General features: G+C 56.0%; 44 protein-coding genes, 2 tRNA genes and 1 pseudogene. 19 read left to right on the top strand and 28 right to left on the bottom strand.

Annotated features, from left to right (window positions below):
* Positions 1-177: 177 nt before the first annotated feature.
* On the top strand, positions 178-1113 hold the full coding sequence (locus tag HMPREF0908_RS02655; protein ID WP_006689890.1) for a LysR family transcriptional regulator: 936 nt from the start codon (positions 178-180) through the stop codon (positions 1111-1113).
* Between the two features lie 644 nt (positions 1114-1757).
* Positions 1758-2039: a type II toxin-antitoxin system YafQ family toxin gene (locus HMPREF0908_RS02665; protein ID WP_006689892.1), complete on the top strand. Its 282-nt coding sequence runs from the start codon at positions 1758-1760 to the stop codon at positions 2037-2039.
* A gap of 83 nt (positions 2040-2122) precedes the next feature.
* On the opposite strand, the gene HMPREF0908_RS02670 is transcribed toward HMPREF0908_RS02665, so the two are convergent.
* From HMPREF0908_RS02670 to HMPREF0908_RS02720, 11 genes are read right to left on the bottom strand one after another with little or no spacing between them, the layout of a single operon-like run.
* On the bottom strand, positions 2123-3577 hold the full coding sequence (locus tag HMPREF0908_RS02670; RefSeq protein WP_006689893.1) for an NADH-quinone oxidoreductase subunit N: 1455 nt from the start codon (positions 3575-3577) through the stop codon (positions 2123-2125).
* Positions 3577-5106: a complex I subunit 4 family protein gene (locus HMPREF0908_RS02675; protein ID WP_006689894.1), complete on the bottom strand. Its 1530-nt coding sequence runs from the start codon at positions 5104-5106 to the stop codon at positions 3577-3579. The genes HMPREF0908_RS02670 and HMPREF0908_RS02675 overlap by 1 nt, the downstream gene beginning before the upstream one ends.
* The gene (gene nuoL / locus HMPREF0908_RS02680) at positions 5103-7007 is read right to left on the bottom strand and encodes an NADH-quinone oxidoreductase subunit L (protein WP_006689895.1); all 1905 of its coding nucleotides are present in this window, start codon (positions 7005-7007) and stop codon (positions 5103-5105) included. The genes HMPREF0908_RS02675 and nuoL overlap by 4 nt, the downstream gene beginning before the upstream one ends.
* A gap of 14 nt (positions 7008-7021) precedes the next feature.
* On the bottom strand, positions 7022-7327 hold the full coding sequence (nuoK, locus tag HMPREF0908_RS02685) for an NADH-quinone oxidoreductase subunit NuoK (RefSeq protein WP_006689896.1): 306 nt from the start codon (positions 7325-7327) through the stop codon (positions 7022-7024).
* A complete protein-coding gene (locus tag HMPREF0908_RS02690; protein WP_006689897.1) occupies positions 7324-7818 on the bottom strand; it encodes an NADH-quinone oxidoreductase subunit J family protein in 495 nt (164 codons plus the stop codon). Before HMPREF0908_RS02690 ends, nuoK begins: the two co-directional genes overlap by 4 nt.
* Entirely contained in the window at positions 7815-8438 is a 624-nt protein-coding gene (locus tag HMPREF0908_RS02695; RefSeq protein ID WP_006689898.1) for a 4Fe-4S dicluster domain-containing protein, read from the bottom strand. The genes HMPREF0908_RS02690 and HMPREF0908_RS02695 overlap by 4 nt, the downstream gene beginning before the upstream one ends.
* Positions 8439-8450: 12 nt before the next feature.
* On the bottom strand, positions 8451-9497 hold the full coding sequence (gene nuoH / locus HMPREF0908_RS02700) for an NADH-quinone oxidoreductase subunit NuoH (RefSeq protein ID WP_006689899.1): 1047 nt from the start codon (positions 9495-9497) through the stop codon (positions 8451-8453).
* A gap of 12 nt (positions 9498-9509) precedes the next feature.
* Positions 9510-10610 carry an NADH-quinone oxidoreductase subunit D gene (locus tag HMPREF0908_RS02705; protein WP_006689900.1) on the bottom strand — a complete coding sequence of 367 codons (1101 nt, stop codon included), beginning with the start codon at positions 10608-10610 and terminating at the stop codon, positions 9510-9512.
* Positions 10610-11098, bottom strand: coding sequence for an NADH-quinone oxidoreductase subunit C (locus tag HMPREF0908_RS02710; RefSeq protein WP_006689901.1), 489 nt, complete (start codon positions 11096-11098; stop codon positions 10610-10612). Before HMPREF0908_RS02710 ends, HMPREF0908_RS02705 begins: the two co-directional genes overlap by 1 nt.
* Positions 11095-11634 carry an NADH-quinone oxidoreductase subunit B gene (locus HMPREF0908_RS02715; RefSeq protein WP_006689902.1) on the bottom strand — a complete coding sequence of 180 codons (540 nt, stop codon included), beginning with the start codon at positions 11632-11634 and terminating at the stop codon, positions 11095-11097. The genes HMPREF0908_RS02710 and HMPREF0908_RS02715 overlap by 4 nt, the downstream gene beginning before the upstream one ends.
* A complete protein-coding gene (locus HMPREF0908_RS02720) occupies positions 11625-11978 on the bottom strand; it encodes an NADH-quinone oxidoreductase subunit A (protein WP_006689903.1) in 354 nt (117 codons plus the stop codon). Before HMPREF0908_RS02720 ends, HMPREF0908_RS02715 begins: the two co-directional genes overlap by 10 nt.
* 343 nt (positions 11979-12321) lie before the next feature.
* On the opposite strand from HMPREF0908_RS02720, the gene HMPREF0908_RS02725 reads away from it, so the two are divergent.
* The 8 genes from HMPREF0908_RS02725 (at position 12322) to HMPREF0908_RS02760 (ending at position 21135) form a co-directional block, all read left to right on the top strand.
* Entirely contained in the window at positions 12322-14268 is a 1947-nt protein-coding gene (locus HMPREF0908_RS02725; protein WP_006689904.1) for a peptidase U32 family protein, read from the top strand.
* 17 nt (positions 14269-14285) lie between these two features.
* The gene (locus HMPREF0908_RS02730) at positions 14286-15599 is read left to right on the top strand and encodes an aspartate aminotransferase family protein (RefSeq protein WP_006689905.1); all 1314 of its coding nucleotides are present in this window, start codon (positions 14286-14288) and stop codon (positions 15597-15599) included.
* 4 nt (positions 15600-15603) lie between these two features.
* Entirely contained in the window at positions 15604-16155 is a 552-nt protein-coding gene (locus HMPREF0908_RS02735; RefSeq protein WP_006689906.1) for a phosphoribosyltransferase family protein, read from the top strand.
* Between the two features lie 13 nt (positions 16156-16168).
* The gene (gene lgt, locus HMPREF0908_RS02740) at positions 16169-17008 is read left to right on the top strand and encodes a prolipoprotein diacylglyceryl transferase (RefSeq protein ID WP_040572360.1); all 840 of its coding nucleotides are present in this window, start codon (positions 16169-16171) and stop codon (positions 17006-17008) included.
* 39 nt (positions 17009-17047) lie between these two features.
* Positions 17048-17818, top strand: a complete 771-nt coding sequence (locus HMPREF0908_RS02745; RefSeq protein ID WP_006689908.1) for a MurR/RpiR family transcriptional regulator — start codon at positions 17048-17050, stop codon at positions 17816-17818.
* 112 nt (positions 17819-17930) lie between these two features.
* The gene (locus HMPREF0908_RS02750) at positions 17931-19319 is read left to right on the top strand and encodes a PTS fructose transporter subunit IIC (RefSeq protein WP_006689909.1); all 1389 of its coding nucleotides are present in this window, start codon (positions 17931-17933) and stop codon (positions 19317-19319) included.
* Positions 19320-19362: 43 nt separating this feature from the next.
* On the top strand, positions 19363-20283 hold the full coding sequence (locus HMPREF0908_RS02755; protein WP_006689910.1) for a 1-phosphofructokinase: 921 nt from the start codon (positions 19363-19365) through the stop codon (positions 20281-20283).
* Positions 20284-21135: a class II fructose-bisphosphate aldolase gene (locus HMPREF0908_RS02760; RefSeq protein WP_006689911.1), complete on the top strand. Its 852-nt coding sequence runs from the start codon at positions 20284-20286 to the stop codon at positions 21133-21135.
* Positions 21136-21230: 95 nt separating this feature from the next.
* Here HMPREF0908_RS02760 and HMPREF0908_RS02765 read toward each other — a convergent pair whose 3' ends face one another.
* Positions 21231-22373 carry an amidohydrolase gene (locus HMPREF0908_RS02765; RefSeq protein WP_006689912.1) on the bottom strand — a complete coding sequence of 381 codons (1143 nt, stop codon included), beginning with the start codon at positions 22371-22373 and terminating at the stop codon, positions 21231-21233.
* Positions 22374-22576: 203 nt separating this feature from the next.
* Here HMPREF0908_RS02765 and HMPREF0908_RS02770 point away from each other — a divergent pair.
* From HMPREF0908_RS02770 to HMPREF0908_RS02785, 4 genes are all read left to right on the top strand, one after another.
* Positions 22577-22653: transfer RNA gene (locus HMPREF0908_RS02770), tRNA-Val, on the top strand.
* A gap of 39 nt (positions 22654-22692) precedes the next feature.
* Positions 22693-22768, top strand: a tRNA-Val gene (locus HMPREF0908_RS02775).
* 101 nt (positions 22769-22869) lie between these two features.
* Positions 22870-23394, top strand: coding sequence for a flavin reductase (locus HMPREF0908_RS02780; RefSeq protein ID WP_006689913.1), 525 nt, complete (start codon positions 22870-22872; stop codon positions 23392-23394).
* A 2-nt stretch (positions 23395-23396) separates the two neighbouring features.
* Positions 23397-24095, top strand: coding sequence for a Crp/Fnr family transcriptional regulator (locus HMPREF0908_RS02785; RefSeq protein ID WP_006689914.1), 699 nt, complete (start codon positions 23397-23399; stop codon positions 24093-24095).
* Between the two features lie 58 nt (positions 24096-24153).
* On the opposite strand, the gene bioB is transcribed toward HMPREF0908_RS02785, so the two are convergent.
* The 6 genes from bioB to uvrB all read right to left on the bottom strand — a co-directional run bounded on the left by bioB (position 24154) and on the right by uvrB (position 33880).
* A complete protein-coding gene (gene bioB / locus HMPREF0908_RS02790) occupies positions 24154-25164 on the bottom strand; it encodes a biotin synthase BioB (protein WP_006689915.1) in 1011 nt (336 codons plus the stop codon).
* 82 nt (positions 25165-25246) lie between these two features.
* Positions 25247-26689: an O-linked N-acetylglucosamine transferase family protein gene (locus HMPREF0908_RS02795; RefSeq protein WP_006689916.1), complete on the bottom strand. Its 1443-nt coding sequence runs from the start codon at positions 26687-26689 to the stop codon at positions 25247-25249.
* Positions 26676-27842 carry a metallophosphoesterase gene (locus tag HMPREF0908_RS02800; RefSeq protein WP_006689917.1) on the bottom strand — a complete coding sequence of 389 codons (1167 nt, stop codon included), beginning with the start codon at positions 27840-27842 and terminating at the stop codon, positions 26676-26678. Before HMPREF0908_RS02800 ends, HMPREF0908_RS02795 begins: the two co-directional genes overlap by 14 nt.
* Before the next feature lie 13 nt (positions 27843-27855).
* A complete protein-coding gene (locus HMPREF0908_RS02805; protein WP_006689918.1) occupies positions 27856-28773 on the bottom strand; it encodes an AEC family transporter in 918 nt (305 codons plus the stop codon).
* Positions 28774-28995: 222 nt separating this feature from the next.
* Positions 28996-31824 carry an excinuclease ABC subunit UvrA gene (gene uvrA, locus HMPREF0908_RS02810; RefSeq protein WP_006689919.1) on the bottom strand — a complete coding sequence of 943 codons (2829 nt, stop codon included), beginning with the start codon at positions 31822-31824 and terminating at the stop codon, positions 28996-28998.
* Positions 31825-31837: 13 nt separating this feature from the next.
* On the bottom strand, positions 31838-33880 hold the full coding sequence (gene uvrB / locus HMPREF0908_RS02815) for an excinuclease ABC subunit UvrB (protein WP_006689920.1): 2043 nt from the start codon (positions 33878-33880) through the stop codon (positions 31838-31840).
* 296 nt (positions 33881-34176) lie between these two features.
* Here uvrB and HMPREF0908_RS02820 point away from each other — a divergent pair, with 296 nt between their 5' ends.
* A complete protein-coding gene (locus HMPREF0908_RS02820; protein WP_006689921.1) occupies positions 34177-34725 on the top strand; it encodes a hypothetical protein in 549 nt (182 codons plus the stop codon).
* Positions 34726-34984: 259 nt separating this feature from the next.
* Here HMPREF0908_RS02820 and HMPREF0908_RS02825 read toward each other — a convergent pair whose 3' ends face one another.
* The 4 genes from HMPREF0908_RS02825 to HMPREF0908_RS02840 form a co-directional block, all read right to left on the bottom strand.
* Complete coding sequence (locus HMPREF0908_RS02825; protein ID WP_006689923.1) at positions 34985-36130, bottom strand: HD-GYP domain-containing protein; 1146 nt, start codon at positions 36128-36130, stop codon at positions 34985-34987.
* 51 nt (positions 36131-36181) lie between these two features.
* A complete protein-coding gene (leuS, locus tag HMPREF0908_RS02830; RefSeq protein WP_006689924.1) occupies positions 36182-38653 on the bottom strand; it encodes a leucine--tRNA ligase in 2472 nt (823 codons plus the stop codon).
* 157 nt (positions 38654-38810) lie between these two features.
* Positions 38811-40913, bottom strand: a complete 2103-nt coding sequence (locus HMPREF0908_RS02835; protein WP_006689925.1) for a methyl-accepting chemotaxis protein — start codon at positions 40911-40913, stop codon at positions 38811-38813.
* Between the two features lie 45 nt (positions 40914-40958).
* Positions 40959-42317, bottom strand: a complete 1359-nt coding sequence (locus HMPREF0908_RS02840; RefSeq protein WP_006689926.1) for an amino acid permease — start codon at positions 42315-42317, stop codon at positions 40959-40961.
* 141 nt (positions 42318-42458) lie between these two features.
* Here HMPREF0908_RS02840 and HMPREF0908_RS02845 point away from each other — a divergent pair, with 141 nt between their 5' ends.
* Positions 42459-43085 (top strand): polysaccharide deacetylase family protein, encoded by a 627-nt coding sequence (locus HMPREF0908_RS02845; RefSeq protein ID WP_006689927.1) that lies wholly within the window; start codon positions 42459-42461, stop codon positions 43083-43085.
* Entirely contained in the window at positions 43082-43738 is a 657-nt protein-coding gene (locus tag HMPREF0908_RS02850) for an IMPACT family protein (RefSeq protein WP_006689928.1), read from the top strand. Before HMPREF0908_RS02845 ends, HMPREF0908_RS02850 begins: the two co-directional genes overlap by 4 nt.
* 57 nt (positions 43739-43795) lie before the next feature.
* On the opposite strand, the gene HMPREF0908_RS02855 is transcribed toward HMPREF0908_RS02850, so the two are convergent.
* Complete coding sequence (locus HMPREF0908_RS02855) at positions 43796-44476, bottom strand: Crp/Fnr family transcriptional regulator (RefSeq protein WP_006689929.1); 681 nt, start codon at positions 44474-44476, stop codon at positions 43796-43798.
* A 143-nt stretch (positions 44477-44619) separates the two neighbouring features.
* Here HMPREF0908_RS02855 and HMPREF0908_RS02860 point away from each other — a divergent pair, with 143 nt between their 5' ends.
* The gene (locus tag HMPREF0908_RS02860) at positions 44620-45969 is read left to right on the top strand and encodes an MFS transporter (RefSeq protein WP_006689930.1); all 1350 of its coding nucleotides are present in this window, start codon (positions 44620-44622) and stop codon (positions 45967-45969) included.
* Positions 45970-46144: 175 nt separating this feature from the next.
* Complete coding sequence (locus HMPREF0908_RS02865; RefSeq protein ID WP_040572361.1) at positions 46145-47449, top strand: threonine/serine exporter family protein; 1305 nt, start codon at positions 46145-46147, stop codon at positions 47447-47449.
* A gap of 65 nt (positions 47450-47514) precedes the next feature.
* Here HMPREF0908_RS02865 and HMPREF0908_RS02870 read toward each other — a convergent pair whose 3' ends face one another.
* The 5 genes and pseudogenes from HMPREF0908_RS02870 to HMPREF0908_RS02890 all read right to left on the bottom strand — a co-directional run.
* Positions 47515-48114 carry a cytidylate kinase-like family protein gene (locus HMPREF0908_RS02870; RefSeq protein WP_232294908.1) on the bottom strand — a complete coding sequence of 200 codons (600 nt, stop codon included), beginning with the start codon at positions 48112-48114 and terminating at the stop codon, positions 47515-47517.
* 125 nt (positions 48115-48239) lie between these two features.
* Positions 48240-49220, bottom strand: coding sequence for a dipeptidase (locus HMPREF0908_RS02875; protein WP_006689932.1), 981 nt, complete (start codon positions 49218-49220; stop codon positions 48240-48242).
* A 12-nt stretch (positions 49221-49232) separates the two neighbouring features.
* Positions 49233-50447 (bottom strand): DUF819 family protein, encoded by a 1215-nt coding sequence (locus HMPREF0908_RS02880; RefSeq protein ID WP_006689933.1) that lies wholly within the window; start codon positions 50445-50447, stop codon positions 49233-49235.
* A gap of 103 nt (positions 50448-50550) precedes the next feature.
* A pseudogene (alr, locus tag HMPREF0908_RS02885) lies at positions 50551-51656 on the bottom strand (alanine racemase).
* Positions 51625-52788: YkvI family membrane protein (locus HMPREF0908_RS02890; protein WP_006689936.1), on the bottom strand; the 1164-nt coding region annotated here is incomplete at its 5' end. The gene HMPREF0908_RS02890 and the pseudogene alr, both read right to left, overlap by 32 nt.

A 52788-nucleotide genomic window follows, 5' to 3' on the forward strand; every position in this document is an offset into this window, starting at 1 on the left:
TACCTTCCCCGCATAATTCAAACGGTTCGTTGCATTGCGAATCTGTGTGAGTTTCATAAGTGTTTCTCCTGTTCATCATTTGGTTGATCTGTTCATAGTATAGTGTACTTCCCAAATGACGGCAAGAAAAACAACGGGACTTGCCGCAACAATATTGTTGCGGTAGAATAGATACCGATGAAAGAGACGGGAGGTATGAAGATGAATCGAAAGCAGATGGAGTATTTTATTGAGATCTATCGCTGCGGCAATATCCAGACGGCGGCGGATCATCTTTATGTTGCAAGGCAGGGTCTCAGCAGAGCGATGCGGTCACTCGAGGAGGAGCTTGGACAGCCGCTTTTCATCCGTACCCCGCGCGGAATCATTCCGACCGATTATGCAGCAGCACTGCTGCCCCATGTCCAACGTCTGCTGGATGAATATCAATCCATCGAAAGCATGACATCCCTCGCCACCCACTCGAAAAGCGTCGTTGCCATTTTTGCACTGGATCACGTCTTTTCTTATCTTGGATCGCAATTTCTACAGGATTTTCATACTACTCATCCGAGCATTATTCTGAGCATTGTCGATACAACAGACGACGATGCAATGGAGGGACTTCTAACAAAGCGATCTCATTTTTCCATTGTCACCGCCCCTTTTGATCAGACACGCTTTCAAGGGGACGTACTCTTTTTCTCCCGCTACTGTGCTCGTCTCTCTGCGCATCATCCCTTGGCAGAAAAGAGCCGTATCACCTACACAGATCTCGACGGACAAATGATCATCAGTAAAGGACGCGCCTATCACTGTTTCCGTCATAATATCGACAAACACATCCTCCTGCCAGGTCTCAAAATCGAGATTCTAGCCGAAACTGCCGATGAATCCCTCATTGTTGATCTGCTGCGTCATAATCCTGCGATCAATCTCGGCTACGACTACGCAGCCGTCATGAACAGACAGCCGGACATTGTCATGCGAGAACTTGGCGACGGAAAAGATGTGGGGCAGGAGGTATGCCTCATACAGGACAAGACCGTCATCCTCACCGAAGCGGCGCGTACATTCCGTCAATTCCTCTTGGATTGGCTGAAAAAAACGAGAAAAGATCGTATCATATGGTAACTAGTGAACAGAACCATTCTATCCAGTCTACGCAACATGCAGACATACTTCATCCATCAACACCAACCTCAATCTCACTCTTAAAAACGACGATCACCTGCCCATCCTCCATGACCATTGATCTCCTCTCCTTATTTATACTCAAACGTTTTAGTTTACATCGTAAACTAAACAAACTATACTGGTTCTAAAAGGAAGGAGTATGGTCATCATGTCAACTGTCCCCACTCAAATAAGAATTGACCGGAGCATAAAAGAACAGGCCGGCGCTTTGTTTTCTGAGCTGGGGCTAGGGAAGCACTGATAAATTCGGAACAACCATCTTGACGCATCTTTTTTGCCCGCACTTCGGCGGAAAATCCTCCACAGAGCACCACTCTGCGTCCGGTTTTCCACCTCGTTCGGACGAAAAATCTACGCCAATCTGGCAGACCTCATTTTATCAGTGATTCCCTAGATATGTCCGGTGCCGTTAATATGTTTCTGCATCAGTGTGTCCTTCGTGGAGGTATTCCGTTTTCTATCGAAATGCCCCATTATAAACAAAGCACCTTGGCGGCTATGCAAGAAGCAAGAAAAATCTCCCGCGACCCGGATGTCCCTAGCTATGACAACATGGACGACTTGAAGAGGGCATTGGAAGAATGACCTATCACATCAAGTTCACCAACGTTTATAAGAAAAGTTACAAGCGTGCCAAGAAACGTGGCTTGAATCTCAAGCTATTGGATGATGTCGTCGAAGCATTGGGACAGGGGCACAAGCTAGATGCCAAATACCGTGACCATGCACTTCATGGCAATTGGGAGGGATTTCGCGAGTGCCATATTCAACCGGATTGGTTGTTGATATACCTCGTTGAAAACGACGTCCTAACCTTGACCCTAGTCGAAACTGGAACCTATGCAGACATATTCGATGAATAAGTTGTTTGGTCTGCTCCCCAGAGAACAGACAGTAATCAAAACCACCAGTTGAACTGGTGGTTTTGATTTATCACAAAATATTTCTACCGCATAAAGGTATAGACGGCGATATTGCTGAAGATCGAGAGGGGTTCTGCCCAGACGCCGATGATGAGGGTAAAGGCGACGGCAATGACGCCCATGGCTCCTGCCGAGAACGGGAGGCGCAGCGGCGTGTCGATCATCGGCTCATCTGCCTCGACATCGCGGAACATCTCCTTGATGACGAGGAGGTAGTAGTAGACGGACATCATCGACACGACAAAGCCCAGCCCTGCGAGCCAGAGATAGCCTGCATCTATCGCGGCGGAGAAGATGTAAATCTTGCCGACAAAGCCTGCCGTCGGCGGGATGCCCGCCATTGTCAGGAGCGCAACCATCAGGATGCCCGCCGGAAGCAGAGAGTCATGCGCCAGCCCGCGCACGCTGCGGAAGTCCGCACCGCCGCGCTCCGTCTCCAGATAGGAGACCGTCACGAACGCCCCGACGTTCGCCAAGACGTAGACCATCGCGTAGAAGAGTACTGCCTTGATACCCGCCGCGTTCGTCGCAACCATCGCCGTCATCATGTATCCCGCCTGCGCAATCGAGGAGTAGGCGAGCATCCGCTTGATGTTCGTCTGACGGAACGCCATGATGTTGCCCCCGACCATGGAGACACACGCAAGTGCCGCCATCAGATGCGTCCAGTACGCCGAGAGCGCAGGGAACGCAACGAAGAGCACGCGCAGGAGGATCGCCACCCCCGCCGCCTTGGAACACATGGCGAGGAGTGCCGTCACGGGCGCAGGTGCGCCCTCATACACATCGGGTGCCCAGAGATGGAACGGGATGATCGAGAGCTTGAAGAAGAAGCCTGCGAGGATAAAGACCACACCGATGAGCCCGAGGGAGAGCACGAGACCAAGTCCCTGTGCGATGCCCTGGAACACCATCGTCCCCGTCATCCCGTAGACGAGGCTCATGCCGTAGAGGAGCACAGCCGTCGAGCCCGACCCGAACACCAGATACTTGATGCCCGCCTCTGCCGAGAGCGGCGCATCCGTGCGGATCGCAACGAGTGTATAGAACGAGATCGTCATGAGCTCCAGCCCGACAAACGCCGTCATGAGGTCGTTCGCCGAAGCGAGAGCACACATACCGAGCAGGGCGGACAGGAGGAGCAGATAGAACTCGCCCCTGTGGCGGATCATCTTCTCCACATAGCTCTCTGCAAAAAGCACAGTGGCGAGGACGCCGACGATAAAGAGAATCTTGAAGAACACGGAATAGCCGTCAACGATGTAGAGCCCCGCAAAGAACGCCGTCGCTCCCCCATCCGGCGGATACATCCGCACGGCGAGAGCGAGTACACCGAGCAGTCCGAGTGCAGTCACGCGGGCGAGGGCACGGCGCGATGTCCCACGCGCCATACAGAGGTCGATCAGGAGCACGGCCGCCATGAGTACGGCGATGCCCAGCTCGATGGAGATTGCGGCAAGATTCATTTCCTGCATCATCACTGCCCACCTCCCAGAATCGTCGGAGCATCCTGAATCATCTCAAGAAGCGGTGCCAGCGGCGCAGTTCCCGCGTCCACCATGCCCATGAGGAGTCCCGGGAATACGCCGAAGCCGACAAGGAAAACGCCGAGAACGACAAGCGGGACGATGTCGATCTTCCGCTCATCGGGGTACTTCGCGAAGCGTTCCACCTTTGGGCCGAAGAGCACGCGCGCGAGCATGCGCAGGACGTAGAACGCGGTAAAGATGATGCCGGAGACCGCAATCACCGTGAGGATAGGATATGCCTCCACCGTCCCCACAAAGATGGTAAACTCCGGCACGAAGCCGATCAGCCCAGGCAGGCCGAGCGAGCACAGCCCTGCGAGCATAAATCCGACCGTGATATGCGGCATATAGTGCGCCAAGCCCCAGAGATCGCCCACACGGCGCAGCTCCGTCTTTTCGTAGACGTAGCCGACCTGCGAGAAGAAGAGTGCGAGCATGATGCCGTGCGCCACCATATAGGCGACGGCGCCGCCGACGCTCACGACATTGAGTGCCGCGAAGCCGAGGAGAACGTAGCCCATGTGAGAAATGGAGGAATAGGCGATCATGTACTTGATGTCGCGCTGGGCGAGTGCGATATAGGACGCATAGATCACATTGATCGTGGCGAGGATCGCGATCAGCGGTGCCCAGAACTTTGCCCCGAGCGGCAGGATAAAGAGGCCGACGCGGATGAGCGCGTAACCGCCGATCTTTTTCAGCACCCCCGCATTGATCATCGAGATCGCCGTCGGTGCGCCTGCATAGCCGTCGGGCGACCATATATGCATCGGGAACATCGAGAGATGCGAGCCGAAACCGACGAGCAGGAGGAGGAATGCCGTCACCTGCACCTCCCACGAGATATGTCCCGCGATAGCAGCGGCGGTGAGTGCCTCAAAGTCGAACGTCCGCATCCCGGACTCGTACGCACTCACGTAGAGAAGGAGCACACCGACGAGCATGAACGCCGAGCCGACGAGGAGGAAAATGGTCATCTTCATCGCCGCGTGTTCCTTCGTCACGCGCTCGGACGAGCCCCAGATCATCACCATCAGGTACGCGGGGATGACGACCATCTCACAGAGGATGAGGAAGAAGAAAAGGTCACGCACGAGGAATGCCCCCGAGACACCCGCGATCACGATGAGCAGGAGAACGAAGTACTCCTTGACCCGCTTCTCCACATGCCATGAGCTGTAGACAGCCGCGAGCCCCACGACGCTCGACAGGAGGAGCATCGGCAGGGAGATCCCATCTACGCCGAGCGAGTAGGCAACGCCGAGATCCGTGATCCACGGCATGTACTCCGTGTACTGCATCCCGCCGAGCACCATATCGTAGTCCGCGTAAACAAAGAGCGTCAGCAGCGTCACAATGATCATCGCCAGTGCCGAAAGCTGACGTATCGTATCGTGCAGACGTCCCGGCAGCAGGGCGAGGATGAGCGCGGCCACGAGCGGTGTGAGGAGAATGACCGAGAGAATCGGAAATGTCATCGCAGAAGACCTCCTCCCAGATACATCAGAACCTGTACCGCCCAGTACAGCGCATAGCACAGGAGAATCACAACGCCCGTGTAGAACACGACGACATACCGCTGTGCCTGCCCGTTGACGTTCTCCGTCAGCACCTCGCTCATCGCCAGACCATAGGCGCCGAGTCCATTCATGATGCCGTCAAAAATCTTTTCATCGACCCACTTGAGGATCACCGCCGTGCCGTAGACGAAGCGCTCACGGAAGTAGCCATACAGCTCATCCACATAGAACTTGTTGTAGACGACGCGATAGAGGAAACCGAAGCTCCGCTGCTGCATCGCCGCGCGCAGACGATGGCGTCCATAGATCTGATACGCCGCCGCAAAGGCGAGGAGGGCGAGCACGGTACTCGTCCCCGCCACCGTCCAGTCGATCGCCTCATGATGCGGTGCATCCGCGTAGATCCACATAGAAAACCCGCCGAAGTAGCCCCATAGGCCGCTCACAATGGTAAGCAGCGCGAGCATAATCATCGGCCAGCGCATGAAGGCATCGACCTCATGCGCCTCGTGTTCACTGCGGCTCTCACCGAGGAAGGCGACAATGAGGAGACGCGCCATGTAGAATGCTGTGAGGAAGGAGGTGAACGTCGCCATGAGATAGAGCGGCGTACTCGCGTGCATCGCCGCGGCGAGGATCTCATCCTTTGAGAAGAATCCCGAAAACGGCGGGATGCCGGAGATCGCAAGGACACCGATCAGCATCGTCACGAAGGTGAGCGGCATCTTTTTCCAGAGCCCGCCCATCTTGGTGATGTCCGTCTCATCGTGGAGTGCATGCATCACCGCGCCCGCGCAGAGGAAGAGCATCGCCTTGAAGAAGGCGTGCGTCATGAGATGGAACATCGAGGCGGAGAACGCGCCAATCCCTACCGCGAGCATCATGTAGCCGAGCTGACTGATGGTCGAGTAGGCAAGCACCGCCTTGAACCGCCGCTGCGTCACGGCGATAACCGCCGCAAAAAGCGCCGTAAACGCTCCGAGCCCCGCGATGAAATTCATCACGAGCGGACACTCACTGAAGATGAAAAAGGCACGCGCAACGAGAAAGACACCTGCCGCGACCATCGTCGCCGCATGGATGAGCGCCGAGGTCGGCGTCGGGCCTTCCATCGCATCGAGCAGCCAGACGTGGAGCGGAAACTGGCCGGACTTTCCAATCGGCCCCATGAAGAGCAGCAGACCGATCACCGTCAAGTAGCCCGTCCCCGCGACGAGGACATACGCGGGCATCATCAGCCGCAGCTCGATGAAGTCCATCGTCCCGAACGACACCTGCACGAGCAGGATGCCGACCAGCATTCCAAAGTCGCCGATACGCGTCGTGATGAACGCCTTCTTCGCCGCCTCGCGCGCCGAGACCTTATCGTAGTAGAATCCGATCAGGAGGTAGGAGCAGAGCCCGACGCCCTCCCAGAACACGTAGAGCTGGAGAAAGTTGACCGAGACGACCAGCCCGAGCATCGCGGCCGAAAACAGCGAGATGAACGCAAAGAAGCGCCCCATCCCCTCATCGTGCTCCATATAGCTGACAGAGTAGATGTAGACGAGCAGCGAGACCAGCGTCACGATGACGAGCATGAGTGCCGTCAGCGGGTCGATCAGAACGCCCATCGACAGCTCCACCGCACCGATGTGCGCCCAGACCGTCTTCATCACGTAGGGATCGCCCATCGTGATCTGATAGTTTACCGCGGCGAGTGCGACAAAGACGGAGAACGCAAAGGCCAGAGCCATCATCACAATCGCAATCGTCGCCGAGAGGTTCTTCTCCCGCCGCGTAAAGGGTGCAATAATGAGGAACGCAAGCGCAGGGAACAGGGGAATCAGATAGGCATGTGTCAGAGCAAAGGTAAACATAGCACTCCCCTCCCCTAGTCTTTCAGCGTATCCAGCTCATCGACATTCGTCGTGAACCGAATCTGATACAGGCGGAATGCGAGAGCCAGCCCGACGGCAATCTCGGATGCAGCGACCGCAATCGAGAAGAGTGCCATCAGCTGCCCCTCCGCGTTGTGCGCGTAAAAGCGGTCAAAGGCAACGAGATTGATGTTGACCGCATTGAGCATCAGCTCCACGCACATGAGAATCGGGATGATGCCGCGCCGCGTGAGGAGCCCATAGAGCCCAATGCAGAACAGCAGTGCAGACAAAAAGAGCAGATCAGGAAGACCGATCATGCCGCATCCCCTCCTCTCGCCAAGAGCAGTGCGCCGACCATCGCCGCGAGGAGCAGTACCGCCGTCACTTCAAACGGCACGAGATACGTGCCGAGCATCAGCTGGGCGATCTCGTCTGCCCCCGTCGATGCAGCAAATTCGCCCGCAGGAAGCGGAGCAAGGACAATACCGCACCCGATAAGGAAGAAGATACTGCCTGCCAGCAGCCCCGTCACGACGCGGCGAAAGAGCTTCTGCGAGGGATTGGACTGCGCCATCGAGTCACGCCGCGTCAGCATGATCGCCATGACGATGAGGACAGCGACTGCGCCGCTGTAGACCATGAGCTGCACCGCGCCGAGAAACTCTGCGCCGATGTAGAAATAGATCGCCGCCACACCGATGAATGAGAGCACGAGAAAGAGTGCACTATGCACGACATTCGGTGAGAGAACGACACCGAGCGCGCCGATGATCGTCACGGCAGCGAGAAAGTAAAAGATAAAGCTCATGTCGCCCCTCCTTCCGTCGTCTGCGCATCCTTTGCCGTGCCGTTTTCCGTGGCGGATGTGTCCGCCGCAGCTTTTTCTTCAGCGGTTTTTTCCTCAGCGGCTTTTTCCTTTGCGGCAGCCTCCGCTTCGGCTTTCGCCTCTGCCTCCGCCTTTGCCTTGGCAGCGGCTTCTTTCTTCGCCTTTTCCTCTCCCGCTTCGACCTCTACCTGTGCGAGGAACTCCGCGAGATCAGCACGGTCCTCGTCCGTCATGGCATCGTGCGTCATCGTCTCCTTGCTCCACGTGGCGATGGCGTAGTCCTTATCCCAGACGAGCGTATGGACCGGACACGCCTCCACACAGAGATTGCAGTAAAGACAGCGCCCCGAGTGATGAATGTAGGACTTCATGTGGCGCTTCTTCTTCGCATCGGGGACAATTGTCAGATCAAGCGCCTTGTTCGGGCACGCATTGGCGCACATCGAGCAGCCGATGCAGACGCGCCAGTCCATCGCGAGATTGCCGCCGCGAAAATTATCCGTCATGGGCAGCTTCTCCTCGGGGTAGCAGACCGTCTCCTTCTTGCCCCAGAGATGCTTCCATGTGACACTCATGCCGGTCAAAAGGCCTTTTCCAAACATGTGCGTCCCCCCTTAAACGATACCGAACCAGAACATCAGTGCGCCCGTCAGAACAACGTTCAGAATCGAGAGCGGGACGAGCACCTTCCAGCCGAACGTCAGGATCTGATCCACGCGCGTGCGCGGGAACGTCCAGCGGAACCACATGATGAGCAGCACCATGAGCACCGCCTTGATGCCGAACCAGACGAATCCCGGCAGGAACGACGGCCCGCTGTAGCCGCCGAGGAAGAATGTCGTCGCGAGGATCGCCGCCGTCAGGAGGTTCGCGTACTCTGCGAGGAAGAACAGCGCCCAGCGCATCCCCGAGTACTCCGTAAACGGTCCTGCGATAATCTCTGACTCGCCCTCCACGAGGTCAAACGGCGTACGGTTCGTCTCGGCGACCGCTGCGATCAGGAAGATGATAAACGCGAGCGGCTGCATGAAGATAAACCAGTAGTTCTGCGCCTGCATCTGGACGATATCGTCGAGGCGCAGTGAGCCCGTCAGCATAATGATGCCGAGCAGGGAGAAGAGGAGCGGCGCCTCATAGCTGAGCATCTGCCCAACGATGCGCATGCCGCCGATAAACGAATACTTATTGTTCGATGCATAGCCGCCCATGAGGAACGGCAGCACTGCCTGCCCTGAGATGGCAAAGAGGAGGAACACACCGACGTTGACATCGGCGAGCACCGCCCCCGCATCGAACGGGAAAAGCGCGTAGACGAGCGCTGCGGGGACAAAGAGCAGCGCGGGCGAGAGTGCCCAGACCACCTTGTCCGCACCGGCGGGCATAATGTCCTCCTTGCTCATCAGCTTCAGCATATCCGCAACGGGCTGCAGCAGACCGAATCTTCCGCCCACGCGGTTCGGGCCGATGCGCACTTGGATGAACGCGCAGATCTTGCGCTCCGTGTAGGTAAAGACAATCGCCGCCATCGAGATGATACCGAGCAGGATGGCAATACCGACGAAGGTCATCACGAGATCCACCACGAACGGAATCGGGATCAGGCGGTAGATGAGTCCGTCCAGCCCCACCGCAATCGCAGAAAGAAAAGAGCTCTCCATCATTCGTCTCCTTTCTCAGCAGTCCACTTCGCCCATGATCGGGTCAATGGACGAGTAGGCGGCGACTGAGTCGCCGATGAGCATGCCGCGGCACATTGGATCGAGCCCCTGCATATTTACGAACGAGGGGCGGCGGATGTGGATGCGGTACGGTTTCGTCGTACCGTCGCTGACGATGTAGAAGCCGAGTTCCCCGCGCGTCCCCTCCGTCCGGCTGAACACCTCACCCTTGGGCGGCTTGATGACCTTGGGTACCTTCTTTGCCATGAAGTCACCCTCGGGCAGTCCGTCGATTGCCTGCCGCACGATCTTCGCGCTTTCCGCGATCTCGGCGAGCTTTACCATGTAGCGGTCCCAGTTATCGCCATGCTCACCCACGGGGATATCGAAGTCAAAATCATCGTAAACGCTGTAGCCGTCCACCTTGCGCAGATCAAAGGCGAGCCCCGTCGCGCGCAAATTTGGCCCCGTCATACTGCACGCGAGTGCCTCCTCCGTTGTCATGGGCGACGTGCCGCGGATGCGGCGGACAAAAATCTCGTTGCCCGTGAGGAGACGGTTGTACTCCGCGAGGAAGTCAGGCACGCTGTCGACAAAGGCGCGGATCATCTCCGCCGCCTCGGGCGAGAGATCCTCCTTTACCCCGCCGATGCGGATATAGTGAAAGGTCTGACGTGCCCCGCAGACGAGATTGAAAATATCGAGGATCTTCTCACGGTCGCGGAAGCAATAGAGCATCCCTGTCGACGCGCCGAGATCATTCGCGAGCGTCCCGATGAAGATCAGGTGACTGTTGATGCGGTTCAGCTCCGCCATGATAACGCGGATGTACTCCGCGCGCGGCGTTGTCTCGATCCCCGCCAGCTCCTCCACCGCACGCGCATAGCCGAAGTTGTTGTTCATGGCCGAGATGTAGTCAAGGCGGTCGGTATAAGGCAGCCCCTGCGCATACGTCCGCGCCTCAAGCAGCTTCTCAATCCCACGATGGAGATAGCCCATGATCGGCGTCGCCTTCACGATGCGCTCACCGTCCAGCTCGAGCTGCACCTGCAGCACGCCGTGTGTCGACGGATGCTGCGGGCCCATGTTGAGTGTATAGGTCTCAGTACGCAGCATCAGGACTCCTCCTTCCGAAAGGATGGAACAGCGGGCGGCGGCGGCGGGACAAAGTCCTTGCGCAGCGGATGCCCGATGAAATCGTCCGCATGGAAGACGCGCCGCAGATCGGGATGCCCCGTGAACACAATCCCCATGAGATCATACACCTCGCGCTCCTCGAACTCCGCGCCCGGGAACACGGGCGTCACCGAGGGGAGCACGGGCGCATCATGCGGCAGTGTCACCTTCAGCGTCAGCCAGTGCAGCTCCGTCGGTGAAAAGAGATGGTAGACCATCTCGAAGCGGTCTTTCCAGTCCACTGCTGTCACATTTTCCAGCCGCGTCAGCTGCAGTGTCCCGTCGTCACGCAGGACGCGCAGCAGGCCGAGGAGCTCCTCGGCAGCAATGTAGAGTGCGGGACGCTCTGTCTCCGCATCGTACTCCGCCGACGAAAAGGCGACCTTGAGTGCCTCCAGCATTGCGGGCGTCACATACTTGTTCCTCATGTGTTCACCGCCCTCTCTGCCGCCCGCTCTGCCCAACAGGCACGCTCCGCGCGGACGCGCTCGGGATGGAGGATCTTTTCGCGCAGCTTCAGCATGCCGTCAATCAGTGCCTCGGGGCGCGGCGGACAGCCCGGGATGTAGACATCCACAGGCAGGAGCTCATCGACCCCCGAGACGACCGAGTATGAATCCGCAAAGGGACCGCCCGCAATCGCGCATGCCCCCATCGCAATCACATACTTCGGCTCGGGCATCTCCTCATAGAGACGCACAACCGCCGGTGCCATCTTCCACGTCAGCGTCCCCGCGACGATGAAGAGATCCGCCTGACGCGGACAGGGGCGGAACACCTCATAGCCGAACCGTGCGAGGTCGAACCGTGCCGTCGCTGTGGTCATCATCTCAATGGCGCAGCACGCGAGCCCAGAGGACAGCGGCCAGATCGAGTTTGCATGCGCCCAGCGCAGCAGCTCATCCAGCTTGACGACAAAGACATTTTCCCGCAGGCTCTCCGGAACACGCTCCGCTATTTCCATGTGAGATCCCCCTTTCGCCACGCATAGGCAAGGCCGAGCACCAGAATCCCGACAAAGACGAACATCTCAATGAGTGCAAATACACCGAGCATGCGGAACTCTACTGCCCACGGGTAGAGGAACACCGTCTCAATGTCAAAGACGATGAACAGCAGCGCATAGAGGAAATACCCCGCACGAAACTGGACGTAGGGCGACCCGATCGAATCGACACCGCACTCGTAGGGAATGTACTTCTGCGGCGACGGCTTCTTCGGCTGCAGCAGAAATGCCGGTCCCAGTGCCATGATGGGGAAAAACAACGCCACGAGAAGAAAAATGCCCAAGCTTCCATATTCTCCCATACACAAGGCCTCCTTATAGAGCAACTAGATAAATACATAGAAAAAAACAAATAATCCAAAACAATAATTTAAGGGTAAAAAAATATCATCACGACTCAACAGACGTTGTATTTATAATTGTCAGTATAAACGATAAAATCTATATATCATCATACCTGAAAAGTGCCTTTTTTACAAGATACAGCGTAAAAAACTTTCTATGAATAAACTACATCGAACAATAGGGAAAAGGAGACCATGCTTATTTGAAAGAAACGGGATTTCCTGCTATAATCAGAAACAATGATGGAGAAGTGTCCCTGTCTGTCAGCGGCACCTCCGGCAACAAAGGAGACTTTACACAATGCTGTTACACCGTAAATCCGTCGAACTGCTTGCGCCTGCCGGCACATGGGATGCCATGACAGCGGCGATCGATGCGGGGGCGGACGCCGTCTATCTGGGAGGCAAGCATTTCAATATGCGCCTGCATGAAGGCGATTTCAACTTCGACGATGCACGGCTCAAGGAGGCGATTGACTACGCCCATGCCCATGACGTTCACCTCTACGTAACCCTCAACAACCTCATCAGCAACGAGGAGCTGCCTGCTCTGCGCGACTATCTCGCCTATCTGGAGGAGATCCGCCCCGATGCGATTCTCGTACAGGACTTTGCCGTGCTCGAGCTCGTGCACGAGATGGGCATCACCGTGCCCCTGCACACCTCGGTCATGATGAATACACACAACGAATACGCTATCGAAAAGCTCAAAGAGTACGGCATCACGCGCATCGTGGTTGGCCGTGAGATGACGCTCTCCGAGCTCGCCCTCTTCCGTGCGCGCACGGGCATCGAGGTGGAGTACTTCATGCACGGCGATATGTGCATCTCCGAGAGCGGGCAGTGCATCCACTCCGGCGTTCTCTTTGGGCAGAGCGGCAACCGCGGGCGCTGCATGAAGATCTGCCGCTGGCCGTTCGCCTTCATCAACGAGGAGACGGGAGAGGTGCTCGACGCGTCCAGTCCCGGGCCGTACAAGCTGGCGCTCAAGGATATGTGCATGTATCGCGCCATCCCCGCACTCATACAGGCGGGCGTCTTTTCATTCAAAATCGAGGGGCGGATGCGCGCGCCGGAGTTCATCCGCCGCCTTGTCTCCACCTATCGTGCCGCCATCGACGCCTACATCGCCGATCCGAACGGCTATACGACGGATGAGGAGGGCTGGCGCACCCTCTACGAAAACCGCGTGCGCGACTACACGACCACATTTGCGTTTGGACAGCCGACGGCAATCGACATCGGCATGACGGGCGAGCGCGAGCCGCGCTTCTTCAGTCAGGCGATCGAGGAGGCAGGCTTTGCCGACGAGGTACTGCGTGAGGAGACGCCGATTGCGAAGGAGAACGAACCCAGCCGCCGTCTGAGTGTCCGCGTCGGCACCCCCGCGGCGGCGCGCGCCGCCATCGACGCAGGTGCCGACACCGTCTACGTCGGCGGCGAGGCGTTTCGTCCGCAGCGTCCGTGGACGCTGCGCGACTACGAGGCACTCGTGCGCGACGCAGCAGGACGCGCCCACATCATCGTGAATACACCGCGCACGACCATGCGCCGCGAATGCGGGGAGCTCGAGCAGTTCTTCACCGCCCTGAACGACATCGGCGTAGACGGCATCATGGTCGGCAACCTTGGTACGCTGAAGCTCGCGCGCACGCTCACGAAGCTTCCCATTCAGGCGGATCACTCCTTCAACCTCTTTAACCATCTCGCCGCGACCTTTCTCAAGGAAAACGGGCTCACCATGGCGACGGCCTCCTATGAGCTGTCCTTCCGTCAGCTGCGCGAGATCGTCGAGAACGCCGTCCTGCCGATCGAGGCAGTCGTCCACGGCGCGTACGAGTCCATGATCTGCGACTACAACTTCCCCGCGATGTCGCTGCCCGCATACAACGACCTCGATTCGCCCGAGCTGCTCGACACGCACTATGCGTTCCGTGACGAGGCAGGCGGCGTCCATTCGATCCGCATCGACCAGTATGGGCGCAGTCACATCTACTTTGCCAAGGATCTGTGCCTCTACCCCTACCTCGAAAAGTTCAATGGGCTCGGCTCGTACCGCATCGAAGCGCAGGACTACACGGCGGACGTGACGGCGGAGATCGTCCGCATCTACCGTGCGGCACTCGACCGTCTCGCTGCAGGCGGCGACGGCTATCGTGCGGCGGAATTCGACCGCCTCACAGAGATTGCTCCGCGCCCCTTGGGCATCGGAACTTACCGCTTCCGTCGGAGCCGCAATTCGATTTAATCAAGAAAGTATATTTCATGGCAACAGATTCTATCAGCGAACACTCCTACATCGGCGCAGCTGCCATACTGGAAAAGAAAAAGAAGTACATCATGCCCTGTCTGGGGCATTTCTACAGCGACCCGCGCCAGATCGTACGCGGCTCCATGCAGTACCTCTACGACAGCGAGGGGAGAGCGTATCTCGACTGCTTCGCGGGCGTCTCCGTCATCAACTGCGGGCACTGCAACCCCGAGATCAACGCCGCCGTCACGGAGCAGGTCAATACCCTCCAGCACGTCTGCAACATCTACCTTACGGAGAACTTCGTCAATCTCGCCGAGCAGCTCGCACGCATCACCCCGGGCGCACTGCAGAAAAGCTTCTTCTGCTCCACAGGCACGGAGGCAAATGAGGGCGCGGCACTGCTTGCCGAGATCGCTACGGGCAGCAGCGAGTTCATCGCCCTGCGCAGCGGACTCCACGGGCGCACGAAACTGACGATGAGCCTGACGGGCATTGCCATGTGGCGCACCGACCCGAACCCCGTCGGAGGCATCAGCTTTGCACCGAATCCTTACTGCTACCGCTGTCCCATGGGGAAGGAATACCCCGCCTGTGACCTTGCCTGTGCCAATATGGTCGAGGACATCATCCGAACAGTTACATCGGGGCGCCCCGCCGCCTTTATCGCCGAGACCATCCAGGGCAACGCGGGCATCGTCGTCCCGCCGCCCGGCTACTTCAAGCGCATCAAGGAGATCCTCACGCATTTCGGCACGCTCTTCATCGCGGACGAGGTGCAGACGGGCTTTGCGCGCACGGGCAGGATGTTCGGCATCGAGCACTACGATGTGCAGCCCGACATCATGACCATGGCAAAGGCACTCGGCAACGGTGCGCCCATCAGTGCATTTATCGCGACGCCGACAGTCGCCGACAAATACAAGAAGCCCGGCGCATCGACCCTCGGCGGCAACCCCGTCTCCTCCACGGCAGGACTCGGCGTCATCCGCTATATCGAGTCGCATGATCTCATGGGGAACGCCGAGCAGCGCGGCGCACAGCTGCGTGCAGGGCTGCAGGAGATTGCAGCGCGGCATCCCATCATCGGCGACATTCGCGGCCTCGGGCTGATGGTCGGTGCAGAATTTGTCCACGCGGACAAATCCCCCGCCCCTGCCGAACTGGATACTGTGCTCGAGGAGCTCAAGAACCGCGGCTTCATCGTCGGCAAAAACGGCATCGCCCGCAACGTCATGGCATTTCAGCCACCGCTCATCATCACGGAACAGAACATCAGCGACGTGCTGAATGCGGTGGAGATCATCTTGACGGAGAAAGGACTCTAACGCTATGGCAAAACGCTACCATGAACTCACCGTCGCAGGCTGCCGCCGCAGTCTCCCCATCCTGAACCTCAACGAACACCTGGCGATCGCAGGTTTCGTCATGCTGGGCGATGTGGAGCTGTGCACGGCGTGTGCACGCGAGCTGGCAAAGGTGATTCCGACGGACACGGAGATCCTCATGACCGCCGAGACGAAGGGCATCCCCCTGGCGGCGGAACTCGCACGCCAGCTTGGCATGCCCTACTACATCACGGCACGCAAATCCATCAAGGCGTACATGGAAGATCCCATCTGGGTCGAGGACGAGTCCATCACGACGCTCGGAAAACAGCGCCTCTACCTCACGGCGGATGACATCGCACGCATCAAGGGACGCCGCGTCCTCCTGCTCGACGACGTGATCAGCACGGGCGGCTCGATGAAGGCACTCGCCCATCTCGCCGAAAAGACGGGAGCGCACGTCATCGGACAGGCGGCCGTTCTCGCCGAGGGCGACGCGGCACAACGGAAAGACATCATCTTCCTTGAGACACTGCCGCTCTTTGCGCCCGCATAGGAAGGGGCATTTCGTGCATCAATATCTCTTCTACATCGGAGATTTTCCCATCCGTGCCTACGGCGTCGTGATCTCCCTCTCGATCTTCCTTGCCACAGGGGTCGCCTACTACCTCGCAAAGGCGGACGGACGCGGCTACGAGAAGTACATCACCGACATCGGCATCTACTGCGGCATCGCTGGACTCCTCGGTGCGCGGCTCTGGGATGTGTTCTTCTTTGACTGGGACTACTATCAGCACCATCTGACCGAACTGCTGAACGTCTGGCAGGGCGGCATGGCCATCCAGGGCGGCGTCTTTCTCGGCGTACTCGTCGGCATTCTCTACAGCCGAAAGCAGGGACTCGACACCATCCACTTCCTCGACGTTGTCGCGCCCGCCATCGTCCTCGGTCAGGCACTCGGCCGCTGTGCGAACCTCCTCAACGGAGATGCCTTCGGTGCACCGACCGGCGGAGACTTCGGCATCCTCTATCCCGCGGCGACTCTCGCCTACCACACGTACGGCGCACAGCCGCTCTGGCCGGCAGAAGTCTGGGAGGGGCAGCTCGATATCGTCATCTTCGCACTCCTCCTCCTCTTCCGCGCGCGCAGCCATGCGCGCGGGCAGTGCTTCGCCCTCTACATCATGCTCTACAGCCTCGTGCGCTTTGCGCTCGAATATCTGCGCGGTGACTACACAGAGAAATACTTCGGACTCTTCACGAGCGCGCAGACGGGAAGCCTCGCCTTCGGGGCCATCGCCCTCGTTTTCTTCCTCTGGCTCGGACTGCGTAAATCCCATGAAATGGTGAAGTGTCCCTCTCCTCCACAGAAGTATGACCACCGCAAAAAGGGCAGAGACGAGAAATAACAGTGTAACCTATCGAAATCTCCTAAGGACACAGCACAAATGATCATCGAGATAACAGAAGAAATCGCGGGAAATCTGACGCAAACAGAAAAAACTATTGTCAAATACATCAATCAAAATGAAACAAAGCTCTCCCGTATGTCGATTGTTGACATTGCCTTTGAAACCTTTAGTTCTCCATCTACTGTTTCTCGTGCTATCCGCAAATGCGGAATCAATGGATTCAACGAACTGCGTTACAAACTGATGCGTCCGAACACGGATCTGGCGATTGTCAGCATCAACGAGATCATGAATAAATCCCTAATCGAAGCGGAAGTTTTGCTTGAGCGCATCTCCCTGCAAAACCTGCTCGAGATTGTCCGACGCATCGAGCAGGCAAAAGGCTCTCGTGTATACGTCTTGGCGAGAGGGCTGACTTCATATGTTGCAAAGGAGTTTAGCCTGAAACTTCAATTGCTCGACTACGATGTGATGGAGACGGATGATCCGAACATCATGAAGAGCATCACGAACCACCTGTCCTCCACTGCGCTTGTCATTATCTTCTCCCTCAATGGACAAACAGAGGAGCTCGTCGAATCCGCACGCAATGCATACTCTCTGGGTGCGGATGTCATCACTTGCTGCTGTGCAGAGGACAGTCCGCTTCTGCCGTACTCCGCAAAGTCTCTGATTGGATTCAAGCACAAGCATGTATCCATTCGGGAGTATGAGGTCACCAGCCGCGTTGCTCTCAGTATTATGGCTCGCATGATTCTCGATTACCTCGTACAGCAGAACGAAAACAAAATCTCATACGATTATTGACATCTTCTGATGAAAATCTATTTTCCAAAATCGAAAAGATTTTCATCAGATTTTCTTTTACCATGATGTATATCTCGAATCAGCGGAATATATAGAAAGGTGGAGGAGACAGATGAAAAAGCTATTAGGCGTCACAGGTTGTCCGACAGGCATCGCACATACCTTTATGGCTGCAGAAGCCCTGCGTCGCGCGGCAGAAGCGGCGGGCGCAGAAATAAAGGTGGAGACAAACGGTGCCATCGGCGTTGAGAATGCACTGACAGCGGAAGAGATCGCCGAAGCAGACTGCATTATTGTAGCCTGTGACAAAAAGGTGGAAATGGATCGTTTCCGCGGAAAACCCGTACTGGAGGTTTCTGTCGGACACGGCATTCAGCATGCTGCGGAACTCGTAGAGAATGCCCTGTCCGGAAAAGTCCCCGTATACGGAGGAACAGCGCCGGCAGATGCAACCGATGAAATGTTCCGTCTCGAAGGAAAATCGGGAGCTGCACATGAGATATACAAGCATCTCATGAACGGCGTCTCGCACATGATCCCGTTTGTTGTCGCGGGCGGCGTACTGATTGCGGTCTCATTCCTCTGGGGCATCTTTTCCTTTGATCCGAACTCGGATCAGTACAACCCCACTGCAGCACTTTTAAAACAGATTGGCGGCTACGCGATGGGGCTCATGGTTCCTGTCCTTGCAGCCTACATCGCCGAATCCATCGCCAATCGCCCGGGTCTTGTTGCCGGTTTTGTTGCAGGCGTCATTGCGGCGGGGACAGGCTCCGGATTCATTGGAGGTATTCTCGGGGGCTTCCTTGCCGGCTACCTCTGCAAATACCTCGTGCGTTCCCTGTCGGGTCTGCCCAAAGAATTTGAAGGTCTGAAATCCATCTTCCTCGTCCCGCTCGTCAGTGTCGCAGTGATTGGTGCGATCATGTGTCTCACTGCCGATCCTATTGCGGCAATCAATGCGGCAATGATGGACTTCCTTTCCAATCTGCAGAATTCCAACCCCATCATCCTTGGTATCGTCATCGGCTGCATGTCAGCGTTCGATATGGGGGGGCCCGTCAACAAGGCAGCCTATGTAACAGGAACGCTGCTCCTCGGACAGGGCAACTACTACTTTATGGCCGGTGTTTCGGCGGCCTGCATCACGCCTCCCATCCTCATCGCGCTGGCTACAACAATTTTCCGCAATAAGTTCACGAAGGACGAACGCGCTGCAGGTCTTGTCAACTATATTCTAGGCTGTACACATATCACGGAGGGAGCGATTCCATTCGCAGCAAAGTCGCCGCTGACAGTTCTCCCGATTCTCATGCTGGGCTCGTCCATCTCGGCGGTTCTGACCTATATGATGAAGATTCAGGTTCCCGCCCCGCACGGTGGCTTTCTGATCCTCGCACTCGTAGATCAGCCGATTGCATGGGTGCTCTGCATTCTCACCGGCTCTCTGGTCGGAGCTGTGATCTATGGTCTTACAAGAAAAAAACCGGAACAGGAGTAAGCATGATTTGCGCTAACATTCAAGAGATGGAAGGAGCGCGCTCATGATCTACACATTGACAACGAACCCTGCCATTGACATGAATATTTGCACAAACGGCTTGGAGCCGCGCAAGGTGAACCGCACCTTCGATGCAGTCTACACTCCGAATGGAAAGGGGCTCAATGTCAGCTTCGTTCTGCATCATTTCGGCATAGCGTCAAAGATCATGGGATTCTTCGGTGGATTCTCCGGCAGCTATATTGTAGAGAAGTCCCGCAGACGAGGGTTTGAGGTAATTCCCGTCGCAGTCGACGACATTACACGCATCAATATTTTTCTGAACGACGGCACAACGGAGTATAAGCTCGTAAACGACGGTGCCCTCGTACCGCGGGAAAAACAACAGGAAATGTTGGAACGTATTCGAACCGCGACGGATATGACGCACCTCTCGATCAGCGGAAGTCTTCCACAGGGAATCGAACCATCCTACTACGATGAGATTCTTGACATCTGTCGCGAACGGGGTATCCGCATCATACTGGATATCAGTTCCACAAAGCTGCGCGATCTCCTGCACTGGACCCCGCTCCTGATCAAGCCAAATGACGAGGAACTGGAAAAGATCTTCGGCATCCACGTCAAAACGGAACGTGACATAATAGAGGCTCTTGATTTTCTTCATGCCGAAGGAGCACAAAACGTACTGCTCACACTTGGTGAGCACGGTGCGTATTTCTCTAACGGCAATGCAGTCTATTTCGCCTCGGCACGCCCCATTCAGCTGCTCAGTTCTGCCTGCGCAGGAGATGCGGCACTCGCCGCATTCCTGAGCATATGGCTGGAGCATCCGGAGAACGTAGCAGATGCGTTGAGAAACATGGCGGCTGTCGGTGCAAACGTCGCCGAGAGCAATGCTCTCGGAACCCTGTCAAGGGTGGACGAATACAAAAAAGATATTCAGGTAAGGAGGGTAAAATAAATGCCACTCGTAACAAGTAAAGAACTTCTTCTCGATGCACAGAAAGGCGGCTACGCAGTCGGTGCATTCAACGTGGAGAATATGGAAATGGTCATGGCGGTACTCGCCGCCGCAGAGGAAACATCCTCCCCTGTCATTATGCAGACAACACCAGGTACCATCCGTTTTGCGGGGCTGGATTACTATCTTGCAAATGTACGTGCAGCTGCCGAACGGACAAAAATTCCTGTCGTGATGCATTTAGATCATGGCGACAGCCTCAATATGGCGATGCAGGCCTATCGCGCCGGCTACACCTCCATCATGATCGACGGCTCAAAGCTCCCCTTTGCTGACAATATTGCACTTACCAAAACTGTAACGGATGCCTGCCACCCCGGAAATATTCCCGTAGAGGGAGAACTTGGAAAGGTTGGCGGAAAAGAGGACGATCTCGAAAATGAGGACGGCAGTCCATACACAGATCCTGACGAAGCCGCAGAGTTCGTCAAACGCACAAACGTAGATTTTCTTGCCGTCGGTATCGGCACCTCACACGGTGTCTACAAGGGAACGCCCTGCGTCAATGTGGATTGCCTGAGTGCCATTCGCTCCGTTGTTGATATCCCTCTCGTCATGCACGGAACTTCCGGCGTTCCCGATGAGCAGGTTCGTGACTGCATCAGCCGCGGCATCTGCAAGGTCAACTACGCAACGGACCTGCGCATCGCCTTCACGCGTGGCATCAAGGCATATATGCAGGAACATCCGGATGCCTTTGACCCAAAGAAATATGCTGCACAGGGCATGAAAGAGGTTCAGGCGTACGTCATGCAGAAAATGGACGTCCTCGGCAGTACGGGAAAAGCATAACATCTTAAACATATGAAAAAACGCGGCAGCTGCCGCGTTTTTTATTTATCGATGGTCACATTTCTGACACTGCGTCATCTCATCCATAAATTCGGTCAGTGCCCCTTCACCTTGCTGAGCGCCGTGCGCACAAGTTCCGCCAGATAGTCCGCTGTCGGCGCAAGGGCACGCGGGTCAACGCGGAAGGTCGGGTTGTGGATGGCGGCAGAAAGCCCTGTCCCGACGAGGACGAACATGCCCGGCACCTTTTCCTGATAGAAGGCAAAATCCTCACCGCCAAGCGATTTTGGTGCGGGTATGACATTCAGCCCGCGCTCCTTCGCCTTCTCCGCGGCGTACGACGCCCAAAAGCCATCGTTGCGCGTTGCAGGAGGGCCTTCGTACCAATCCGTCTCCACGGCAGCACCGTATGCTGCCGCCAGCTGCTCTGCCAGTGCACAGACACGCGCGCGGATCTGTGCTCGCTCCTTTGCATTCATGCTGCGCGTCGTCCCCTCGACCAATGCTTCCTCGGGAATCACGTTCCACGTATTCCCCGCCGCAATATGCGTGACGCTCACAACGCCCGCAGAGAACGGGCTGAGATTGCGTGCGACGACCGTCTGCACGGACTGAATGAACGCCGCCGCAAGGACAATCGGATCGACACCGGACTCGGGATGTGCGGCATGCGTCCCCGTGCCGCGGAAGCGGAAGACAAAGCGATCCACTGCCGCCATCACCGCTCCCTCTGAGATGCCGACCGTGCCGACCTCCATAAGGGGAGATGCATGCAGACCGAAGATCGCCGCAACGTCCTTCAATGCCCCTGCCTCGATGAGCACCTTCGCACCGCCCGGCGCCTCCTCTGCCGGCTGGAAGAAGATGCGCACACGCCCCGTAAGCTCCGCCTCATGCTGCTTGAGCAGGAGCGCCGCGCCGAGTACCGACGAGATATGGAAGTCGTGCCCGCAGGCGTGCATCCGTCCTCTATATTCCGAGCGGTACGGCAGATCTGTCTGCTCCTCAATCGGCAGAGCATCGATATCGGTGCGCAGAGCAACGAGCGGCTCCCCTTGCCCCACTTCCGCGACCAGTCCCGTCTCCAGCGGAAAATCCAGAATGCGGATCCCCGCTCGCTCCAAAGCAGCGCGAATCCGCCTCGTCGTCTCGACCTCCTCGTAGGAGAGCTCGGGATGACGATGGAACCACTCAAATTCCTCTGCGATAAATGCCTCTATATCTTCAATTGCTGCCATGATATTCTTCCTTTTAATTCATACATATATGATATGTTATATTAGAATTATATATTGAGCAGTAGGTCTTGTCAACCGTATTTTGATCCTGAACAGGAAAACGCCAACGCTCTTTCGCGGCTATTTTTTGAGAATTTCGGGTTGACAAGGCTGTATTTTATCTGTTATAATTTGTTTTGTCGTTTGGAAATGAGCGGCACTATGGGGTTATAGCTCAGTTGGTTAGAGTGTCTCGTTGACATCGAGGAGGTCACAAGTTCGAATCTTGTTAACCCCACCATTTGATTTCTCATCCGCAGTTGTGCGGATTTTTTCTTAGGCTCACTTAGCTCAGTTGGTAGAGCATCTCCGTCACATGGAGGGGGTCGGGGGTTCGAATCCCTCAGTGAGCACCATATTGACATCCGCTGCCGTCCCTGTGGGGGGACGGCTTTTTGATTCTTTCTTTTCTTATGCTATAATAGAAGCCAACACAGAATGATTCGGGAGGTATATCATGGCAATCAAGGAAATTCGCCCAACGGATTTGACAGAGAATGTGTTCAAACTGATTGGTCAGGACTGGATGTTGGTCAGTGCCGTACACAATGGGAAGATCAATGGAATGACGGCTTCGTGGGGTGGTCTTGGCATTCTTTGGGCACGTCCTGTCGCCTATGTTTTCATTCGTCCGACGCGCTACACGAAAGAGTTCGTCGATGCATCCGACGGCATCACCCTTTCGGTTTTTGAGAAGAAATACAAGCCGATGATGCAGTATTTCGGAACGGTATCCGGGCGTGATGAGGATAAGATCGCAAAGTACGCGCTGACACAGAAGGAACATGGTGCTTATACCTACTTTGATGAGGCACGCCTCACACTGCTCACAAAGAAGCTCTATGCACAGACGTTGGATGCATCCTTCTTTACGAAAGCTGCTGTAAATGGGCAGGAGGATTTTCCTCATACCTACTACCCGGAACATGACTACCACACCATGTATATCGCAGAGATCGATAGCATCCTGGTAAAGGAGTAAGTATGTCAACGAACGACAAGGAAACTGCTGCACGCATTCTCGCCGCTTCCTCTCTCGCTCGTGACATGAACGAGGATGACGTGGAAGAGCTGCTTGCCTCAAGCGATGTGCGTCTGCATACCTATCCGAAGGACACCATCATCTTCCATGACGGTGATATGCCTCGTTCGCTCTACATTCTGATTGCAGGCGAGGTTCACATTCTCAAGGACACGCGCTCAGGGCGTCAAATTTTCATCACAGAGATCAATCACCCGGGCGATATGTTCGGTGAGGTCTACGAGGTGCTGCAGCGCCCCTACGATATGTACGTCTCTACGACAAGACGGACAACCCTGCTCGAGGTATCGAGCAGACTCTTTACGCTGGACATCGGCAAGACACCGCACCGCTCTGCCCTTCTCGTTCAGCGTAACCTCATGCGCATCTTCGCGGGCAAGGCGTATGCGATGCACACAAAGCTCAAAGTGCTCGCAAGCGGTACGCTGCGCGAAAAGATCGTCCGCTATCTCCTGCCCCACATCGACGAGAGCGGATGTGCAGCACTCTCCGTCAGCCGTGAGTTCATCGCTGCCGATCTCGCCGTCAGCCGCCCCTCCCTCTCACGTGAGCTGAGTGCAATGCAGCGCGATGGCATCATCACGGCGGCAGGACGAAAGATCTGCATCACGGATATGGAAAAATTTGAGAGTTATCTATAACCAAAAGGACCGCCAACGAAACATTTCAGCTTCGTTGGCGGTCCTTGTTTTTGATGAATCATCGTGCCGCGCACGAGCCCGTGTGCACACTGCAGTCCTCGTCGCGGTTCGTCAGGCCGAGCTCCTTCAGCAGTTCCATATCCTGAGCGATCGTCGTACCCGAGGTCGTGAGCATATTGCCCGTGATGGAGGCAGACGCTCCGGAGAGGAACGCCGTCGCGCCGTTCTCCGGGAGCAGCTTGCGCCCTGCGCCGAGGCGGATGTTCGCCGTCGGATTGATAAAGCGGAAGATCGCCACTGTACGCAGGATGTCCTCACCCGAGAGCGGAGCGAGATGCTCCAGTGCCGTCCCCGGAATCGCCATCAGCGAGTTGATGGGAATGGACTCGATGCCGAGCTCCTGCAGGGCGAACGCCATATCAAAGCGATCCGCCCACGTCTCGCCCATGCCGATGATGCCGCCCGAGCAGACACACATCCCCTCTGCCTGTGCCGCCTTGATCGTGCGGATGCGGTCGGCGTACGTATGCGTCGTGCAGATCTGCGGGAAATACCGCTCCGATGTCTCGATGTTGTGATGATAGCTCGTCACCCCCGCCTCGCGCAGGCGGCGCAGCTGACTGCGCGTGAGGAGGCCATGCGACGCACAGAGATCAATCGTCAGCGACTTCCGCATCGCACGATAGGCATCGAGTGCCCGCTCGAACTCCTCACCTGAGAGAGCCCCGCCCGAAGTAACAATGGAGAAGCGGTTCGCCCCCGCATCCTGATTCGCCTTCGCATGAGCGATGATCTCCTCCTGCGGTAGGAACGGATACGTCTCCACGCCCGTCTTGTGACACGCCGCCTGTGCGCAGTACTTGCAGTTCTCCCCGCAGCGGCCGCTGCGGCCGTTGATGATCGTACACAGATCGATATGGTTTCCGCAGAACTGCTGCTGCAGGCGATGTGCGCCCTCCTGCAGCTCCTCCAGCGGAGCATCCATGAATATCGAGCGGTCATCCTCACGGCGGACGCGGTAGCCCGCGATAATCTTCTGCGTCAGTTCAGCAATACGGCGTTTCTGCATAAAAAAATCCCTGCCTTATCATAGATCGTACGTATGAGGTCTATTATAGAGCAGGAATTTTATTACGTCAACTAAATATTGTCTATTGGTTTACCTTTGCTCCATGCGCATCCCAATAGCTGTCCAATGCCTCCGCGACGGATGCCGTATACGCCGCCAGACCCGTCAGATGAGATGCGAGCACTGCGTCACGCAGTGCTTCGCGGCGTGTGCGCAGAGCGGCTACATCCTCCGCGAGCGCACAGGAAATGCGCTCATAGGCACGAGCATCGGATGCGATCCACTGCGTCTGCCCCGCCGCCGCGAGCACGGACGCACTGCGCCGCGCCGTGTGCGTCTCCCCGCACAGGGTCACAACGGGAACGCCGTGGAGGAGCGCCTCCGCCGCCTCCGCCGCCCCGGAAAAGGGGAAGGTATCAAGGACGACATCGACAGAGTCATAGTCCAAAGCTCCCGCACCGCCCGGCTTCACAAAGATGCGCTTCATGGGCAGCTTCAGCCCGTCCAGCATCTCGACAATCGTTGTCACGCGCAGAGGGCTGTCCTCCGTATCCTGCAGGATGAGCTGCGCCTTAGGGAGTTTTTTCAGGATGCGTCCCCATACCTTCAGTACCTCCTCGTTGATGCACATGAAGTCCTGCGTCACACCGAAGGTCAGCGGTGCATCTGCCGCACGCTCCGCAAGAGGCGCACAGCGCAGGGCATCATCCGCCGCATAGCACAACGCATGCGGCAGGTGCAGCAGCTCCTCGCTGTAGAACTCCTCCGTCCCCGCAGGAGAGAGCAGCGCATCCGTCAGGAACGCATCGACAAAGGGCATCCCTGTTGTAGAGACTGCATCCAATCCCGCCAGCTGTACGGGCGCAGGGCGCAGCGCGAGCACGGGGAGCGTCGCACCGCCGTCCCGATGTCCGCCGAGGTCAATCAGGATGTCGATCTCATCTGCACAGATGCGCTCCGCCTGCTCCTGCGGCGTCCCCTGCGCGAACACAGCAGTATGAACACCCGCTGCTGCCCACGACGCAGGTGCATTCGTGCGGTCGGTGAGCGCATAGGCATAGACATCGTATTGCTCCGTCAGATGCACGGCCAGTGCGCTATAGAACGCCGTATGGTCAAACTGCGGCGCAAGGAAGCCGATACGCAGCCGCGCGTGATGGACGGAAGCACGCGGCGGCAGCGGCTCCTCGCGCTGATAGAGCGACGCACACATCGCGAACTGCGGCTGCAGCTCCTTCGGTGTCAGCTGCGCCGCTGCATGGCAGAAATAGAGGTAACGGGAGAAATGCTCCCGCTGAAGGCGCAGGCTCTCGTCTTCGGTCGCCGCCTCAAAGTATGCAGCAATCGCCCCCTCCGTATCGGCAAGCGCACAGCAGCACATTCCCATCATCTCAGAGAAACGCCACTGCTCGTCTGCGGGGATCTCCTCGTGCGCACGCATATAGAGAATCGCCTCAATCGCCTCGTAGATGTACCCCGTATGAATATCCTCACGCAGGGCATTGTAGTCCTCAATCCAGCTCATACGTCGCTTGCTCCAATCTAAAATACGCCGTCTCGGGCGGACAGCCGATCCGCAGGGGGAACCAGCTGCCGTTGCCCGTGTGCACATAGCCATAATTCTCCCCGATGCGCACCATCCCGCGCGTATACTTAAAGACGGGGAAAATGGGCTGTCCGAGAATGCCGAACTGACTGCCGTGCGTATGTCCCGTCAGCGTCAGAGGGACACGCCCGTCTGCCGCCGCATCATCGATGAACTCGGGATGATGCGCGAGGAGCACCGTCACCGCATGCACAGGAACATCCTCCATCGCTGCCGCAAAGAACTCTGCCTTTTCCGTGTAGAATGCATCCCCGCGTGCAAAGGGATAATCTGTGCCCGCAAGGTAGAGCGCGCCGCAGCCCGGAACGCACTCCGCTGCGTTGAGGAGAACATGAACGCGCCCCCTGCGTGCCATCTGCGTGACAATGGGGAGCGCATTGCGCCGAAAGTACTCGTGATTGCCGATGCAGTACCAGATCCCGCGCGGAAAATCCTCTGCGTGGGCTTCAAGCACTGCAGCCGCCGCCTCGTTCAGATGCTCCGCATCAAAGAGGTCGCCCGTCACGGCGAGCAGATCAGCCCCCCCTGCCGCTGTTTCGGTGAGAAGCGCATCGAATTCCTCCACAGAGAAAAATGCACCGAGATGCACGTCGCTGATCTGCGCAATCACCAGCCCCTCCGCCTCAGACGGGAGATTCCTCACGGGGATGCGATAGTCATGGCGCACGGCTGACGTCCGCTCGATGAATGCCCCGTAGCTGCCGAGCAGTGCTCCCGCCGTCGGATAGAGTGCGGCACATTGCAGCACGCGCCGCCGTGCGGGACTGTACGGGACGCCGCGCATCCTGCGGACTGCCGCACGCACGAGGACGGCGAGCATCGTCAGAAGCAGTGCGATGATCTGCGCAACGTAGCCCAGGAAGATCGGCAGGGCGAGCATCCCCGCCCAGCCCTCCGTCCGATGCGAAGCAAAAAGAAAGAGCATCGCGCCGACGCCGAGGACATCAAAGAGGACGATCGCCGCACGCGCCGCGCGCAGCCGCCGTCCCTCCGTCAGGTACCGCAGGAAAAATACAGACAGCCCTGCGATTAGGGCTATGGCAGACACTAAGATCAGAACAAAGATGGGCAAATGTACCTCCCTGTCAAATTCCCGTAATCATCGACACGAACGGTATCGTCGCCACGGAGATGACCGTCGAGAGCGCGATGATCTCCGTCATAAGCGGATAGGCGACCTTGTTGTAGAGCAGGGCGACCATCGCCACCATACCGCCCGTCGGCGCGGCGACGATGACGAGGCTGCAGCCGAGGATGTAGGGATTCGTGACGAAGAACTTCATCGCAAAGAGAATGGGGATGGGCAGCACCACAGCCTTGAGAAAGGTGTAGACGAGCAGCTTGTGGTCGGTCAGCATGTGGCGCATGTGGATATCCTTCAGCGATGCGCCGATCATCATCATCGCGAGCGGCGCCGTCATCGCACCGATCATCGTAAACGCCTGCAGGAGGAGCGGATTTGTCGGAATCTCACCGAAGTAGATCACGCAGGCGATCAGCGAGGCGATGATGCCGGGATTCAGCAGCATGCGCACCATCTCAAGACCGCGCTGTTTATGAATGCTGATGGAGGAAACGCCGTAGATGAAAAAGAGCAGATTGACGGGAATGAAGAACAGCGTCATATAGACGACCGCCTGATCGCCGTACACCCCCTGCACAAGCGGCAGCCCCATGAAGAGTGAGTTGTTGAACCAAAACGAGAGGTTCACCGCACCGCGCAGACGTCCGCGATAGCGCAGGAGAATCGGCAGCAGGAAACCGACGGCGCACATCATCACGAGGAGAATGGCGTAGTCGAGATAGGTGTCAATAACCTGCGCCAGATCCATGTGCTCCTGTGCGTGCATCGCTGAGGAGATGATGAGGCAGGGGCACGCGATATTGACAATCAGGGAGGAAAACTGCTCCTGATTGTTCGGAATGATGATCTTGTATCGGCGGGCAAGCGCCCCTGCAAAAATCATCAGAAAGAATACGATCATCTGCCCTAAAATCAGCATTTCTACATTACCTTCTTTATTTCAGTTATTTCTCTTTCATGCAAGCGCCTCGCGAACACTTAGTTACGCAAGTGATCGCGTGCTCATTCGCCTAAATACCGGCGCACTTCTTAAACGCGCTTCGCTTGAACGAAAGAAGTACGCCGGGGGCGAGTCGCATGCTTTCCTCACTTGCTCCACTAGGGTTCGCTTTGGGGCTTTGCATCACATTCATTCGAGACATCAATGTTTCTCTTCCAGCAGGGGCTTCAGGAAGCGCCCCGTATAGGATGCCTTCACCTGCACGAGCTCCTCGGGCGTTCCCTGGGCGACAATCGTGCCGCCGCCCGTGCCGCCCTCGGGACCGAGGTCGATGATGTGATCCGCCGTCTTGATGACGTCGAGATTGTGCTCGATGACGACCACCGTATCGCCGCCGTCTACGAGCCGCTGCAGGATGAGGAGCAGCTTGTGGATGTCCGCCGCATGCAGCCCCGTCGTCGGCTCGTCGAGGATATAGAGTGTCTTTCCCGTGCTGCGCCGCGCCAGCTCCGTCGCAAGCTTGACGCGCTGCGCCTCACCGCCCGAGAGCGTCGTCGCAGGCTGTCCAAGGCGGATGTAGCCGAGCCCCACGTCGCGGATGATCTCGAGCTTGCGCGCGATGCGCGGTACATTCGCAAAGAACTCCACCGCCTCGTCAATCGTCATGTCGAGCACCTCGGCGATGGTCTTGCCCTTGTAGTGCACCTCGAGCGTCTCGCGGTTGTAGCGCGCCCCCTTGCAGACCTCACAGGGAACGTAGACATCGGGAAGAAACTGCATCTCGATCTTCAGGATGCCGTCGCCCCGGCACGCCTCACAGCGTCCGCCCTTCACGTTAAAGCTGAACCGCCCCGCCTTATAGCCGCGCATACGCGACTCGCTCACCTGACTGAACAGCTCGCGGATCGCATCGAACACCCCCGTGTAGGTCGCGGGATTCGAGCGCGGCGTGCGTCCGATCGGCTGCTGATCGATGTTGATGACCTTGTCGATATGCTCAAGCCCCTTGATCTTCTTGTGCTTGCCGGGCTTTCCCTTCGCGCGGTAGAGCCGCGAGGCGACACCGCGATAGAGGATCTCGTTGACGAGCGTCGACTTGCCCGAGCCGGACACGCCCGTCACAAGCGTTAGCGTGCCAAGCGGAAATTTCACATTGACATTCTTCAGATTGTTCTCCGCCGCACCCACGATCTCCAGAAAATAGCCGTTTCCCCTGCGCCGCTCTGCGGGCACGGGGATGAACTTTTTGCGTGAGAGATACTGCCCCGTGATGGATGCAGGATTCTTCATGATCTCTGCCGCCGTTCCCTCTGCAACCACCTCGCCGCCATGCTCTCCTGCGCCGGGGCCAATATCGATGATATGATCGGCGGCGTACATCGTATCTTCGTCATGCTCCACAACAATGAGCGTATTGCCGAGGTCACGCAGATGCCGAAGGGTCGCGAGCAAGCGGTTGTTGTCACGCTGATGCAGCCCGATGCTCGGCTCATCAAGGATGTAGAGCACCCCCATCAGCCCCGAGCCGATCTGCGTCGCGAGGCGGATGCGCTGTGCCTCTCCGCCCGACAGCGTCGATGCCGCACGCGAGAGCGTCAGATAGTCGAGTCCCACATCGAGGAGAAAATGGAGGCGTGCATGAATTTCCTTCAAAATCTCTCCGGCTATTTTTGCCTCACGCGGCGTAAAATCCTGCTCTGCCTCCGTTAGAAACGCATCTGCCTCACGAATCGTAAGTGCCGTGAGTGCGGCGATATTCTTCCCGCCGACCATCACGGCGAGCGCCTCAGGCTTTAGCCGCGCCCCGTGGCACGCCGAGCACGGCGTATCTGTCATATAGTCCTCGTAGCTCTCACGCATCTCCTCCGAGTCCGTCTCGCGATAGCGGCGCGTGAGTGCGGGCAAAACGCCCTCGTACGGGACATGGTATTCCTTCTCCTCGCCGAACATATTCGTGTACTGGAAGGAAACATACTCATCCGACCCATAGAGCAGCATCTTCTGCGTCTTCTTGTCCATGCGGTTCCACTGCGTATGCGCGTCATAGTCGTGCGCCGCCAGGAGTGCTGTGATCGCCCGCATCCCATAGGAATTCGGATTTTTCGAGAGCGGTGCAAAGACACCGTCTGCCACGCTGAGCGTCGGGTCGGGAACGACGAGCGCAGGGTCAAACTCCTTGTGACTGCCGAGCCCCGTACAGACGGGGCACGCGCCGAATGGGCTGTTAAATGAAAACATGCGCGGTGCGATCTCGGGCAGTGAGATGCCGCAGTCCACACAGGCGAAGTTCTCACTGAACATGAGGAGATCGCCGTCCACCACCTGTACGTAGACCACGCCCTCACCTGCGTGGAGCGCCGTCTCCAGGGAGTCTGCCAGACGGCTCTCCATGCCCTCGCGCACGACGAGGCGATCTACGACGATCTCAATCGTGTGCTTCTTCTGCTTTTCGAGCGCGATCTCCTCGCCGAGATCATGCAGCTCTCCGTCGATGCGCACGCGCACATAGCCCTCGCGGCGAATCTGTTCGAGCACCTTCTTGTGCTCGCCCTTCTTGCCGCGCACGAGCTGCGCCATGATGAGGAGCTTTGCTCCTGCGGGCAGCTGCATGATCCGATCCACCATCTGATCGACGCTCTGCTGCGTGATCGGCTTGCCGCAGTTCGGGCAGTGCGGGCGTCCCGCGCGCGCATAGAGCAGGCGCAGATAGTCGTAGATCTCCGTCACCGTCCCGACCGTCGAGCGCGGATTGTGGCTCGTCGTCTTCTGGTCAATCGAGATAGCGGGCGACAGTCCCTCGATGTTGTCCACATCGGGCTTGTCCATCTGCCCAAGGAACTGCCGTGCGTAGGCGGACAGCGACTCCACATAGCGGCGCTGCCCCTCGGCATAGATCGTATCAAATGCGAGCGAGGACTTCCCCGAGCCGGAGAGCCCCGTCACCACAACTAATTTATCGCGCGGTATCTGCACGTTGATATTCTTTAGATTATGGGCACGCGCGCCCTCGATCTTGATGTATTCATTCATTATCTGTATGTCCTTATTTTTTCTTCTTCGGCAGTTCACCCTCGAGTTCGACGATCATGTCGCGCAGCTCTGCCGCACGCTCGAACTCCAGTGCACGCGACGCCTGCCGCATCTCGCGCAGAAGACTCTTGACGAGGTTCTCGCGCTCCTTCTTGCCGAGTTTTTTCTTTGCCTTGCCGTCCTTCTTCCCGTACGGGCTCTTATCCTCAGCCGCGACAAGCGTCATCTCGATGAGCGGGACGATGGGCTTGACGATGGTCTTTGGCACGATGCCGTGCTCCTCGTTGTACTCCTGCTGTATCGCACGGCGGCGCTCCGTCTCGTCGATGGCGCGCTGCATCGAGCCCGTGATGACATCGCCGTACATGATGACGTGCCCGCCGGCGTTGCGGGCGGCACGTCCGATGGTCTGGATGAGCGCGGTGTCAGAGCGCAGAAAGCCCTCCTTGTCCGCGTCGAGGATGGCGATGAGCGAGACCTCCGGCATATCGAGCCCCTCGCGCAGGAGATTGATGCCGACGAGCACGTCGAACTCGCCCGCGCGCAGATCGTGAATGATCTCCGCGCGCTCGATGGTTGCGATGTCCGAGTGGAGGTAGCGCACCTTAACGCCCGCCTCACGCAGATACTCAGTGAGGTTCTCTGCCATGCGCTTGGTGAGCGTCGTGACGAGGACGCGTTCATTGCGCCCGATGCGCAGGCGGATCTCGCCCATGAGGTCGTCGATCTGCCCTGCGAGCGGACGCACCTCGACCTCGGGATCGAGGAGCCCTGTCGGGCGAATGATCTGCTGGGCGACCTGCTGTGCCTGCTGCATCTCGTATTTTCCGGGCGTCGCGGAGACGTAGACGATCTGATTGATGCGCGCCGCGAACTCCTCGAACGTCAGCGGACGGTTGTCGAACGCGGACGGCAGGCGAAAGCCGTTGTCCACGAGCGAGACCTTGCGGCTGCGGTCGCCGCCGTACATGGCGTGAATCTGCGGCAGTGTCACATGCGACTCGTCGATCATGATGAGGAAGTCCTCAGGGAAGTAGTCGAGGAGAGTGTACGGTGTCGCGCCCGGCGCACGGTGCGTGAGGTGACGCGAGTAGTTCTCGATGCCGGAGCAGTAGCCCATCTCCTGCATCATTTCGAGGTCATAGTTCGTGCGCTGCTCCAGCCGCTGTGCCTCAAGGAGTTTGCCCTCACCTTTCAGTACGGCGAGCCGCTCCTCAAGCTCCGTGCGAATGTCAGCCATGGCGATCTTCATATCCTCATCGTCCGTGACGTAGTGGGACGCCGGAAACACCATGGAGTGAAGCCGCTCGCCGTAAACCTCGCCCGTCGTCACGTCGAACTCGATGATGCGCTCCACCTCGTCGCCGAACATCTCAATGCGCACGCCGCGGTTGTTGTACCCTGCGGGAAAGATCTCAATCACGTCGCCGCGCACACGGAAACGTCCGCGCTCAAACGCGATATCGTTGCGCTCGTAACGGATGGAGATGAGCTTCTGCAGGATCTCCTCGCGCGTGATTGTCTGCCCCTTGTGCACGGAGAGAACCATCTCGTGATAACTCTCCGGCGAGCCGAGTCCGTAAATGCACGAGACGCTCGCCACGATGATGACGTCGCGCCGCTCAAAGAGCGAACAGGTCGCGGAGTGGCGCAGCTCATCGATCTCATCGTTGATCGATGCATCCTTTTCAATATAGGTATCCGTCTGGGCGATGTACGCCTCAGGCTGGTAGAAGTCGTAGTAGCTGACAAAGTAACCGACGTAGTTGTCGGGAAAAAATGACTTGAACTCACTCGCGAGCTGTGCGGCGAGAGTCTTGTTGTGTGCGATGACGAGGGTCGGACGCTGAACGCGCTCGATGACCTTTGCCATCGTGTAGGTCTTGCCCGTGCCCGTGGCTCCGAGCAGCACCTGTGCCGTCATACCGTTCTCGATGCCGCCGGCAAGATCGGCAATCGCCTGCGGCTGATCGCCCATCGGTTCAAACGGCGCAACAACCTTGAACGGGATCTCCCCCTCGAACTGCGTTGTATTAAGTTTTGGCACCATCGCCATGCGTTCCCCTCCTTCACGAAAAGCTATTTCTTCATTATATCGTATCCGTCAAGGGGTGCAAAAATTTTTCCTGTCATATTTTATAAAAGGATGTCCCCTACCGCAGCTTTTGTTCAAAAGCATATAGATGCAAAAGAACTCAAAAGTAAGAAGGATATAACGGCAAGTGAGGAGAATTATCTCCGTGGGAGAGTAAAATAACTCTTGAGAAAACAAACTCATAGCTCCCCCTTAACCGAAATGCAATAGACATAAAAGAAAGAAATTGCTTTGAATATGATAGAGGAGAAGCTTATATGTTCAAAATAAATTATGCAATAATGGATACGGAAGATGAGATAAAGACTTTTACACCATCTGATTGCTATATCTGTGGGCTGTTTGAAATCGTTGTAAATGAAAAAGGGTATGGAGACTATAGTGAAGAAGAAAGAATAAGAAAATGCACGACACTTTATGTATACCTTTCATGGTGGTTTGAACAACTGACAGCAATCGTAAAGGAGATCAAGAAACATGAATATGCCTTATTAAATGATCTTGAGACATATAAGACTTGGATCGAGTTTATCTATAAAGAAAATTATATTGAACTCAGTATAATAAGAGTTGAAAATTGCACAGAGGGACCATATCTTTCTTTCGAGGATATTCTTCCATCCGAAAGAGAATATGGTGAGTGGAAAAAAGAAAAAGTTTCCTTTGAGGAGTTTTCTAACGAGTTAATAAACACCGCTGAAAGCTTTTTGCATACAATTTACTCAATAAACCCAACGCTGCGAAAAAATTCTACAATTGAAACGATAGAAGAAAATCTTTTGGATATCAAAACTCATACAACATGAACGGTTGGGGAATTGCGGATAAAATGCATTTCGTCCATCGGCATCGATCTGCCCTTCCAAAAGAATCACTATCCATCGTAAAACACAAAGGACTTTCAGCGCAGAAGAGCTCTGAAAGTCCTTATATATTTAGTGTTCATGCTATATATCAGTGATTGCCTTCGCACGATTTTCACGCGGGAACATCGTTCCGTTGTCACCATGAAGGAGATGGCACAGGTATCTGCCTTCGAGGCTGCTGCAGGAAGCCGTGTACAATTTACAGTTTGCTGACTTCGCTTGCCGTCATGATCTCGACGACGGTAATATCCTTGACGGTGTTGAGGTCAATAAAACCGCCGTCCGCGAGCTGAACAACAGGCATCGCCGTAACACGTGACTCGTCAATATAGACGATACGTCCTGCCGTCCCGTCTGAGAGACGGAGCCAGCAGCCGTTGAGTGCGGCGTTCATCTTGCGCATGAAGAGCACAGCATACTCCGAGTCAAGTTTTCCGTCCAGTACATCGGCATAGAGCACCTTGAACACCTCGAACGGAGAACGCTTCTCCGCGTAGCTGCGGCTGGATGCCATCGCATCGTAGCAGTCGAGGATGGCAAGCACCTTGCCGAAGATCGTGATCGTATCCCCCTTCAGCCCCGAAGGATAGCCCGATCCATCGTCACGCTCATGATGCTGGATGATGCCGTTCATAAGGTCGGTGCGGCCTGCAAGTTCACTTTTTTCGACGATCTTGAAACTGTCAACGACGTGATTCTTCAAAATATCGAATTCCTCTTCCGTCAGAAGCCCCTTCTTCTCAAGCAGATCCTTCGGAATCATCTGCTTCCCGATATCAAGGAAAAGCCCTGCCAGCACCATGTTCTGGCGATCAATGCCCGTGAGGCCCATCCACCTTGCCATAAGTCCGCCGAGGATGGCAAGATGAACACAGTGATGCAGGTTGTAGTCCCCCTCCTGATCCATGCTGTAGATCATGGAAACTGCCGTCGCGCCCTCCTTGTAGAGGTCACGCAGGCGCCCGCTCGACATCACGCTCTGCAGGATGTCCATATTGAGTTTGCCTGTCTCCGCTGCTCCTTTAAACAGTTTCTCCATCTCACTGTAAACATAGCGGTAGTCCTCTTCGTACTGGCGGTCCAGCTTGGCATCACGTTCCGGCGCAGGCAGCTCATCCGCCTTTGCCCTCTCACGCTTGACCGCTTTTTCCTTCTGGACGGCGGCAAGGATACTGTCCTCATCGACGTAGACAGAAGCAACGCCCTTCTCCTTGAGCAGCTTGATGATCTCTTTGTCCAGTACCGTCCCACCCTCGACGAGTACATTCTCACTGTCGCCATCATAAACCGTACGGCCGATCAGCATTTCCGGCAGCAGACTTCGTACAGCAAACGCTTTCAGCATAATGTATACACTCTCCCATTCTTCTCTTGACCGTCTATCTTCAAGCGGCTCTTATTTCACAACGATATTGACCAGCTTCCCAGGCACGCAGACAACCTTGACCACGGTCTTGCCTGCCGTGAGTTCTTTGGCACGCGGCAGCTCTGTCACGAGCTTCTCCGTCGACAAAAGGTCAAGATCAGCAGCAACCTTCACGCGATCACGCACCTTCCCGTTGATCTGCAGAACAATCTCGACTTCATCCTGCACGAGTGCCGCTGCGTCATAGTGCGGCCACGACTCGCCGTGGATATTCCCGCCGAAGATCTTTGCCCACAGTTCTGCAGTAATATGTGGGGCAAATGGTGCAAGCATCCGCAGAAGTGCACTTGCTGTCTCGCGCGCAAGCCCCGGCGTAAGTTTCTTATCCTGGAATGCGTAAAGCGCATTGACCAGCTCCATGATGGAGGAGATCGCCGTATTGAACATGAAGCGGTCGCGCACATCCTCCGTGACCTTCTTGATGGTCGCGTGGAGCACGCGGCGCAGCTCCGCCTCCTCTGTGCTGAGCGATGCCGCATCGCAGGATGCAGGCGCTCCCTTGATTGTCTCTGCAAACTGTCCCAGGATACGCCATACGCGGCCAAGGAAGCGGTATGCTCCCTCGACGCCCTGATCGCTCCAGTCGAGATCACGGTCAACGGGCGCGGCAAAGAGGATGAAAAGCCGTGCCGTATCCGCACCGTAGCGGTCGATGATCTCCTCGGGCGAGACGACGTTGCCGAGTGACTTCGACATCTTCGCGCCGTCCTTGATGACCATGCCCTGCGTGAGGAGGTTCGTGAACGGCTCGTCGAAGTCGAGCATCCCTGCATCGCGCAGCACCTTCGTGAAGAAGCGCGCATAGAGAAGATGCAGGATTGCGTGCTCGATGCCGCCGATGTACTGATCGACCGGTGCCCAGTAGTTCACCTTGTCGCGGTCAAAGGGACGCTCTGTGTTCTTCGGATCCGCATAGCGGTAGTAGTACCACGAAGAGCAGATAAATGTGTCCATCGTATCCGTCTCGCGCGTTGCATCGCCGCCGCACTTGGGACATTTGCAGCGGAGGAAGTGTTCGCTCGACGAGAGCGGCGAGACCGTCCCCTGCTCGAACGAGACATCCTCTGGGAGACGCACGGGCAGCTCTTCCTCGGGAACGAGCACCTCACCGCATTGGGGGCAGTTGATGATGGGGATCGGGGCACCCCAGTAGCGCTGACGCGAGATGAGCCAGTCGCGCAGGCGGTAGTTGACACGACGTTTGCCGCAGCCCTGCGCCTCCGCCTCGTCCATGATCGCCTGCATCGCCGCGTGCATCTCCATCCCCGTGAACTTGCCGGAGTTGATGAGGATGCCTTCCTTTTCGGTGTATGCCGCCGTCATATCCTCGAGATGCAGCTCTCCGTCCTTCGGGCGGATCGTGAGGATCTTGCGGATGCCGTATTTCTCCGCAAACATCCAGTCGCGCTGATCCTCGGACGGCACGGCCATGACCGCGCCCGTGCCGTACTCAAAGAGAACGTAGTTCGTGACCCAGATCTCGACCTGCTCTCCGTTGAACGGATTGGTGCAGGTAATCCCTGTGAAAATGCCCTCTTTTTCCGACTCGCTCGAAGAACGCTCAATATCGGACTGCTTTTTGACGCGTGCGCAGAACGCACGGATCTCCTCCGCCTTGTTGCTGACGGCGCAGATCTTTTCGACAAGGGGATGCTCGGGGGCGAGTGCAACAAAGGTCATACCGAACACGGTGTCCGGACGCGTCGTGTAGACGGGAATCTCTGCATCCAGAGCGGGCGCGGGCAGACGGAACTCGAGGCCCTCGCTGCGTCCAATCCAGTTTGCCTGCATCGTTTTGACGCGCTCGGGCCAGCCCGGGAGTTTGTCGAGATCGGCGAGGAGTTCATCGGCATAGTCGGTGATCTTGAAGAACCACTGTGCGAGATCCTTCTTATGCACTTCTGACTTGCAGCGCCAGCACTTTCCGTCCTCAACCTGCTCGTTTGCGAGCACCGTACCGCAGGTATCGCACCAGTTCACGGATGCCTTTTTCTTGTAGGCAAGCCCCTTTTTATAAAACAGCTCAAAGAGCCACTGCGTCCAACGGTAATAATCCTCCCGGCAGGTGATGACCTCACGGTCCCAGTCGTAGGCAAGCCCCAGCGCACGCTGCTGCTTCTCCATGTTCGCAATGTTTGCGTACGTCCACTCCGCCGGATGCACCTTATTCTTGATCGCCGCATTTTCTGCGGGCATGCCGAAGGAGTCAAATCCCATCGGATGCAGGACGTTATACCCTTCCATCGTACGGAATCGCGCAATCACATCGCCAATCGAGTAGTTGCGGACATGCCCCATGTGGAGTTTTCCTGACGGATACGGAAACATCTCGAGCGCATAATACTTCGGTTTCGCCGCATCCATCTCCGTGTGGCAGCTGTGCTCCGTCTCCCAGATTTTCTGCCACTTTGCTTCAATCTCCTGCGGGCAATATCTCTCCACTCTGCTCGTACTCCTCCCAAAATACCAATATCCATAGATTTCATTTCATTATACTTCATGCAGGCGGAAAGCGTCAATGCCTGAGCCTGCGACAAATAATACGAAAAAGCCGCCGTGTGAAGCATTCCACTTCGCCCAGCAGCCAAAATCCCATCATTTATCGAATGGAGCGAATCACTGCATCAAGTTCCTCAAGGCGTTTCGCCAGCGACGTTCCAAGCGCCGCCGCCTGTTCCAAAGAGTCGCTTGACTCTCGGATCGCGCCGACACCGCTCGCGAGACTGCTCTTCATATCCGTGACGTGCCCGTCAAACCCCTGCTCAAAGTCCTCTACTTTCGTATCAAACTCCTGATTCTGCGCGAGCATCTGATCGATCTCATTCACATCATGCAGAAGCTCACGGATCGCCTCATCAGACGCCTCAAGCCGCTCCCGTGTATTCTCAGAGAGCTTACGCACCTCCCCTGCGACAACGGCGAACCCGCGCCCCATCTCACCCGCGCGCGCTGCCTCGATCGCAGCGTTAAGCGCGAGCAGATTGATTTGCGCAGAGATCTCCGTAATCATGTGCATGACCTGCTCAATCTTCTTCGTGCTCTCAGTCAGATGCTCCAGTTTCGGTGTAATCGAAGCATTTCGTGCGAGCAGTTCCTTCGTCATGTCACCCTGATCGCCGATGCCGTCACTCATCTGATTGACGAGCCCGGAAACGCTCTCAACACTTTTCGTCACATGTTCCATGACATCTGAGAGTCCCGCCATCTGCCTGCGATAGCCATCGAACTCCTGAATGATACCCTCACGCAAGTTGGCAATGATCGTGCGACGATTGATCTCATGTTCGAGATATGATTTCTGATACAGCGCATACTTCGACGGGAATCGGTCCATGTATCCGTCATTGAACGTCCCGCCTGAGAGTTGATAGAAGAAAATTGCCGTCAGTGTCTCATTGACGTGCAGCCCCGCAATTTCCCCAAATGCCGAGAACCCTGCAATTGGCATCCCATCAAAGAGATCCGCGCCGGCGAGTTCCCCCGCAAAGGTCAGGCGGCGCAGAATACAGTCGTTCAGCACTGCGCCGATCGGCGTCGGCTTCCCTTTTGCAAACGCCGCATATTCCTCTTTCAGCTTTGGGATGAAGTTCTCCCGCCGCATGAGGTAGATCTCCTCCCCCGCCGTAATATCACAGTAAAAATGGAACCGCTTTTTCGCCGCATCAAACTTCTGCAGTGAACGAATGAAATGCTGCTTGCCGACGCGCGAGGCAAAGGTGTAACCCGCAAGTGCATCGGTGAGTGCATTCACGTCGGAGACATGAAGATGCTCCATCAGCACGTCAGCAAAGGGCACAGGATGCCCCTGTTCATCGGCAACGGTGTCCACCGTGCGGAACGTCGTATCCGACCCGATGACCGTCCATTTCTCCCCCGTCTCCGCCGCCGCCTGCGTCTTAAAGACAGAGTAACGATAGTCGTCGGCGAGCTTCACGACAAGAACCACGGCATGGTTCTCGAGCACCTGCCTGCCATTGTAGATATAGGTGTGGGAGAAGTCGAGCGCACCGCTCGCGCTCCCACCAATGTAAGGGCATGGCAGGAACTCACTGTCATAGAGCGCCTTCAGCACGAACGACTCACATGCCGTCACACCGTCCACATAGACAAAGGCAAAGGTATTGTCAAAGCGCACAGGGAACGGGACGCGTTCAGCACGCACATCGGCGGCAATCTTCTCTACGCGCTCAGCAGGGGTCAGCTCCGCCGTGCCGCGCCGAATGTCCTCGTTATGCAGAGGAATCGTCATCATGTGGGTCTGTGCAATCATGCGCTTGCTGTAGACCTGCAGGAGTACCATCGCACGGCCGTCCTTCGCGTCCATATAGTAGGAGCGCGTCCCCGGCGTATGCGTCAGCTCCCCGCACGAGGAGACGAGCAGGATCTGCGCATTGGGAGGCGATGCCGTCTGTACCGTCCGTGCAATCTCCGCCATAGGGAGATCGGACGAGACAAAGCCGAGCACGATGGCAGGTCCGCCCGGCACATCGTAGAGTTCGCGCAAGCGCTCTGCTGTCAGCTCATTGCGCGAAAGATAGGCGGACTTCATATCCCCTGCACCGACACTGCCAAGAGCGGCAAAGGGTACCCGTACCTTTCCCGCCTCATCCTTCTTTACGACACTTGCAGGAATTGGTTTTGCTGCAATGCGGTCAGCAAGGGAAACCTCCGCTTCTTTCTTTTTTTCAAAAAGTCCAAACATTATATTCCTCCCTATGAATGAAAAGCACCCTATCGATTAAGTATATCACACGGAATCCCGTCTCCGCAAGAATCGGTAAAGAAGCATGGGAACGACAAGCATGGGAACACCCAGATAGAGTGCAGAGCGAAGCTCCGGTGTAAACACCATAAAAAGGAGGCAGAGTACCTGCGCCCAAATACCAAAAAGCGGTACATATGGAAAGAACGGCATCCGATAGCGCAGAAGTGACACCATGCCTGCCGCCTCGAGTCTGCGCCGCCGCCGATATTGACTCCAGCAGATCGAGATCCACGCAACTGCACCCGAAAATCCTGAGAGTGCAAGCAGATACGTGTAGAGTGCCGCATCAGGGTGGACAGCATAGAGCGCGATCACGCCCCAGCAAAAGGCGATCGAGGCATAGATGGCACGCGAGGGAATCCCCTTGCAGCTGAGCCCGCCGAGCGCACGCGGTGCCATCCCCATCGTCGCGAGTGCGTGCACCGTGCGTGCCGCACCGTAGAGCCCCGAGTTGGAGCAGGAAAGCGCCGCCGTCAGCACGACGAACGAGAACAGAGCCCCCAGATGTGAGAATCCATGCTCGGCAAGCGCCGCCGCAAAAACACTCTTGGAGAGAGACGCGTGATCCCACGGGAGAATCGAGACAAGCAGCGTAATGGGGATGATGTAGAGTGCAATGATACGCCATGTTACATTGCGCACCGCCGTTGGGATGCTGCGTGCAGGGTCGGCGGTCTCCCCTGCCGCAAGGCCGATGATCTCCGTGCCCTGAAAGTTCACGAGGATAATGACCATCGTCAGCACAATGCTCCCCCATCCATGCGGAGCAAAACCGCCGCTGCCAAGGAGGATGCGTGTTCCAATACAGCCCTCGTTCCCAATGAGCCCAAGGCAGATAAGAAAGGCAACCCCACTGAACGCCACAAGGGCAATGATCTTGACCAGGGCGAGCCAGAACTCGCTTTCCCCGAATTTATCGACACGAAACAGATTCAAAAGAGTAACCATGAGGCCAAAGAACACAGCCCACCAGATCGTCCCGACCTCGGGCAGAAATGTGTTCATGATAATGCCGGCAGCGATCATCTCCGACGGCACGTAGGACACCCACGTCATCCAGTAGGACCAGCCGACACCACACGCCCATGTTGCCGAGATGTTCTCACGCGCATAGACAACGAACGAACCGGAGAGCGGCTGTTCCACTGCCAGCTCGGCAAGACAAAGCATCACGGCGAGCACAATGATGCCGCCCAGCAGATAGGAAATCACCGCTGCGGGCCCCGCCTGCTCGAGAACGTAACCCGTACCCAAAAAATATCCGCTTCCGATCACACCGCCGAGAGAGATGAGCTGAAGATGCCGATGCTTCAGCTTCCGTTTCATTGTCGATTCGCCCATGGGCTTCGTAACACGACCTTTCTTTCCATCGATAAAACATCTTCATCATACTACAAGAGTATGTAGATTACTATCATTTATTTGACAAAGTCGTAAAATTTTATTATCATCTGATTAACGGATAAAGGAGGAGCTATTATTATGAAATTCAGAGCCTTTCTGATTGCCCTTGCGCTCATCGTTGGCATCGCCGGAACCTCATCCGCCGCCATCAGTGAACATCGGGAATCAACGCAGAACCTATCCCTTGCCTACCCTGTTGTCACGCTTGATGACAGTGCCGTTGCCGACCGCATCAATACCGATATCCAGGCATTTGCGGCCAATTTCCGTACGCAGTATCAGAGCGGAGCATTCTTCCGTGGAGAACTTGGCTACCGCGTGCACCTCGATGATGCCAACTTCATCTCGGTGACCTTTACCGACCTCCGCTATGACCTGCATGCCAACCAGCCTGTACGTCACGACTATGGCTTTGTTTACTACAAGAAGACGGGACAGCGTCTGCCGCTCTCCTTCTTTGTGCACCTCACACCGTCCGATCTCGACGGTGAGGCGGTAAACGGGCATCTCTACAATGAGTACGGACGCAACACGCCGATTCAGCCCGAGAAATCCGTCCGTCAGATCCCGACGAACTACTTTCTCGGCGGACGCGGCTTCGTCTGCCCCATCTTCCAGCCGGGCGAGCTGACTGCCAGCACGGGGCCTACCTATGTTCTGCTCGATGCGGGCATCGTCGAGTACTTCAACCGCAAAAATAAATGAGCAGCGATCGTGACTATACGACCATTGCAGGGGAGATACCGGAAAACGGTGTCTCCCCTGTTTCGTATGAGATCCAGCGCTCCTGCTTTCTCGCCTACGTCACCCACGCCGCAGATGAGGAACAGGTACGCACATGGCTTGCTGCGCTGAAAAAGGAACACTACGACGCACGTCATACCCCCTATGCCATGGTGTTTGGCGCAGCTGCTGATCGGCAGCGCTCGAGCGACGACGGCGAGCCGGGCGGCACGGCCGGCAGCCCCATCCTCGATGCGATCAAAGGGCGCGGCATCACGGACGCCGCCGTTGCCGTCGTCCGCTACTTCGGCGGGATCAAGCTCGGCGCGGGCGGGCTCATCCGCGCCTATGCACACGCGGCAGGTCTTGGGCTCGATGCAGCGCCGAAAGTACATATGACCCGCCTCACAATGCTGTCCGTCACAATAGACTACGGGCTGCTCGCTGCAGTCGAGCGCTATGTGCGGGATGCAGAGCTGCAGAAGGGAGAGACATCCTATACGGATGTCGTCACCCTTCCCCTCTTTGTTCCGCCCGATGACATTGCACGGCACAAAGCGGCGCTGGCCGACTGCACGGCAGGGTGCGCCGTGTATCAAGAGTGCGGTACGAAGTATGTAGGAATACCTTGCTGACGTAAAATCCCCGCAAAAAAGGGCTGCGGCACATTCATTTCGTGCAGCAGCCTTTATTCACTCAATATTACAAATCTCCACACCGCAGTTCTCGCAGTGGATTGTTTTTTTCAGATAGTCAATATCCTTAATCAGGATCAGGTGCCCACGCATATCGATCACGCCGCTTTTTCTGAGTTCAGCAAGCATCCGATTGAGACTCTCACGTGCTGATGCAGAATAATTCGCAAGTTCCTGATTGGTAAGCGGCACGGAGATCAGAACTCCCTCATCCGTCTCCATCCCATAGCTGTTTGCCAGACGTATCAAGGTCGAACAGAGCGCGCCCTTCTTGCCGTAGAGCACGAGATCACGGAACTTAAGATGCTGCTTGCGCATGTGCATCCCGATGAGCTTCAGCAGAGCAACCGCGAGAGGCGGATTCTTTTCGAGATACGCCTCCAGTACGGGGAACTCAATTGCATAGACCTCGGCGGCACTGCGCGCAATCGCACTGAAGAGATAGGTCGGCTTCTCCTCGTAGATCGGCAGTTCCCCGACGAGACTTCCTGTTGTCGCCAGCCGCAGCGCAAGCACACGCCCTGATGCGCCGTATTTGACAACAAAGATATGTCCCGAGCGCACAATATAGAAATAGTGCGCCGGTGCACCCTCACGATAGAGAAACGCCCCATCGTGCAGCGAAACCACCTTGCCCGGAATCGATGCAAGTTCTTGAATGAGCGCCTCCTTATCCACTCCGTTCCCCCCCTTCTGTGATACGAAGTAACATTATAATTTATCCTATCGAAAAAACAGAAAAGTTCATGTGATATTCGTCACATACAAGGTAATTTTTTTTCACTATAATTTCATTTATTAATACGATATATAAGGGAGAGATGGAAATGGAAAATAAGGACATTCTCGCCGTCCTTGGCGAGAATCCAACACGCCGAGAAATTCTCGAGCATTGGGACCCTGAAAATGAGGTGTTCTGGAAACGCTGGGGCGAACGCATCGCCAAGCAGAACCTCTATACTTCCACATGGGCGCTGACCCTCGCCTTCGTTGCGTGGACAATGTGGGCGACAATCGCCGCCCAGCTCAACCACATTGGCTTTCACTTTACGGACAATGAGATCTTTACCCTCGCAGCCCTACCGGGGCTTGTCGGGGCGACGGGGCGTCTCGTTTACACCTATCTCCCCGCCATGCTCGGCGGACGCAATTGGACGCTGATCTCGACTGCGCTGCTCCTCATCCCGCTCATTGGTCTGGGGAATGCACTCACAGACACCGCGACGACCTATGACACCTTCGTCCTTCTCGTCGCGGGCATCGGCATCGCAGGCGCAAACTTCTCATCCTCGATGGCGAACATCGGCTTCTTCTTCCCGAAGTCGCAGAAAGGGCTTGCTCTCGGCATCAACGCCGGCATTGGCAACCTCGGTGTCTCGCTCATCTACTTGACCGCCCCCATGCTCCTCGGCATGAGCTTTGGAGGACTCTTCGGCGCACCGCTCCTCAATGAGGCGGGCAAAGAGATCTACATTCAGAATGTCTGCTACTTCTGGGCGATTCCGACCGCTCTGACCCTGATCCTCGTCTGGATGTTCATGGACAACCTGCCCATCCCAAAGCAGAGTCCGCGCAGCATGATGTCCATCTTTGGCAATAAACATACGTGGCTCATTACCGTGATCTACACCTGTGGCTTCGGTTCGTTCATCGGCTACTCTGCTGCGCTTGCACTTCTCGTCAATCGCGAGTTCCCCGAGGTTTCCTTTGCCTATGCGGGGTTCCTCGGACCGTTCATCGGTGCGGGCGTGCGCCCCATCGGCGGTTGGGTAGCAGACAAGGTCAACAGCGGCTCGCAGGTCACATTCTACTCGCTGCTCCTCATGCTTATCGCCTGTATTGCCACCGTTATGGGTATTCAGGCACATAACTTTGCGCTCTTCTTTGGCGCGTTCCTTGTGCTCTTCTTCTCGACCGGCTTCATCAACGCCGCATCCTTCCGCATGATCCCGTTTGTCTTTGACAGTCCTGTACACGCCTCACTCGTCACAGGCTTCACGGCGGCGATCGCGGCGTACGGCGCATTCCTCATCCCGAAGATCTTTGGCTGGGCATACGGAACACAGGGCAGCGTTATTCCTGCATTCTACATTCTCATCGCCTTCACTGTTCTGACCATCATCATCACATGGTTCTTCTACGCACGCAAGGGCTCAGGCATCAAGTGCTGAGTGATCTTTGACGCACATACTGACCGCCATTTTTGGCGGTCCTTTTTTTGCCCTCGCCTCTCCCATGCATCAGTATTTTACGCAGCCAAAGTCTATGTTATAATAGCGTCATCAAAGAGAAATAGGGAAACAAGGAAGGGAGTATCCTACTGTGGGGCGCAAAGAAATTCGAAATATGGCGGACGATGACAACAAGACACTCAACTACAAAATGAAGCTCCTGCTGGACATTGGACAGGCGCTGATGGAGAACGGTGCCGACTGTGCACGCGTCATCCGCGATATGAAACGCGCGGCAGTCCACCTGCGCATCCCTGCTGAAAACATCCAATCCCACATTACCTACACAACGCTTATGCTGAACGTCTGCGACGACGAACGCTCCTTTACGCAGTTCCGCAAGTGCATGAAACACGGCGTGAACCTCGCCGTTCTCGCCGCCGTGAGCAAACTTACCTGGCGCATCCTGCGCGGCAACACGCCCATCGCTGCCACCGAGAACGCCATCGCACGCATCCGTGCACGTGCACTCTGCTACCCGCATTGGGGCATCGCGCTCGGAGCTGCCGTCGGCTCGGGCGGCTCGTGCAAGCTGTTCGGCGGGAGCTGGGAAGAGTCTCTCGTCGCCACCATTGCGGCACTCATGGGCTTCATCGCACATCGCCTCAGCAACAAGTATGCTTTCAATCCCTATGCCTGTGCCATGATTACCGGATTTGTCGCCACCATATTTGCGTGGGCCATCCCCGCTGCACTTGGACTTGGTACACTGTGGTACGCGCTCGTTGCGTGCACCATCTTCCTCATGCCCGGACTGCCGTCCATCAATGCGGCAAGTGACGTACTGAACCGTTTCACCACATCGGGCATGACGCGCGCCATGGATACCATGCTTATCATCGGCGGCATGACCTTCGGCATTGCCTTTGCCATTCTCATCGCCGGTGTGGGAAACATCTCCGATGTCCATATCCAGCCCACAGATACCTACCTCAATCAGGCAATCGCGGCCGCACTTGCTGCCGGCGGATTCTCCGTCATGTTCAACACACCGAAGAGGCTGCTCGCCATCGTCGCCGTCGAAGGCATCGTCACTATGCTCATCCGCAACGTTCTCATGCTCGAATTCGGACAGCCACAGGCACTCGGCTCCTTCGTGGCGGCGGCCTTCGTCGGCATCGCGGCGCTCAAGGTCATCCATATTGTCCACACGCCAAACACCCTTCTCATCATCCCGCCAGTTATCCCGCTCATCCCCTGTGTTCTCCTCTATCGTCTCCTCTTCGCCGTCCTCCACATCCAGACCATCTCCGTCGAGGAACTGCTCGAGGCGCTGCGCTTCGGCGTCAACGGTGTCACCATCATCCTCGCCGTCGTTGTCGGCGTCTCTATCCCGAACATCTTCATCCAGCGGCGTATCGAACACCAGCAGCAGAGTGAAATCAACGAGATCATCAGAGCGCGTGCGGCAGAAAGGTGAGCATACGAAGAGGGCATGTCTCCCGCATAGGGAAAATCATGCCCTCTTTTCATATTCCGCAGGAACTATTCGCCCTGCACACGATTCACATAGTCAATGATGAGATCAACCGCCTGTTCCAGCGGAATACGGCTTGTATTGATGACAAGATCAAAATTCTGCGGATCTCCCCACTTTTTGCCCGTATAGAAGGCATAGTAGTTGCTGCGCTTCTCCTCGATCTCATTGAGCTGCTTAAGACTCATACCGCCATAATGTGTACCGGCACGCCTTGTACGGAACGCGTCATCCGCACAGATGAAAAAGGAATAGACCTCCGGCTGCCCCGCAAGAACGATCTCAGCGCATCGACCAAGGAACACCGCCCCATTTCCCTCGGCAGCAATCGAACGAATAATATGCGCCTGTTCCTTGTAGAGCGTATTATACGCGGGAACTGTGTCGAGTTGGGCTGTACTGATTGCCCCGAGGCTCGCTTTTGGCACCTCGTAGGAACGGCTCAAAACATCCTCAAGACGATCACCTGCGCCAAGGCTCTCTGCCGCCATAGCAACGACCGTGCGGTCATAACGCTTAACCCCCATCTTCTCCGAAAGGAGTCGAGAGATTTGACGGCCGCCGCTGCCGTACTGGCGACTAATGGTAATAACAGTATTCTTCTTCATGTGCATTACCTCCTCATTCTCTATACATCCTATTATAACGATTTCTTATCTCATACGCAATAAGATTATACATAATCGTCGGACAGTTCTGCGGCAACTGGAATCAGATGAACAAAGGATAGAACTCAGCCGATCACTGTCCTGACAACACGCATCATATTGCCATGGGCAATCTTTTCAAGATCTGCATCACTATACCCACGTGCACCCAGCACGGCAAACAGCGCCGGAATATCTGCTGCGCTTTCAAGCCCCTCTGTCACCACATCACTCGATGTAAAGGAATCCAGCGTATCCGACGTAAGATAATCACAGAAATCAAATCCACAGGCAATATGATCGATACCGACAAGTGCACGGATATGATCCACGTGATCGGCAAGGCACTCGACACTCGGTGCTTCGGCATCGATAAACTCCGGCCATGCATTCATTCCGATCACGCCGCCGCGCTGTGCGAGTGCCTTGATCTGATCATCCTTCAGATTGCGTGCATGGGAACAACGTGCATAGGCATTGGAATGCGAGGCAATAAACGGCTTCTCCGTGTGTTCATAGACATCCCAGAACGTCCGCTCATTGGCGTGCGACACATCAATCAGCATACCAAGTTCTTCCATCCGGGCAAGTGCTTTGACACCAAGTTCCGTAAGCCCCTTATCCTCATGGCAGGACGCACCGTGGGCGAATACGTTCACTTCGTTCCATGTCAGCATAGCGTGACGGACTCCCCACGCATAGAGGACATCCAGAAAATCCACCTGTCCACGCAGACCGCTGAGCCCCTCCATGCCAAGGAGAATGGCAAGCTTGCCCGCGGCACAGATTTGCTCAATATCAGCAGAAGAGCGTGCGAATTCCGCAATATCTGCTGCACCGCGAAGCTCGGCACAAGCAGATGACATAATCTCGATCATACGTGCCGGCGGATCCGCTGTATACGGCGGATCAATCCAGATGCAGCAGAGCATCGCACCGACACTCCCCTTATGCAGCTGCTTGATATGATACTTGCGGATGATATCCGTTTCACCAGCCTGACGGTGCAGTGTCACATTGGTAAAGAGATCAGAATGTATATCGAATGTACCGATATCACGTTTCATTGCTCCATCTCCTTATGCCCCCAACAGGCTGCCGACAATAATCCCGAGATAGGTGCCGATCACATACCCAAGTGTTCCCACAAGCATCGCAGGTCCGACCAGTGCATTCCACCCCTGAGAGATTGCCATGCCGGCTGCCGTCGTTGGACCGCCGATATTCGCGTTGGATGCGACGAGAATATCCTCCAGGGAAAAGCCGAACAGCTTTCCGCCAATCAGACAGAACAGCATGTTCACGATGACCATAATCAGGCAGAACACAAAGAGCAGCGGCGCATTCGTCAGAATCTCCATGATGGATGCGGGAACACCGATCACAAAGAAGAACATATAGATAAAGAACGTGCCGATTTCCTGCGCACCATTCATTGACGATGCCTGTTTCTCAAAGAATGTCGCAAAAATCATCGAAATCAGTGTAATCCAGACATACTGGCTGCTGAGGAATGTATTGCACATCTTCGTAAACCAGTTCACATCGGGCGAGATCAGCGTGCCGAGCGTCGCACCGATAAACTTCGATACGGTAACGACGACAACGGCATAGGTCACACACATGGCAATGTCGCGCAGAGAAATATCCTTGCGCCCCCAATACGTTGCCGCAAGTGTCTTTCCCTCATCGGATGCACCGTTCTTCTCCACATGATCAATCAGCGGATGTGTATACATACGTCTGAAAAATCCATTCCCGGCGATGCCCAAGAGAATCAGAAAGTAGATCGCCATATTGAGATTATCTGCCACAATCGTCGATGAGACCAGCGTACCGCTCACCTTAAACGCATCGGCAAGCGCGGTAAAATTCACACCGCCGCCGATATAGGAGCCGGTCATCATCGCTGCCACCTTCGGCAGTCCGTCAATCGCAGAACCAAGCAGAACACAGCCAATCAATGCACCGCAGATTGTCCCTGCCGCACCAATCAAAAAGATGATGAGCAGTCGCCCTGTCTCCCGCCAGATCTTCACGATGTTGGTCTGGAGGAGCAGCAATGGTATAGCGATTGGTACAATGTAGCCCCAGACAATATCATCGTACAGCTCCGCATGGGGCGGAATAATACTCGTATTGACCAGAACAAGTGCAAAAATCAGCGCAATCACAGCGCCTGAAATACGGGATGCCCACGCATAGGTTTGCTCCAAGTAGACCGATACCGCAACAGAGACAAGCATCACCGTCATGAGCACCCACGTATTCTCCGGGCTGACAAGCGTATTCATGAGAACACCTTCCTCCAAATGAATACAAAACAATGTTACGGGGCTGCCGCGAAAGAGATTGCAGCAGCCCCGTAATCAATAAAGATAGATGCTGTTTCGCACACTACCCTTTATACACACGCGGCACGCGTTCGGAAACAAGACAGACAACCTCATAGTTGATTGTATTTGCCCACCCCGCAATCTCATCTGCCGTCAGGCTATCCGAGCCGAAGAGCGTACAGACATCCCCCAATTTTGCCTCGGGAATATCCGTAACATCGATCATAAACTGATCCATGCAGACACGTCCTGCGATGGGCGCGCGTTTCCCGCACACCTCGACACTGCCGCCTGCATAGGCACGAATGTAGCCGTCTGCATAGCCGACGGGCAGAGTTGCGATGCGTGTCTCACGCTCTGCAATAAACTTGCGTCCATACCCGACAGACTCTCCGGGCTGAATCGTCTTGATATAGACGATTCGCGCACAGAATTTCATGCACGGACGGAGGTCAATCGGGCGCGTCACCTCATCCGAGGGCCAGAGACCATACTGGATGATGCCGGCGCGCACCATATCGAAGTGCACGTCGGGAATCTCAAGGATCGCTGCTGACTCTGCAATGTGCTTGATGGGGATATGAATGCCCGCCGCCTCAATTGCATCGCAGGCGTCCTTGAAGAGTTTGACCTGCTGTTTGGTAAACGTCTTATCCGGAATATCAGCGAGTGCAAAGTGGGAGAAGATCCCCTCAAGCTCCACATTGGGGAGTGCGGCAATCTTCTTCGCCGTCTCTGCCGCATCCTTCGGATGCACGCCGATACGCCCCATACCGGTCTCAATGGTCAGATGCACTTTCACTGTCTTGCCCTGCCGTACAGCTTCCTGCGACAGTGCTTCAACGAGATCCATGCGGCAGACCGTCTGGGTGATATCACCATCGACGACCTCACGTGCACTCTCCGGCTCCACGAGCCCAAGGATGAGGAGTGGTGCTGTAAAGCCTGCCGCCCGCAGCTTGAGTGCCTCCGAGAGCGTTGCTACCGCGAGGTAGTCCGCCCCTCATCGAGCGCAACCCGCGCTGCGGCGATCGCTCCGTGTCCGTATGCATCCGCCTTCACCACAGCACATAGCTTTGCTCTCTTTTGGATTCGGCTGCGAATCTCACGATAGTTATGGGCGAGCGCCCCTAGATCAATCTCCGCCCATGCTGCTCGATTCGGCATTTGAATCACTTCCCTTCCCGAAGAACTTCATCCGAATGAGTTTAATGGACATGAGCGCCATCACAATGAAGCCGATGTAACCATTCAGCCCATACACATAGTTGAGCATCATGTGATACGGAACGAACATGCCGAAGAAGAATCCGAGGGCGGCAAGTCCGAGAGCCCAGGTTTTATACTTCATCGTCCCTTCCTGTCCCGTACGAGCCACAGCCGTCCAAAGGAGCGGGCACGCCGTCGTATAAACGGCAATAAAGATCAGCACGCCGAAGATGGTCGTCAGACCCGGCGAAAGGCTTGCCACAACCACGAGGTTCGGGATCTGCACCTGATAGAGATCCGTGATGCGTGTCATGATCGAAAGGCCGATGATCGTATTCAGCACGACGAGAAGAATCGTCGAGAGAACATTGGCACGAAACAGTGTCTTGAAGTTCTCACGCGCACCGAGCACCGCGCTGAAGTTCGCAAGCATCAGAATACTGTAGCCTCCGTTCGACATTCCTGACATGAACCAGTTGCTGCCGACGCGTGTCATATCGAGCTGTCCCGAGGAGATCAACGCCATGTTGGGAAGCAGCGTGTCATAGTGCTGAACGAGGTGAACAAAGAGCATACCGACGATGGCAAAGAGCATCGCTGGCGTCACGCGGCCGATGATATCGACGAGTTTGCCGAGGCCAAGGGCAACGGAAAAACCGGCAAGGACGGCAACGATCGCCGCACCAACATAGACTGGCACGCCGTATTGCTGCTGCAGTGTTGCGGCACCGCCGGCAACCATAACGCAGTAAGAAAGATAGCAGAAAAATACCGTGAACCAGTCAAAGAACTTTCCAAGGAAGGTTCCATTGTAAAAGATGAATGCCTGCTTCCCGCTCGTTGCATTGTGGTCACGCCCCGCGAGAGCAAAGCCATAGTTTGCGACGATAAAGATGATCGCGATGACGACAGCCGTACCAAAGATCATATAGCCGTTCGCTGTGTAATACTGAAGGATTTCCTGTCCCGTTGCCACACCTGTCCCGATCATAAAGCCGAGATAGGATCCAGCAAGGATACAGACACGCTTCCAAGAGGTCAATTTGATCAGTCCTTTCAGTCTTTTCAGAATGGTTTTCTGTAAAAAAGG

The sequence above is a fragment of the Centipeda flueggei ATCC 43531 genome (assembly GCF_000160695.1).
GTDB classification, from domain to species: domain Bacteria; phylum Bacillota; class Negativicutes; order Selenomonadales; family Selenomonadaceae; genus Centipeda; species Centipeda flueggei.

What these genes read in the sequence shown, in the direction of transcription:
- HMPREF0908_RS02655 (WP_006689890.1), top strand. Translation starts at nt 178, where the DNA reads ATGAAAGAGACGGGAGGTATGAAGATGAATCGAAAGCAGATGGAGTAT.
- HMPREF0908_RS02665 (WP_006689892.1), top strand. Translation starts at nt 1,758, where the DNA reads ATGACCTATCACATCAAGTTCACCAACGTTTATAAGAAAAGTTACAAG.
- HMPREF0908_RS02670 (WP_006689893.1), bottom strand. Translation starts at nt 3,577, where the DNA reads ATGATGCAGGAAATGAATCTTGCCGCAATCTCCATCGAGCTGGGCATC.
- HMPREF0908_RS02675 (WP_006689894.1), bottom strand. Translation starts at nt 5,106, where the DNA reads ATGACATTTCCGATTCTCTCGGTCATTCTCCTCACACCGCTCGTGGCC.
- nuoL (WP_006689895.1), bottom strand. Translation starts at nt 7,007, where the DNA reads ATGTTTACCTTTGCTCTGACACATGCCTATCTGATTCCCCTGTTCCCT.
- nuoK (WP_006689896.1), bottom strand. Translation starts at nt 7,327, where the DNA reads ATGATCGGTCTTCCTGATCTGCTCTTTTTGTCTGCACTGCTGTTCTGC.
- HMPREF0908_RS02690 (WP_006689897.1), bottom strand. Translation starts at nt 7,818, where the DNA reads ATGAGCTTTATCTTTTACTTTCTCGCTGCCGTGACGATCATCGGCGCG.
- HMPREF0908_RS02695 (WP_006689898.1), bottom strand. Translation starts at nt 8,438, where the DNA reads ATGTTTGGAAAAGGCCTTTTGACCGGCATGAGTGTCACATGGAAGCAT.
- nuoH (WP_006689899.1), bottom strand. Translation starts at nt 9,497, where the DNA reads ATGATGGAGAGCTCTTTTCTTTCTGCGATTGCGGTGGGGCTGGACGGA.
- HMPREF0908_RS02705 (WP_006689900.1), bottom strand. Translation starts at nt 10,610, where the DNA reads ATGCTGCGTACTGAGACCTATACACTCAACATGGGCCCGCAGCATCCG.
- HMPREF0908_RS02710 (WP_006689901.1), bottom strand. Translation starts at nt 11,098, where the DNA reads ATGAGGAACAAGTATGTGACGCCCGCAATGCTGGAGGCACTCAAGGTC.
- HMPREF0908_RS02715 (WP_006689902.1), bottom strand. Translation starts at nt 11,634, where the DNA reads ATGGAAATAGCGGAGCGTGTTCCGGAGAGCCTGCGGGAAAATGTCTTT.
- HMPREF0908_RS02720 (WP_006689903.1), bottom strand. Translation starts at nt 11,978, where the DNA reads ATGGGAGAATATGGAAGCTTGGGCATTTTTCTTCTCGTGGCGTTGTTT.
- HMPREF0908_RS02725 (WP_006689904.1), top strand. Translation starts at nt 12,322, where the DNA reads ATGCTGTTACACCGTAAATCCGTCGAACTGCTTGCGCCTGCCGGCACA.
- HMPREF0908_RS02730 (WP_006689905.1), top strand. Translation starts at nt 14,286, where the DNA reads ATGGCAACAGATTCTATCAGCGAACACTCCTACATCGGCGCAGCTGCC.
- HMPREF0908_RS02735 (WP_006689906.1), top strand. Translation starts at nt 15,604, where the DNA reads ATGGCAAAACGCTACCATGAACTCACCGTCGCAGGCTGCCGCCGCAGT.
- HMPREF0908_RS02745 (WP_006689908.1), top strand. Translation starts at nt 17,048, where the DNA reads ATGATCATCGAGATAACAGAAGAAATCGCGGGAAATCTGACGCAAACA.
- HMPREF0908_RS02750 (WP_006689909.1), top strand. Translation starts at nt 17,931, where the DNA reads ATGAAAAAGCTATTAGGCGTCACAGGTTGTCCGACAGGCATCGCACAT.
- HMPREF0908_RS02755 (WP_006689910.1), top strand. Translation starts at nt 19,363, where the DNA reads ATGATCTACACATTGACAACGAACCCTGCCATTGACATGAATATTTGC.
- HMPREF0908_RS02760 (WP_006689911.1), top strand. Translation starts at nt 20,284, where the DNA reads ATGCCACTCGTAACAAGTAAAGAACTTCTTCTCGATGCACAGAAAGGC.
- HMPREF0908_RS02765 (WP_006689912.1), bottom strand. Translation starts at nt 22,373, where the DNA reads ATGGCAGCAATTGAAGATATAGAGGCATTTATCGCAGAGGAATTTGAG.
- HMPREF0908_RS02780 (WP_006689913.1), top strand. Translation starts at nt 22,870, where the DNA reads ATGGCAATCAAGGAAATTCGCCCAACGGATTTGACAGAGAATGTGTTC.
- HMPREF0908_RS02785 (WP_006689914.1), top strand. Translation starts at nt 23,397, where the DNA reads ATGTCAACGAACGACAAGGAAACTGCTGCACGCATTCTCGCCGCTTCC.
- bioB (WP_006689915.1), bottom strand. Translation starts at nt 25,164, where the DNA reads ATGCAGAAACGCCGTATTGCTGAACTGACGCAGAAGATTATCGCGGGC.
- HMPREF0908_RS02795 (WP_006689916.1), bottom strand. Translation starts at nt 26,689, where the DNA reads ATGAGCTGGATTGAGGACTACAATGCCCTGCGTGAGGATATTCATACG.
- HMPREF0908_RS02805 (WP_006689918.1), bottom strand. Translation starts at nt 28,773, where the DNA reads ATGCTGATTTTAGGGCAGATGATCGTATTCTTTCTGATGATTTTTGCA.
- uvrA (WP_006689919.1), bottom strand. Translation starts at nt 31,824, where the DNA reads ATGAATGAATACATCAAGATCGAGGGCGCGCGTGCCCATAATCTAAAG.
- uvrB (WP_006689920.1), bottom strand. Translation starts at nt 33,880, where the DNA reads ATGGCGATGGTGCCAAAACTTAATACAACGCAGTTCGAGGGGGAGATC.
- HMPREF0908_RS02820 (WP_006689921.1), top strand. Translation starts at nt 34,177, where the DNA reads ATGTTCAAAATAAATTATGCAATAATGGATACGGAAGATGAGATAAAG.
- HMPREF0908_RS02825 (WP_006689923.1), bottom strand. Translation starts at nt 36,130, where the DNA reads ATGCTGAAAGCGTTTGCTGTACGAAGTCTGCTGCCGGAAATGCTGATC.
- HMPREF0908_RS02835 (WP_006689925.1), bottom strand. Translation starts at nt 40,913, where the DNA reads ATGTTTGGACTTTTTGAAAAAAAGAAAGAAGCGGAGGTTTCCCTTGCT.
- HMPREF0908_RS02840 (WP_006689926.1), bottom strand. Translation starts at nt 42,317, where the DNA reads ATGGGCGAATCGACAATGAAACGGAAGCTGAAGCATCGGCATCTTCAG.
- HMPREF0908_RS02845 (WP_006689927.1), top strand. Translation starts at nt 42,459, where the DNA reads ATGAAATTCAGAGCCTTTCTGATTGCCCTTGCGCTCATCGTTGGCATC.
- HMPREF0908_RS02850 (WP_006689928.1), top strand. Translation starts at nt 43,082, where the DNA reads ATGAGCAGCGATCGTGACTATACGACCATTGCAGGGGAGATACCGGAA.
- HMPREF0908_RS02860 (WP_006689930.1), top strand. Translation starts at nt 44,620, where the DNA reads ATGGAAATGGAAAATAAGGACATTCTCGCCGTCCTTGGCGAGAATCCA.
- HMPREF0908_RS02865 (WP_040572361.1), top strand. Translation starts at nt 46,145, where the DNA reads ATGGCGGACGATGACAACAAGACACTCAACTACAAAATGAAGCTCCTG.
- HMPREF0908_RS02870 (WP_232294908.1), bottom strand. Translation starts at nt 48,114, where the DNA reads ATGAAGAAGAATACTGTTATTACCATTAGTCGCCAGTACGGCAGCGGC.
- HMPREF0908_RS02875 (WP_006689932.1), bottom strand. Translation starts at nt 49,220, where the DNA reads ATGAAACGTGATATCGGTACATTCGATATACATTCTGATCTCTTTACC.
- HMPREF0908_RS02880 (WP_006689933.1), bottom strand. Translation starts at nt 50,447, where the DNA reads ATGAATACGCTTGTCAGCCCGGAGAATACGTGGGTGCTCATGACGGTG.